This is a genomic window from Luteimonas salinilitoris (genome assembly GCF_041300785.1).
Classification (GTDB): domain Bacteria; phylum Pseudomonadota; class Gammaproteobacteria; order Xanthomonadales; family Xanthomonadaceae; genus Luteimonas; species Luteimonas salinilitoris.
On sequence record NZ_JBFWIB010000003.1, the window covers coordinates 226,739 to 283,030 of the forward strand.

Genomic DNA, 56,292 nt, shown 5'->3' on the forward strand with positions numbered 1-56,292 from the left:
CCGGATCGAACCAGCGCAGGTCGCGCTCGCCGCGCAGCCAGGTGTACTGGCGCTTGGCCAGCTGGCGCGTCGCGAAGATCGCGCGGTCGCGGAACTCGGCGGCGCTGCCGGCGCCGTCGAGGTGCTCCCATGCCTGGCGATACCCGACCGCGCGGATCGCCGGCAGCTCGAGCGGCCGCGGATGCGTCCGCAGCTGCGGCAGCGCACGCAGGACGCGCACCTCGTCGAGGAAACCGGCCGCGAGCATGGCGTCGAAGCGGCGTTCGATCCGCGCGTGCAGTTCGGCGCGATCTTCCGGCGCGATCGCCAGCTTCAGCACCCGGCACGGCAGAGGCGGCGCGACGGCGGCGCTGCGCTGCCATTCGCTGATCGGACGGCCGCTGAGCCGATACACCTCCAGCGCCCGCTGGATGCGCTGCGGATCGGTCGGCCCGATGCGCGCCGCGGCCTCGGGATCGACGTCGGCAAGCGCCGCGTGCAGGGCCGGCCAACCGCGCGCCTGCGCCTCGGCCGCGATCCCGGCGCGCGTGCCGGGATCGGCCGGCGGCATCGGCGACAGCCCCTGCAGCAGGGCGCGGAAATACAGCCCGGTGCCGCCGGCGAGGATCGGCAGCCTGCCGCGCGCGACGATATCGGCGATCGCCGCGCGCGCGTCTTCGGCGAACTCCGCGGCCGAGTACGTCTGCCACGGATCGCGCAGGTCGAGCAGATGGTGCGGCACCCGCGCGCGTTCTCCGGCGTCCGGCTTGGCCGCGCCGATCTCCAGGCCGCGGTACACCAGCGCGGAGTCGACGCTGACGATCTCGCCGCCGCCGCGTTCCGCCCATTCCAGCGCGAGCGCGCTCTTGCCGGAGGCGGTCGGGCCCATGAGGGCGATGGCGGGAGGACGGGTGTCGGCTGGCATCTTGTCGGCGGTGTCCGCAGCGGAGTGCCCGAACAGCAGTGCATTCTGCCGCACCCGACCCTTCTCAGAACGCGCGATCGATCAGTGCGCCGAAGTCGATGTCCGCCGGCAGGGTGCCGAACGCCAGCCCGTGCCCGCCGCCCAGGCGACTGTGGCAGAAGTCTCCCGCGGCGGGGCTGCCGGCACGCAGCAACACCGCCGCCTGCAATGCCAGCGCCAGGCGCTCGACCAGCAGGCGGGCGCCGGATTCGCGCGTGTTCGCCGGATCGGCCAAGGTCTCGCGCAGGCCGGCGGCGGTGGCGTCGAGCGTCGGGTCGCGGCCGCGCGCGGCATCGAGTTCGGCCAGCACCGCCGCACCGCTCGCCGGTTCGCGCGCCAGCGCGCGCAGCACGTCCAGGCACTGGATGTTGCCGCTGCCTTCCCAGATCGAGTTCAGCGGCGCCTGCCGGTACAGCCGCGGCAGGATCGATTCCTCGACGTAGCCGTTGCCGCCCAGGCACTCCTGGGCCTCGTTGACGAAGGCCGGCGCGCGCTTGCAGATCCAGTACTTGCCGATCGCGGTGGCGATGCGGGCGAAGGCGGCCTCGCCGGGGTCGCGCGGCGCCGCATCCACCGCGCGCGCGACGCGCAGCGACAGCGCGAGCGCGGCCTCCGATTCGAGCGCCAGGTCCGCCAGCACGTTGCGCATCAGCGGGTGTTCCACCAGGCGCTTGCCGAAGGCGGCGCGATGGCGCGCATGGTGGATCGCCTGCGCCAGCGCCATGCGCATTTCCGCGGTCGAGCCGAGCATGCAGTCCAGCCGCGTCAGCATCACCATCTCGATGATGGTCGCCACGCCGCGGCCCTCGTCGCCGATGCGATACGCCCAGGCGTCGTCGAACTCGACCTCGCTCGAGGCATTGGACCAGTCGCCGAGCTTGTCCTTGAGCCGCATCAGCCGGAATGCGTTGCGGGTGCCGTCGGGCCGCCAGCGCGGCAGCAGGAAGCAGCTCAGCCCGCCGGGCGCCTGCGCCAGCACCAGGAAGCCGTCGGACATCGGCGCGGAGAAGAACCACTTGTGCCCGGACAGCGCGTATTCGCCGTCGGCCATCAGCGGCGTGGCGCGGGTGAGATTGGCGCGCACGTCGCTGCCGCCCTGCTTCTCGGTCATGCCCATGCCGACGGTGACACCGCGCTTGCCGGCGATCGGCGCGTCGTCCGGATCGTAGGCGCCGGCAATCGCCTTCTGCGCCCACTCGGCCAGCGCCGGCGCATGCCGCAACACCGGCACTGCGGCATGGGTCATGGTCAGCGGGCAGCTGCTGCCGGCCTCGACCTGGTGATGCAGGTAGCTCAGCGCCGCGCGCGCGACATGTGCGCCCGGGCGCGGATCGGACCACGACAGCCCGGCGACGCCGTTTTCGATCGCCGTGCGCATGACCGCGTGGTAGTTCGGGTGGAATTCGACCCGGTCGATGCGCTGGCCGAAGCGGTCATGGGTGCGCAGGCGCGGCCGATCGCGATTGGCGTCGAAGCCGAGCGCGTGGACCTCATCGCCGGCACGGCGGCCGTAATCGGCCAGATGCGCGCAGAACGCCTCGCCGCCTTCGCGCGTCACCGACTCGCGCAACGCCCGGTCAGTTTCCCACAGGTCACGGGGCGCGAACTCGGGAGGCTGGTTGAGGGCTGCATCGGCCGCGTGCGACGAACTGGCTGCCATGATCGGGACTCCGGTGTGACTCTCGACGATTCTAGGGGGCCGGCGGCGAAGGTGTGGTCACGGCGTGTGGCGCGTCCGCGGCCGGCACCTGCGCCGTCATCTGCAGCAACCGCTCCCGGAACGGCGCCGACAGCGGCAGCCGGCCGAACCAGCCGCGGCGCGTGCCGGTCAGCACGCGCAGGCTCTGCGCGCGCAGCCCTGGAATCCGCGTCAACGGGTGAAAGCCCAGGTCGCGCATCGCGGCGAAGCGATCGTGATGCGACTGGAACAGCGGCGTGAGCCAGCGGCTCCAGAAATGATAGATGTCGACATGCGCACGCCGGCGCTGTTCGAACAACGGCAATGCGGAGGCGACATCGCGGCACTCGCGCAGCGCGTCGCGCAGGGCGCGTGCATCGAGCTCGGCCGTGCGCCGTTTCGCCATAGAGCCGCGCGATGCGCGCACCGTGCAACAGCGCGGGACCGAGCAGCCCGAGTTCCCACAGCACTTTCAGGCCGACCGGCTGCAGCAGGAATCCCGCACCGACCGGACCAGGCTCCGGCACTCGCTCGAATACCTCGACGCGGTGTCCGTCGCGGCTCGACATCAGCGCCGCAGCCTGTCCGGCGCTGCCGTAACCGACGATGCCGACATGCATGCGCAGCCCTCACGAAAAGGCCCCGCGCAATGCGCGGGGCCGGCAGAAATCTGCGAGGTTTCCGGTCAGGCGACCGGCGTGACGCCAGTGGCCTGCGCGCCCTTCGGGCCCTGCGTGACCTCGTAGCTGACGCGCTGACCTTCCTGCAGGCTCTTGAAGCCCTGCGAATCGATCGCGGAGTAATGGACGAAGACATCGGAGCCGCCGTCTTCTGGAGAGATGAAGCCGAAACCCTTGGCGTCGTTGAACCACTTCACTGTGCCGTATTGCATAAACCTTCCACCTTGTCTGGATGCCGATGCGCGTGCCGCCCCGAGTCCCCGAAGCGGGCACGCCGCCCGAGTATGCAAAGCAACGGCTGCAACATGCAATCACCGCGATGGCTGCAGCAGCATCCGCAGCAACGGCGGCAGCGCCGACGACGCGGCCTCGACGTTGTCCAGCACCTCTCGAAATGTGATCTCGGTTGCATCTCCGCACCCCGCCGCCCAGTTGGCGACGATGGCGATGCAGGCATAGTCCAGGCCCAGTTCGCGAGCCAGGCCGGCTTCGGGCATGCCGGTCATGCCGACCAGATCGCAGCCGTCGCGGCGCAGCCGCGCGATCTCGGCGCGGGTCTCCAGGCGCGGCCCCTGGGTGGCGCCATAGCAGCCGCCGTCGACCACCGCCACCCCGGCCGCACGTGCGGCCGACAGCACCTCGGCGCGCCATGCCGGCGTGTACGGATCGCCGAAATCCACGTGCAGCACCTCGCTGCCCGGCTCCTCGCACAAGGTCGAGATCCGGCCCCAGGTATAGTCGATCAGCTGGTCCGGACACGCCAGCACCCGCGGCCCGAAACGTTCGCCGATGCCGCCGACGGTATTGAGCGCCAGCACCCGCTGTGCGCCCAATGCCCGTAGCGCGGCGAGATTGGCGCGGTAGTTGATCCTGTGCGGCGGCACCGAATGTCCCTCGCCGTGGCGCGCCAGGAACGCGACCCGCCGACCGGCCAGGGTGCCGACGCGCACCGGCCCGGACAACGCGCCGTACTGCGTCGGCGGCTGGTGAGTCTCGACGTCTTCCAGCTCGGCGAGACGATAGAGGCCGGTGCCGCCGATGACGGCGAGCGCGATGTCGGGGGCTGCTTTCATTTCATGCGGCTGCTATTCCGCCAGCGCGTAGATCGCAGGCAGATTCCGGCCCTGCTCGTGATAGTCCATGCCGTAGCCGAAGACATAACGGTCCGGCACCTCCACCCCGACGTAGTCGGCCTCGATGTCCTCCAGCCCGCGGTCGTGCAGCTTCACCGCGAGCACGGCCGTGCGTACTTCCTCGGCATTCTGGTCCTCGCACCAGCGGGTGACCGCATGCAGGGTGTGGCCCTCGTCGAGGATGTCGTCGACCAGCAGCACACGGCGATCGCGCATCGGAGTGGCCGGGCGATGCAACCAGGCCAGGCCGGAGCCGGTGGTCTGGCCGCGGTAGCGGGTGGCGTGCAGGTAATCGAACTCGAGATCGAGGCCGAGCTCGCCGAGCGCGAAGGCGAGCTGCGCGGCGAACGGCAGCCCGCCGTGCATGACGGTGACGAACAGCGGCGGCAGGTCGTCGTCGCGATAGTCGGCATGGATCTCCGCGGCCATGCGCGCGATCGCGGCGTCCAGCGTCGCACCGTCGTGGATCAGTTCCGCGTCGCGCAGGGCGTCGGCCAGGCGCGGGGTCATGCGTGCCGCTCCCGGCGGCCGCCGAGGTCGGCGCGCGCGTCGCCATAACGGTCATCGGCAAGCAGGCCGTCCCAGCCGAGGGCGCCGCGTCCGATCAGGCCGATCAGCGCCATGGTGTTGAGGCTTTTCCCTTCCACCGCGGCCAGCGATTCTTCCACCAGTTCCGGATGGCAGACCAGCACCACGTCGCAGCCGGCGTCCAGGTGGGCGTCGACGCGCGCCTTGATGCCGCCCGCCGAGTGCGCGGCGGCCATGCCGATGTCGTCGGAGAACACGACGCCGCGGAAGCCCATCTCCTCGCGCAGGATCCCGTTGATCCAGCGCGGCGAATAGCCAGCGGGCTCCGGCGCCACCTGCGGATAGGTCACGTGCGCCAGCATCACCGCATCGGCGCCGGCGTCGATGCCGGCGACGAACGGCACCAGGTCCTCGCCACGTAGCACTTCCAGCGGACGCTGGTCGATCGCGGCGTCGAAGTGCGTGTCCTCGCGCACCGACCCGTGTCCGGGGAAGTGCTTGAGCGTGGCCGCCATGCCGGCCGAGTGCATGCCCTCGACATAGGCGCGGGTGAAATCGGCGACGACCTCCGGATCCGCGGCGAAGGCGCGATCGCCGATGGCCAGGTTGCCGCGCGCCAGATCGACGACCGGTGCGAAGCTGAGGTCGACGCCGCTGGCGCGCACCTCGCTGGCCATGAGCCAGGCGTGCTCGCGCGCGGCCGCCAGCGCGCCCTGCGGATCCTGCGCGTGATGGCGGCCGAAGACGTCGAGCGGCGGCAGCGCGCTGTAACCGTCGCGGAATCGCTGCACGCGGCCGCCCTCCTGGTCGACGCAGATCAGCTGCGGCCGCGGCGCGGCCTCGCGAATCGCCGCGGACAGCTCCGCGACCTGTTCGCGGGAAGCGAAGTTGCGGGTGAACAGGATCACGCCGGCGCAGGCATCGTGCTGCAGCCAGTCGCGTTCGCGGGCGCTGAGTTCGTGTCCGGCGACGCCGATGACGAGCATGGGGAATTCCTTCGCGGTCGGAGGGCGATTGTAATGGCGCGGCGCGGCGGCGCGTGAATGTTCCGGCTTTCCCGCCCCAGTGGGAATGGCGGTGGCATGCCACCGCCATTCCCACAAGGACGACGCGGGCCGCGCCCATCACTGTCATCGGCACGGTGGTGGGAGCGACGGGAGTCGCGACCCCGCGAACAGGGCCGAGCCCCTCAGGGCTCGAACATCGCGATCGATTCGACGTGCGCGGTCTGCGGAAACATGTCCATCACCCCGGCGCTGCGCAGCTTCCAGCCGCGTTCGTTGACCAGATAGCCGGCGTCGCGCGCCAGCGAGGCGGGATGGCAACTGACGTAGACGATGCGCTTCAGGCCCTTGAGCGGCAGTTGCCGCAGCACGCCGTCGGCGCCGGAACGCGGCGGATCCAGCAGCAGGCGGTCGAAGCCCTGCCGCATCCACGGGTGCCCGGACAGGTCCTGGGCGAGATCGGCGGCGAAGAAGCGTGCGTTCTCCAGGCCGTTGTGCGCGGCGTTCTCGCGCGCGCGCGCCACCAGCCCGGCGTCTCCCTCGACGCCCACCGCCTCGCCGGCCACGCGCGCCAGCGGCAGGGTGAAGTTGCCCAGGCCGCAGAACAGGTCCAGCACGCGCTCGCCGGGCTGCACGTCCAGCAGTTCCAGCGCGCGCGCGATCATCTTCTCGTTGAGACCGGCGTTGACCTGGATGAAATCGAGCGGCCGGAACAGCAGCTCCACGTCCCAGGGCGCCAGCCGGAACGACAGCGGCGGCGCCTCCGGCCACAGCGGATGCACCGAATCCACGCCACCCGGCTGCAGGAAGACCGCGAACCCGTGCGCCTGCGCGAATGCGGCCAGCGCGCCGCGATCGGCCTCCGACAGCGGCGCGAGATGGCGAAACACCAGCGCCACCGTGTCGTCGCCGGCGATGAACTCGATCTGCGGGATCTCGCGCCGCGCCTCGAGCCCGTCGACCAGCCGCGACAGCGCCTCGATGCGGTCGCCGATCCGCGGAATCACGGTGTGGCATTGCGACAGGTCGGCGACGAAGCGCGGATCCTGCTCGCGGTAGCCCACCAGGGTCTTGTCCTTCTTCTCGACCCGGCGCACGGAGAACCGGCCCTTGCGGCGATAGCCCCAGGCGGCGTCGGTGAGCGGCGGCAGCACCGCTTCCGGGGCGACGTGGCCGATGCGCTCGAAGTTCTCCAGCAACACCCGCTGCTTGGCCGCGATCTGCCTGTCCCCGGCCAGGTGTTGCAGCACGCAGCCGCCGCAGGTGCCGAAGTGCGGGCAGCGCGGCTCCACGCGATCGGCGGAAGGCTGCAGGACCTGCAGCGTCACCGCCTCGTCGAAGCTGCGCGAACGCCAGGTCTGCTTGACCATGACCCGTTCGCCCGGCAGCGCGCCGGACACGAACACGGTCTTGCCGCCGTCGCGGCGTGCGACGCCGCGGCCGTCATGGCTGAGGTCGAGGATCTCGAGTTCGAACGGGGTCTGGTCGATACGGGCCACGTGGCGTCAGGCTGCGGGCGGAAAGCCGGCCATTGTCGCAGATGAGACAGGCCGATGTACCCTCGTAGGAGCGCGCCATGCGCGCGATGCCCTCGATCCCGGCCGCTGCCGCGAGCCAGTCTCCCCGCGCATCCTTGCCGCGCCGGCATCGCGCGCATGGCGCGCTCCTACGGCGGGTCGACGCTCCGGTCGAGAGCGGCCGTCTACTTCTGCTTCCAGTTGCCGCTCGCGTCCCGCACCCACCAGCCGCTGCGCGCGCGCTCGGCCCACTGCCGCGCGAACACGTCGCGGATCTGCTCCTCCCATTCGGGATGCCCGTTGGCGACCGCGATTTCCCTGTACCCCGCGCGAGCGTCGCGGTTCTGGTCGGCCACGGCCTGGTTCACCTTGACCCGCTCGGACAGCGGGATCTTGCCGGCGTCGCGCACCGACACTGTGCCGTCGTTGCCGAAGCCCAGCGCGCCGGACTCGAAGTGCGGGCGCAGCGTGCTGCCGAAACGGTCGCGCATGCGGCCGCGGATCGCCTCGATCGCCGGCGTCCTGATGGTGATGTCCGGCTGGCCCTGCGCATGGGCCGGCGCGATCCCGACCAGCATCAGCGGATGGAACGCCGCCGGTGCGCGCGCCATGCCGCCCGGCTCGTCGGGGAACAGCTCGACATCTTCCTGCTCCTGCTTCGCGCCCTGCTCGCCGATCACGTTGTCGACGAACTCGCGCGCCGCCTCGCGCGCCTCGGCGGCGGGGAAGTACACGTTGATGGTCACGCAGGCGCTCAACACCAGCGCGACGGCGATCGGCATTCCCAACCAGTGCTTCATGTCGTGTCTCCTCGATGACTCTATCGGTGCGCGTGAACGGCGAACGGCGGGAAGCGTAACCGCTTTTGCCGCCATCCCAGCTTGCGCTGGGATGGCGGTGTCGAGATCGCTGTGCGCCATCCGCCACAGTCGCCGAATTTCGCCCCTTCACTCCACCACCGGCGCGACATCGCCGCCGGCGACGGCGGCCACGCGCTCGACCAGGAGCGGCCAGTCGACATCGCGGTTGTGGCCCACCACTTGCAGCCGCGGCAGCCCCGCGCCTTCGACGATAGTAAAGGCGTTGCCGGCTGAACGCAGGCCGCCCATGCGGCAGACCTCGTTGGCGAGCCGGCAGGTGATGCCGATGCGGGCATAGCCGAAGTCGTCGAACAGGCCGATCAACTGCCCCTGCAGGCTGCCGACGAACGACGCATCGCCGACGCTGGAGATGTTTTGCACCGCGCGCTGGCTGATGCGCTGGCGCACGCCGGGGCGGCGCCCCGTGTACAGGGCGGCATTGAACGAGGACAGCCGCCAATCGACCAGGCGCAGTCCGTCGATGCGGCCGGACAGGCGCCCGCTGATGCTGCCGAAGTCGAACACGCGGGTGATCGCGAGCAGGTCGAGATCGCGTGCGGCAAGGTCGGCCGAGAGTGTGGGCGCGACGCCGAACGGGCGCTCCATCGCCAGCGCCGAGACAGCGACCGTGCCATCGAACACGCGCACCGACAATCCGCCGTCGAAGTCGAGGCGCTCGTCGGCGTAGCGCACCTGCGGGATCTCGCCGCTGAGCGTGCCGCCGAATGCCGGCCAGTCCAGCGACTCGGCCAGCCGCGCGACCTCGAGCGCCTCCACCGCCAGCCCGAACCGCAGCCGCAGGCCTTCGCTGTCGTCCGGCGGACGCAGGGCGAAGCCGTCGAAGCGCAGCCGGCCGCCGAGCATCGCCACCTCGACCGCCTCGCGCATGCGCAGCTCGCCGCGGGCGCTGCGGAACGGCAGCCGTGCCGGGCCGAATCCGATCTCGCGCAGGGCGCCGCCGCGCCAGCGCAGCTCGCTGTCGACCTCGGCCTCGCCGGCGAAACGCAGGTCGCCGTCGAGGCCGTCGAAGCGGAAGCGGCCGCCGCCGTCGCGCAGGTCCAGCATCTGCAGCCGCGCATCCAGCGCCCGCAGGCGATCGTCGGAAACGCTCAGGTGCACGGCCAGCGCGCCGTCCAGCTGCAGACCGGCAAGGCCGCCCAGCGCCAGCCAGCCGGACAGGTAGCGCGCCGGCAGCAGCGATGCATCGTCGCTGCGCAACACAACGTCCAGTTCGCGCAGGCCGCCGTCCGCGGCGAGCGCGGCCGATCCGTGCGCGTGCAACGCGGCGCCGTCGCGCCACTCGAACGACGGTAGCCGCCAGCCGGCATCGGGACCTTCGCGGACCGCGTCGATGCGCAGCGGCAGCGGCGCGTCCGGCAGGTCCAGGTAGGCGTTGCCGAACAGCAGTTCGCCGCCGCGCAGTTCGGCATCGAGCGCGACCAGGTCCGTGTCGCCGAGCCGGCGGTAATCGATTCCGACGCGTGCTCCGACGTCCTCGCCGGCGATGCTGCCGTCGGCGGTGTCGAACGCGGCCGCGGTCAGCCGCAGCTCGCCATCGACCCGCAGCGCCCCCTGTCCGGGCGCCTGCACCGCGATCCCGCCGTCGAGGGTGCCGGCGTTCAAGCGGCCCGCTTCCCACCCCTGCGCCAGCAGTGCCTGCGCCCAGGCCAGCGGCACGCGGGTGAGATCGATCGCGGTCTCGTCGGGCGCGGCGGCGCTGCGCCGCAGGGCGATCCGCGCCGGCCCCTGCGCCAGGACCGCCTCGGTGGTCGCCGGGCCAAGGTCGACCGCCAGCCGCAGGGGCGCGGCGCGTCCGCTGCGCAGTTCGCCATCGCAGCGCCACCGGCCTTCGGCGCCGCGCGACAGCGGGCAGCGCCAGGCGAGATCGCGGAAGCGATAGCCCAGTGTCGGAGCCTCGACCCACGCCGCCTCGAGGCGCAGCTCGCCGTGTGCGGCATTCGCCGGCCAATCCAGGCGCACGCGCACCTGCCGCAGGGTCGCCACCGCGGTCTCCACCCGGTCGATCCGCGCCGTCATCGTGCGCGCCTGCGCCGCCGGGCTGCCGGCAGCCAGCCACACGGCGGCGAGGAGTACGATGCAACGCGTCATGCCGGAAGCATACCTACGCAGGGGAAGCGCGCGATGAAGCCGAAACTGCTGCTGCTCGAGGACGAACCCGCCAGCCGCCATTTCCTCTGCCTGGCGGCGGAGGCGCTGCCGGCCGAGGTCGAACCGGCCGCCACCGTCGCCGAGGCCCGCACGCTGGCGCTGTCCGGCGCGCATGCGCTGTGGCTGTTCGACGTCAACCTGCCCGACGGCAGCGGCGGCGGTCTGCTCGCCTGGCTGCGCGCGCAGGGACTGCAAACACCGGCGATCGCGCACACCGCCGCGCACGAGGCGGCCGAGCGCGCGCGCCTGCTGGCCGAGGGCTTCCAGGCGGTGGTGACGAAGCCGCTGACGGCGGCGGCCTGGCAGGCGGCGATCCGCGACGCGCTGAAGAGACGGGCCGCAAATGCGGCGCCCGGCGATCCGCGCCGGGATGCCGGCGATGCGGAAGCCGCGGACACCGCATCCGTGTGGGACGACACCGCCGCCGCGGCCGCGCTGGGCGGCAGCGCGACGAACGTCGCCGCCCTGCGCCAGTTGTTCCTGGCGGAACTGCCCGATGCGCGCGACGCCGTGGTCGCCGCGGCCGCCGGCGGCGACCGGGCGGCAATGGGCGCGGCCCTGCACAAGCTGCGCGCCAGTTGTGGATTCGTGGGCGCCGCACGGCTGCAGGCGATGGTGACAGCGCTGCAGGACGATCCCGCCGGCGACACGGCCTTGCAGCGTTTCCTGTCCGCGGTGGCGAAGACCCTGGAACCGGCACCCGCGGCGGATGGTACCGCGGGCAGCTGAGCCCTCGGCGGATCGTCAACCGTCGCCGTCGCTCCCGATCCGCCCCAGCTCCGCCATCAGTTCCCACGACTTCAGCCCGCGCGGCCCGAGATGGTGCGCCAGCACGGTGCGCAGGCTGCGGCGCAGTCCGGCCAGGTCGTCCGGCCCGGGCATCGTATCGGCGGCGAGCGCCAGCAGCGCGCGGCCGGTCGCGGTGCGGCCACGTTCGCCGCCATCGCGCTCGCCCAGCAACCGGCGCGGGCCATGCTCGGCATCGAGCAGGTAACGCGCGGCCGGATCGACCGGCACGCCGTCGCCGTCGACATCGAGGGCGAAGCCGACGCCCAGCGCCTCCAGCAGGTCGCGCTCGAACCGCCGCAGCGTCCACGCCAGGGGCGCCTGCTCCCGCAGCTGCGTGCGCACCTGGCCGTACAGCGCATACAGCTCCGGGCGCGGATCCTGCCGCGGCGCCAGCCGCATCAGCAGTTCGTTGATGTAGAAGCCCGCCATCCCGGCATCGCCGGCCAGCCGCGGCGCCTGGTCGATCGCCTCGGCCGCGGACAGCCAGGCCAGTTCGCCGCGCTGGGTCGCGTCCAGGCGGATGTGCTGCAGCGGCTGCAGGGCCGCGCGCAGCGCCTGCCGCTTCGGCCCCTGCACACCGCGCGCGACCAGCCCCAGCCGGCCATGCTCGCGGCTCAGCACCTCCACCAGCAGGCTGGTCTCGCGCCAGCGGCGCGCGTGCAGGACGTAGGCGGGTTCTTGGGTGTAGCGCATGGGGGCCGGGAATCGGGAGTGGGGAATCGGGAATCGGAAAAGCGGCTCGTCGCAAACGGTCACGATGCGGGCTGGCGTAGGACCTGCCGCCATTGTCGGGCGAAGACGGAGCGCATCGAACTACGGCGAAGTGCCAGCAACGGCCTGCTCTTCCGCTTTTTCGATTCCCTATTCCCTATTCCCGATTCCCGGCTCTCCATACCCAAACGCCCGTAGCGCAGCCTCGTCGTCCGACCAGCCCTCGCGCACGCGTACCCAGGTCTCGAGGAATACCTTGCGGTCGAACAGGCGCTCCATCTGCTGCCGCGCCTTGGTGCCGATCTCGCGCAGGCGGGTGCCGCCCTTGCCGATCACGATCGCTTTCTGGCCCTCGCGCTCGACCCAGATCACCGCGCCGATGCGGTACATCGCGCCGTCCTCCTCGAAGCGCTCGATCTCCACGGTGGTGGCGTACGGCAACTCGGCGCCAAGCAGGCGCATCAGCTGCTCGCGCAGCAGCTCGGCGGCCAGGAAGCGCTGGCTGCGGTCGGTGATCTCGTCCTCGCCGTACAGCGCGTCCTGCTGCGGCAGCACCGGCAGCACGGCATCGACCAGCGCCTCCAGGCCGATGCGCTTGAGCGCCGAGACCGGGTGCACGCTGGCGAACTCGCGATCGTGCACGACATCGGCCAGGTACGGCAGCAGCGCCGCCTTGTCGCGCAGGCGGTCGACCTGGTTGACCACCAGCACCACCGGCACCCCGGCCTCGCGCAGCACCGCGTAGGCGGCGCCGTCCTCCTCGTCCCAGCGCCCGGCCTGCACCACCAGCAGGGCCGCGTCCACGCCCTCGAGCGCGCCGCGGGCGGCGCGATTCATCCAGCGATGCATCGCCGACGCGCTGGCCTTGCCCTGGTCGCGGTGCAGGCCGGGCGTATCGACCAGCACCAGCTGCCCCTGCGCGAAGGTGGCGATGCCGAGCAGGCGGTGGCGCGTGGTCTGCGGGCGATTGGAGACGATGCTGACCTTGGCGCCGACCAGCGCATTGACCAGGGTCGACTTGCCGACGTTGGGACGGCCGATGACGGCAACGTGGCCGGCGCGGTAACTGGGAGTGTCGTTCATGCACGCATTGTAGGCCCGGGCCAGCCGAAATCCGCGGTGAACCCACGCGCCGTGCCTGCCTTGGATCCATCTCCCGCGCCGTGTCCCGCCGCCTCCCGTAGAGCGGAGCTTGCTCCGCTAACGCGGGCTCCGGAGCCGGAAGCAGCGGAGCGATCTCCGCTCTACGATGGGGGTGTGGCCACACGCGGCACGGGAGTGCGCCGGAATCAGTCCAGGCGGGCCAGTGCCGCCAGCACGGCTTCCGCGGCCAGTTGCTCGGCGGCGCGGCGCGAGCCGCCCTCGCCCTCGGCGGACACCTCCGGTTCGGACACGCTGCAGCGCACGTGGAAGGTCTTGGCGTGATCGTCGCCGGATTCGGCCAGCAGCTCGTAGGCCGGCAGCGGCCGCTGCTTCGCCTGCAGCGACTCCTGCAGGCGGGTCTTGGCATCCTTGCCGACCTTGGCGATCTCGAACCCATCCAGCTCGGCCGCGAACCAGGCCAGCACCGCGGCGCGGCAGGCGTCGTAGCCGGCGTCGAGATAGATCGCGGCGATCACCGCCTCCAGCGCGTCGGAGAGGATCGAGTCGCGGCGATGGCCGCCGGACTTCATCTCGCCCGGGCCGAGCATCAACCTGGGCCCCAGGTCGAGTTCGCGCGCCAGCCGCGCGAGCGTGGACTCGCGGACCAGCTCGGCGCGGGCGCGGGTCAGCGCGCCCTCGTCCGCGCGCGGCCAGCGCGCGTATAGCGCCTCGGCGACGATCAGGTCGAGCAGCGCGTCGCCGAGGAATTCCAGCCGCTCGTTGTGCGGCGCCCCGGCGCTGCGATGCGTCAGGGCCTGCGCGAGCAGGCCCTGGTCGGTGAAGCGATGGCCGAAGGGCTCAGTTGGCTTCGCCGGCGCCACGCGTGAGCATTTGCGTTGTCTGGAACTTGCCGACCACGTCGAGGTTGCCGACCATCGGCCTGCGCACCTCGTACTGCACGTCCATCTGCCAGCCGTTGTCGACGCGCTTGAGCTTGACGTGCTCTTTCTTCACGTTTTCCGAGTAGTTGATGTACAGGCGGCGGAAGAACAGGTCCTGGATCCGCGCCGGATCCTGGTTGGCGATGCCCGCCTCCTGCGACAACCCCTTCAGCGCAGCGCGCACGCTGTAGTACTCGGAATACATCGGGAACAGTTTCATTGCGATATAGGCGAAAAACCCGACCACCGCCAACACGATCACGAAGCCCAGCAGGGTCAACCCCTTCTGCTTGCGTTTCATTGCCCTTCTCCCCCGAGGAATGCGCGTTGGATACGGATACTACTGGATTCCGTTGCCGATCCGGTCGAAATCGACCCCGCCGGCGCTGCCGTCCCAATGCATCCAGACCAGGAAGGCCTTGCCACGCAGCTGGCTTTCCGGCAGCGAACCCCAGAACCGGCTGTCGTCGCTCCTGTCGCGATTGTCGCCCATCACGAAATACTCGCCTTCGGGCACCGTCCATTCGCCCTGGCCCGGATCGAACGGCAGGTTGGCGATCTCCAGCACCTGGTGCTCGCGGCCCGGCATGCGCTCGGCCAGCAGTTCGGCGCCGGTCATCTCGCGGCCGCGGCCTTCGCCGACGTAGCGTCCGTCGCCGATCGGGCGGTAGCCGAAGGCCTCGCCGTTCACGTAGACCGTGTTGTCGCGGTATTCGACCACGTCCCCGGGCAGGCCGACCACGCGCTTGATCCAGTCCTGGTCCGGCTGGTGCGGCGGCCGGAACACCACCACGTCGCCGCGCTCGGGCTCGCCGATGTCGACGAACTTGCGGTTGCTGATCGGCAGGCGCAGGCCGTAGGCGAACTTGTTGACCAGGATGAAATCGCCGATCAGCAGGGTCGGCATCATCGAGCTGGACGGGATCCGGAACGGCTCGGCCACGAAGCTGCGCAGGATCAGAACGACCGCCAGCACCGGGAAGAAGGCCTTGGCGTAGTCGACCACCACCGGCTCCTTCTCCTCCAGCAGCCCGGCGCGTTCGGCGCGGCGTTTGGCGAAGAACAGCCGGTCGAGCAGCCAGATGATGCCGGTGGCCAGGGTCAGCACCACCAAGGCGATTTCAAACCACTTCATGCTTGCTCCTTTGGAGCGGGAATAGGGAATCGGGAATCGGGAATGGCAAAAGCGGGAGGGATCCCGCTCTTACGATTCCCGATTCCCCATTCCCTATTCCCGGCTTGTACTCAACACCGCCAGGAAGGCTTCCTGCGGGATCTCGACCCGTCCGACCTGCTTCATCCGCTTCTTGCCTTCCTTCTGCTTTTCCAGCAGCTTCTTCTTGCGCGAGATGTCGCCACCATAGCATTTGGCCAGCACGTTCTTGCGCAGCGCCTTGACCGTGCTGCGGGCGATGATCTGCGAGCCGACCGCGGCCTGGATGGCGACGTCGAACTGCTGCCGCGGGATCAGTTCTTTCATCTTGTCGGTGAGTTCGCGGCCGCGGCGGTCGGCGTGGCTGCGGTGCACGATGATCGACAGCGCATCAACCTTGTCGCCGTTGATCAGCGTGTCCACGCGCACGAACGGGCCGGCCTCGAAGCGCAGGAAATGGTAGTCGAGCGAGGCATAGCCGCGCGAGACCGACTTCAGCTTGTCGAAGAAATCCAGCACCACTTCCGCCATCGGCAGTTCGTAGCTGATCTGCACCTGGCTGCCGAGATACTGGATGCCGATCTGGCGGCCGCGCTTCTCCTCGCACAGGGTGATCACGTTGCCGACGTAGTCGGGCGGGGTGAGGATGTTGGCGCGGATGATCGGCTCGCGCACTTCCTCCACCTGGTTGACCGGCGGCAGGCTGGCCGGGTTCTCCAGGGGAATCACGCTGCCGTCGATCTTCAGCACCTCGTAGACTACGGTCGGCGCGGTGCTGATCAGGTTGAGGTCGTACTCGCGCTCCAGCCGCTCCTGCACGATCTCCATGTGCAGCATGCCCAGGAACCCGCAGCGGAAACCGAAGCCCATCGCCTCGGAACTCTCCGGCTCGAAGCGCAGCGCGGCGTCGTTGAGGCGCAGCTTGTCGAGCGCCTCGCGCAGGTCCGGATAGTCGTCGGCGTCGACCGGAAACAGGCCGGCGAACACGCGCGGCTGCATTTCCTGGAAGCCGGGCAGCGGCTTGGAGGCCGGGTCGGAGGCCAGGGTGAGGGTGTCGCCGACCGGCGCGCCGTGCACGTCCTTGATGCTGGCGTTGATCCAGCCCACCTCGCCGGCGCGCAGCGCGTCGAGCGCCTTGCGCTTGGGCGTGAACACGCCGACGCCGTCGACCTGGTGCGAGCGCCCGGTCGACATCACCAGGATCTTGCTGCCGGGCCGGATCTCGCCCTGCATCACCCGCACCAGCGACACCACGCCCAGGTAGTTGTCGAACCAGGAATCGATGATCAGCGCCTGCAGCTTGTCGGTGTCGCGCGGCACCGGCGGCGGGATGCGGGTGACGATCGCCTCGAGCACGTCCAGGACGTTGAGCCCGGTCTTGGCGCTGACCGCGATCGCGTCGGTGGCGTCGATGCCGATCACCGCCTCGATCTCCTCCTTCACCTTGTCGACGTCGGCGGTCGGCAGGTCGATCTTGTTGAGCACCGGCACCACTTCCAGCCCCTGCTCGACCGCGGTGTAGCAGTTGGCGACCGACTGCGCCTCCACGCCCTGGGCGGCATCGACCACCAGCAGCGCGCCCTCGCAGGCGGCCAGCGAGCGGCTGACCTCGTAGCTGAAGTCGACGTGGCCGGGGGTGTCGATGAAGTTGAGCTGGTAGGTCTGCCCGTCCCTGGCGGTGTACGGAAGCGAGACCGATTGCGCCTTGATGGTGATGCCGCGCTCGCGCTCGATCGGATTGTTGTCGAGCACCTGCGCCGCCATCTCGCGTTCGGCCAGGCCGCCGCACAGCTGGATGATGCGGTCGGCGAGGGTCGACTTGCCGTGGTCGACGTGGGCGATGATGGAGAAGTTGCGGATGTTCCGCATCGGGTCGGCGCTCATGGGGTCAGGCTGGCCGTCCCTGCGGCCGTGCAGCGTGAAAAACGCGGCATTATCGCACAGCGCGCCAGGCAGTCCCGCGCCAGGCAGGCTCATCGACGGCGGCTGTGATGAACGCGCCGCCGCGCGTTGCGAAGGGAGGTAACGACCGCGGCGTCCGTCGCTGTTCGCTGCACGCACGGTCGCGGCCGACCCGCTCCTACGAAGATAGGCCGGTTCCGATACCCGGCGCCGGCTCGCCTACTCCCCGTCGTCCCCGAGCGGGGTGACCGCGATGAACTGGCTGCCGCCATTGCGGTTGACCAGCAGCATCACCGTCTGCCCGGGCTTCACCTTGCGCAGTTGGCGGTCCAGCGCCGATGCGCTGCCGACCGGCGTACGGCCGACCCGCAGCACCACGTCGCCGGGCTGGATCCCGGCCTGCCGTGCCGCCAGGCCTTCGACGCCGACGACGCGTACGCCCTCGCCTTCCTCCAGGCCGAGCTGGCGGCGCTGGGCGGCGGTCAGGTCCTGGGCGACCAGGCCGAGCGGGTTGTTCGACGTCGACTCCGACGGCCGCGGCGCACTACCGGGCGCTCCGCGCCGGGGACCGGCCGCCAGCAGGCTTTCGTCGAGTTCGGCGAGGGTGACGTCGAATCCGCGGTTCCGCCCTTCGCGGAACACCGTGATCTCCACGCGCGTGCCGGGCGCCTTGTTGCCGACGATCGGCGGCAGGTCGCTGGGCTGGGTGATGGTGATGCCGTCGACCTCGCGGATGACATCGCCGACCTCGATGCCGGCCTTCTCGGCCGGGCTGCCGGCGACGACCTCGTTCACCAGCGCGCCCAGGGTATCGGGCAGGCCGAGTCCGCGTGCCTGCTCGGTGCTGATGCTCGCGGCCTGGAACTGCACGCCGACCTGGCCACGCTGCACCCGGCCCGAGGTCTTGAGCTGCTCGGCCACGTTCATCGCCATGTCGATCGGAATGGCGAAGCTCACGCCCATGTAGCCGCCGGAGTTGCTGAAGATCTGCGAATTGATGCCGATCACCTCGCCGCGGGTGTTGAGCAGCGGACCGCCGGAATTGCCGCGGTTGATGGCGACGTCGGTCTGGATGAAGGGCACGTACTGCTGGTTGGCATAGGGATTGGAACGGCCGACGGCGCTGACGATGCCGGCGGTGACCGACTGGTCGAGCCCGAACGGCGAGCCGATCGCCACCGCCCACTGCCCCGGCTTGACCTGGCGCGAATCGCCGGTGCGCAGCGTCGGCAGGTCCTTGGCGTCGATCTTGAGCACGGCGACATCCGACTGCACGTCGCTGCCGACGACCTCGGCGGTGAACTCGCGCCGGTCGTGCAGGCGCACCTTCACCTCGTCGGCGTTGTCGATGACGTGGTGGTTGGTCAGCACGTAGCCGTCGCTGGAAATCAGGAACCCGGTGCCCATCGAGGCGCCGCGCGGGCCGCCCGGCCCTTGCGGCCCTTGCGGCCCCTGCGGACCGTCCGGGAACGGGAATCCGGGCCCGAAGAAGCGGCGGAAGATCTCCGGGATCATCTCGTCCTCGGGCGTCTGGCCGCCGCGAGGCTGGCTGCGCTGCGCGGTCGGCGCGCCGATGGTCGCCTCGACGTTGACCACGCCCGGACCGACCTGCTCGACCAGGCGGGTAAAGTCCGGAAGGCCGGTCACCAACGGTTGCGCAGACGCGCGCGCAGCCTGCGGCGCCGCCTCCTGGGCCGCCACCGCGGCCGCGGTGGCGGGCGCGGCAACCGGTTCGGTGGAGGGGAGCACCGCCGCCGCGGCGGCGGCGGCGGTGACCAGAACGAGGGCAACAGCAGGTAGCGGGGCTTTCATCGGGGAACCATCCTCGATAAATCGTTGAAAGGGAGTCGATCTGTCGTGCCGGCGGTTCGGGGCGCCTGCGGGCGCCCACTGAACGCGGCCGCGCTAGCGCGGGTCGGCGGGCCCGGCGTCCGTCTCGGCGGCTGGGGCCGGGGTCGCGGACGCGCCGATGGCAGTGGCCGGCGCAAACGGAATGCCGGACGCGCCTGATCCGACCTGGTCGGAGGCCATCCGCGGCTCGAAGGGATGGAACGAGGCAGCGGCGGCGGCGAGATCGCCATAGCCGACCGTGAAACCGCCGCTGCGGCCGCTCAGCTCGGGCGCGACCGCGCGCGGCCACGGGCGGCTCGGCGCGGCCGGCGCCACGGCAAATGGATCGACGGCGGTGGATTCGGAATCGACCGCGGCCACAACCGCGGATGTATCCGCCGCGGGAGGAGCCGGCAGCGCCCGCAGATCGGCGGCAGGCGATGGCTGCGGACTGCGCGCCGCCGCAGCGACGACCACCGGCGCCTGTGCGGCGCGGCGCTGATCGCGGGTGGTCGCGGCACGCTGGCTCTGGCCGCGCGAACGCCGCTCCTCGTTGCGGCGCGGGACCTCGGCGGCCGCCACCGCCGCGGCGCCGGCCAGGGCGAGACCGGATTCGAGCGTGCCGGCATCCCCGGTGTTCGTCTCATCGACGGCAGGCGCAGGCGCAGGAACCGCGGCGATCGTCGGCATGGGCGCCTCGGGCGATTCGCCCGGCACCTGCAGCGGCTCGCGCGCGACGAACAGCGCCGCCATCGCCACCGAGGCGGCCAGCGCCGCGCCGCCGCCCCAGCGCCACAGGCGCGTGCGCTCGACCGTCGCCGGCAGCGGCGCCGCGGTGCCACCGTCATCGGCGATGGCACGGGCGACGTGCTGCGCGAAATCGGCCGGCAGCAGCGCGTTGCGCTGTCCGCGCAGCACGTCGCCGCAGACCTGCCACCGCTCCCAGCAGCTGGCCAGCTCGGTATCGTGCTGCAGCCGCCGCAGCATGAAGCGGGCCTGGTCCGGCGACAGCTCGCCATCGAGCATCGCCGACAGCTGCTGGCGATGGTAGAGGTAGAGCTTGTCGGGATCGGGCCCGATCTGCAGGGCGTCGCTGTCGTCGGTCGGCATCATCGGGTGGCACGCTCGGCTGTTGTTTCGGTGTCCATCAGGGGTTTGAGTTCCAGGTCGATCGCTTCGCGGGCACGGAAGATGCGCGAGCGCACCGTTCCGATCGGGCAGTCCATGCGTTGGGCGATCTCCTCGTAGCTCAGTCCGTCGACTTCGCGCAACGTGATCGCCACGCGCAGTTCCTCGGGCAACCCTTCGACCGCGCGCATCACCGTTTGTTCCAACTGCTGGCGCATCAGTTCACGCTCGGGCGTGTCGGTGTCGCGCAGGCGCACGCCGGAATCGAACTGCTCGGCGTCGCCGACGTCGATGTCCTCGGTCGGCGGACGGCGGTTGCCGGAGACGAGATGGTTCTTGGCGGTATTGACCGCGATCCGGTGCAGCCAGGTATAGAACTGGGCATCGCCGCGGAAATTGCCGATCGCACGGTAGGCACGGATGAACGTCTCCTGGGCCACGTCCTGGCATTCGCTCCAGTCCTGCACGTAGCGGCCGATCAGCGCCGCGATCCGGTGCTGGTACTTGCGCACCAGCAGGTCGAAAGCCGCACTGTCTCCGCGCTGCACGCGCCTGACCAGCTCCTGGTCCAACTGATGGGTATCGTTTTCGGCCATCGGGCCGGCGCTCCTTCTCGCCCGGCCGTTCGGCTGGGCACTGTGACCTTCGGCAGGGGGCGAAGTTCCGCTTGCTACGGTGATGCGATCTGGGGTCGACGCGCCACTGCCACAAGCCATGGCATGGGATTGCACGAGCTCGGCGGCGGCGCCATGCGCCCGCGGGACGTTCCGACGGGCGGATTTGACGCCGGCCGAACGACCTCTGGATCATAAGGGGCTTCCCGTACCCTAACGGATGGTCCCGATGATTGCAGGCCTCGACGGACTGCGCTTCAGCCACTGGCAAGCCGAGCAGCGCGAGGACGGCGTGCTGGTGCTGTCCTTCGACCGCGCCGGCGAATCGGTCAACACCTTCGCCCAGGACGTGCTGCTCGAGCTCGACAGCCTGCTGGAGCGGCTGGCGCTGGATCCGCCGAAGGCGGTGGTGGTGCGCTCGGCCAAGGCCAAGGGCTTCATCGCCGGCGCCGACATCCGCGAGTTCCGCGAGTTCGATGCCAAGGGCACGATCGGCGATTCGATCCGCCGTGGGCAGCAGGTGTTCCAGCGTCTGGCCGAACTGCCCTGCCCCACCGTCGCCGCGATCCACGGCTTCTGCATGGGCGGCGGCACCGAGATCGCGCTGGCCTGCGACTATCGCGTGGCCAGCAACGACCCGTCGACGCGCATCGGCCTGCCCGAGGTGAAGCTCGGCATCTATCCCGGCTGGGGCGGCAGCGTGCGGCTGCCGCGGCTGGTAGGCGCGCCAGCGGCATTCGACATGATGCTGACCGGGCGCAGCCTGTCGGCTTCGGCGGCGCGCGCGACCGGGCTGGTCGACAAGGTGTCGGAACCGGCGCTGCTGGTCGATACCGCCGCGACGCTCGCGCTCAAGGGCAGGCAGCGGCCGTTCAAGCAGCGTTTCCTGGGCTGGCTCACCAACACCTGGCCGGCGCGGCAGATCCTGGCGCCGGTGCTGGTCAAGCAGGTCGCGCGCAAGGCGCGCAAGGCGCACTACCCGGCGCCCTACGCCATGGTCGAGACCTGGCGCCGCAGCGGCGGCGGCATCCAGGCGCTGCTGGCGGCCGAACGCAAATCCGTGGTCAAGCTGGCCGCTACGCCGACGGCGCGCAACCTGACCCGGGTGTTCTTCCTGCAGGAACGGCTGAAGGGCCTGGGCGGCAAGGACCATGGCGTGACCCGCCTGCACGTGATCGGCGCCGGGGTGATGGGCGGCGACATCGCCGCCTGGTCGGCCTACAAGGGCTTCCAGGTCACGCTGCAGGATCGCGAGCAGCCCTACATCGACAAGGCGCTTGCGCGCGCGCAGGAACTGTTCGCGAAGAAGGTGAAGGACGACGACAAGCGTCCGGAAGTCGCGGCGCGGCTGCAGTCCGATCTCGAAGGCGCGGGGGCGGCGCAGGCCGACCTCGTGATCGAGGCGATCATCGAGGACGCCGACGCCAAGCGCGGCCTGTACGCGCAGGTCGAGCCGAAGCTCAAGCCCGACGCGCTGCTCACCAGCAACACCTCGTCGATCCCGCTGACGGAGCTGCGCGAAGGCATCCGCCGCCCGGACCGGTTCGCCGGCCTGCACTACTTCAACCCGGTGGCGCAGATGCCGCTGGTGGAGATCGTGCGCCACGACGCCATGGCTCCGGAAACGGAGAAGCGCCTGGCCGCCTTCTGCCGCGGGCTGGACAAGCTGCCGGTGCCGGTCGCCGGCACCCCGGGCTTCCTGGTCAACCGATTGCTGTTTCCCTACATGCTGGAGGCGGCGACCGCGTATTCGGAAGGCGTGCCGGGTGCGGCGATCGACAGGGCGGCGGTGCGCTTCGGCATGCCGATGGGGCCGATCGAGCTGATCGACACCGTCGGCCTGGATGTCGCCTCCGGCGTCGGCCGGGAGCTGGCGCCGTTCCTCGGCCTGGAGATACCGCCGGCGCTGGCCACGCCGCCCGAACCCGGCAAGCGCGGCAAGAAGGACGGCCAGGGCCTGTATGCCTGGGAGAACGGCAAGCCGAAGAAGCCGGAGCTGCCGAAGGGCTACCGGGCGCCGGAGGACCTGGAGGACCGGTTGATCCTGGCGCTGCTCAACGAGGCGGTGGCGGCGCTGCACGAGGGCGTGGTCGAGGATGCCGACCTGCTCGACGCCGGTGTGATCTTCGGCACCGGCTTCGCGCCGTTCCGCGGCGGCCCGATCCAGTACATCCGCGAGACCGGCGCCGACGCGCTGCTGGAGAAGCTCCGGGCGTTGCAGGCAAAACACGGCGATCGCTTCGCGCCGCGACCGGGCTGGGGCGACACGGCGCTGAAGGCAAGGAACGAGAAGCTAGAAACGAGAAACGAGAAACGAGAAACGAGTCGAGGCGAAGCGTAGGTCTTCGGCAAACAGGCCCGATGGGACCATGGCCCCACTCGTTTCTCGTTCCTCGTTTCTCGTTCCTAAACCGATCAGAGCCGCGACGCCGTCAACTCGATGTCGGCGTGCTGCCAGGCCTCGGCCAGTTCGGCCTCCACCGACGCGGCGTCGTTCGTCTTGTCCTGCGCCCGCAGGCTCTGCGCCAGTCCATGCAGCGACCAGCCGTTGCCGGGGTTGCGCGCGAGCTCCTCGCGGTAGACCTGCTCGGCCTCGCCGGCGCGGCCGGCCTCCAGCAGCACCGCACCGAGTGATTGCCGCACGGGCGCATGCCAGCCGGGCGGCTCGTCGTAGGGAATGCCGTCCTCGACGGTCACCGCCTCGCGCAGCGCGGCGATCGCCGTGCCGTGGTCGCCGCGGGCCGACGCGAGTTCGGCAGCGACGCTGCGTTCGGCGATCCGCGCCGCGTACGCCAGCGGGTAGCGGTCCCACACCATCAGCGTGTCCATCTGCGGATCGGCCGCGAGCGGCCGCAGCGCGGCGAGGTGGCGCTCGGCATCGTCGAGGCGCTGCTGGCGCACCGCGGCCATGCCTTGCGCGTAGTGCCAGATCGCGGTGACGTACGGCAGGTCCTCGGCGGGATTCGGCGTGGCCGCGATCTCGTCCCAGCGGCCGAAGCGCACGCGTTCGAACCACGGCGTCAACCAGTAATGCTGCAGGCCGGCGAAGCCGGGCTCGCGCATCAACTCCGGCAGGTCCGTACGCTCGGCGGTCTGCTGCGCCGCCTCGCGCGCCACTGCGCTGTCACCCTCCATGCTGGCGGCGAACCAAAGGAAATGATGGTTGTGCGGCACGTAGCCGAGCGGATACACACCCTGGGCGTTGCCGCGACACAGCGCCAGGTAGGCGTCGTCGGCTTCGATCGCGCGCTGGTTGGCGATCACCGCGTCGTGCCAGCGCCCGACCCGGGCGTAGATGTGCGCGGGCATGTGCACCAGGTGGCCGGAGCCGGGGATCAGTTCGCGCAGCCGGTCGGCGGCGGCGACGCCGCGTTGCGGATCGGCCGAGGCCTCGACCGCATGCACGTACAGGTGCAGGGCGCCGGCATGGTCGGGCTCGCGGTCGATCACCGATTCCAGCACCGAGACGACTTCTTCGGTATGTCCCTTCGGCCGCAGCTGCTCGTCGTAGTAGTCCCAGGGCTGCAGGTCCATCAGCGCCTCGGCGTGGAACACGGCGGCGTCGGGATCGTCCGGCCGTTCCCGCATCAGCTTGCGCGTGGCGGCGGCGTAGGCCTCGTCGAGCGGGCGACGGTCCTCGGGCGGCTGCTCGGCATAGCGCGCCGACAGCGCCTCGATGAAGGCCTGCTCGCGCGGACTGGCGCCGGACGCCAGCGCCCGCGCCTTCTGCGACCGCTCCCAGGCGCGATCGTTGTTGGCCGGGTCCATGCCGGCGTTGACGTGCGGACCGAGCACCAGCGCCGCACCCCACCAGCACATGGCGCACTCCGGATCCAGTTCGGTGGCCTTGACGAAGGAGCGTTCGGCGGCGTCGTGGTTGAACCCGTAGGTCAGCATCAGCCCCTGGTCGAACCAGCGCTGGACCTCGGGATTCTCGCTGGTGACCGCAAAATGATGGTCGCCGAGACCTTCGAGCAGGTTGGCGCCGAGCGCCATCTCCGGCGGCGAAACGACCGGCCCGGGCTCGGCCGCCACCGGCGATTCCGTGGACGCGGTGCAGGCGACGCCGAGCGCCGCCGCCGTGCAGAGCAGCGCGATATGGAAAGAGCGTTTCATGGGGGACCTCATCGGACGTGTTCACTGCAGTCAGACGCAAGAACGGACGCAATCGCCGAAACCGGCCATGCGTCTTGCGGTGCGCAGATGAACGGGGCGAGTCCATTCATAGGAGCGCGCCATGCGCGCGATGCCACGCCAGGCAGTCGTTTCCGCTGCGGTGAGAGACGTGCCGTCGCCGCGCCAAGCAGCCCTCTCCGCTGCGGTGAGAAGTGGGCCGTCGCCGCGCCAAGCAACCCTCTCCGTCGCGGTGAGAAGTGGGCCGTCGCCACGGGTTTCGCCAATGAATAGCCGCGCCAAGCAGTCCTTTCCGTGCAGTGAGAGACGGGCCGTCGCCACGGGTGCCGCCAATGAATAGCCAGCGCTCCAAGCCTCGATGATGAGCCCACAGCGAGGGCTCGGCTGCCCATTCGCATCGCCCATTGCAACGATGCTTGCTCCACCGCAACGGGCAAGGTCCCCTGGCGCGGGTGCGGCCTGCCGGGCCGCGTAGAGCCGAGCTTGCTCGGCTGCGCGGGCTCCGGAACCGAGAGCAGCGGAGCAAGCTCCGCTCTACGGTGTCGGTCGGGGCCTACATCGTGTGCGTGGGCTTTTCCGCGTTGAGCGTGCCCGCCAGCAGGGTCTCGATCCTGCCCTTCACCGCCTCGCCCTCGTTGGTGTCGGCGAACTGCACGCCGATGCCGGCGGCGCGATTGCCCTGGGCGCCGGGGGGCGTCACCCAGACCACCTTGCCGGCGACCGGCAGGCGTTCGTTCGACTCGGGCAGCACCAGCAGCAGGAACACCTCGTCGCCGATGAAGTAGCGTTTGGGCGTGGGGACGAAGATGCCGCCGTGCTTGAGGTAGGGCATGTAAGCGTTGTACAGCGCCGCCTTGTCCTTCACCGCCAGCGACAGGATGCCCTGCCGCGCGCCCGCGCCGGTTGCCGCCATGGTCATCTCCTCCCTCGTCCGTCGCGCCGGCCGCCCGCGTCCGCGCGCCAGGCCAGCAACAGTTCGATCACCGCGAGGTCGGCGCGCACGGTGGTGCGCAACAGGTCGCGGGTGCGATTGGCCGCATCGAACCACGCCACCAGCCTGCGGCTTCGCATCGGGTCGGTCAAGCCGGAAGCCTGCGCCGCCGCCAGGTCCGCGGCATGGCGCAAGCGCTGCGCCGCAGCGTCGTCGCCGGTCCAGCGGCGGGCGGCTTCGGGCACCGCCAGCTCGCCGCGTGCGATCGCGCCGAGATCGGCGACGACGGCGCGTCGCAGCTCCATGCCGCCGTCGCGCAGCCAGGCGTCGGCGAGCCCGGGATGGCCGCGGGCGGCATCGAGTGCCTCGCCGGCGGCGTCCGCGGAATGCCCTTGCGCCTGCAGCCAGGCCAGCGCCTCGTCGTGCGGCGGCAGGCGGAATTCCAGCCGCTGGCAGCGGCTGCGGATCGTCGCCGGCAGCCGCATCGGATTGGCCGCGACCAGCCACAGGTAGCGGCCGGGATGCGGTTCCTCCAGGGTCTTGAGCAGCGCGTTGCAGGCGGCGTGGTTGATGGCGTCGGCCGGATCGATCAACGCGACCCGGGAGGCGCCGTACTGCGGCGTCAGGTTCAGCTTGGCGGACAGCTCACGGATCTGCTCGATCACGATCTCGCTGCGCAGGCGGCTGCCGTCCTTGGTCGGAATGAAACCGATCGCGCTGTAGTCGGGGTGGGTGCCGGCCGCGAACAGCCGTTGCGTGCGCGGATCCTGCCCGCAGCCCAGCACGTGCTGCGCCAGCCGCTCGGCGACCGCACGCTTGCCCAGCAGCGCCGGGCCGCACAGCAGCAGGGCGTGACCCATGCGCCCGCTGTCCAGGGCTTCGACGGCGCGGTCGTAGACGCGCTGCTGCCAGGGCGCGAAGTCCCCGGTCATGCCCGCGCCCGCCATGCCTGCAGCTGCCGTACCGCCTCGGCGGCGACCGCGTCGGCGGCCTGCGCGGCGTCGATCACGCGGAAGCGGTCCGGCTCGGCGGCGGCGCGCGCCCGGTAGCCGGCGCGCACGCGCTCGAAGAAGTCGTCACGCTCGCGTTCGATGCGGTCCACGTCGATGTCGAGCAGCAGGGTCAGCCCCGGTTGCAGACCGACCGCGTGCCGCTCGAGCGCGGCGATGAAGCCGGCGTCCAGCCCGCGGCCGCCGCCCTGGTAGGCGTAGCTGGAATCGGTGAAGCGGTCGCAGAGCACCCAGGCGCCGCGCTCGAGCGCCGGACGGATGGTCTCGCGCACGTGCTGCGCGCGCGCGGCGAACATCAACAGCAGCTCGGTCTCGGCGGCGGGCGGCTCGTGGTCGGGGTCGAGCAGCAGGTCGCGGATCATCTCCGCCAGCGGGGTGCCGCCCGGCTCGCGCGTGCACACCACGTCATCGCCGCTACTTCGCAACGCGTCGCGCAGTGCGTCGAGCACCGTGGTCTTGCCGGCGCCCTCGCCGCCTTCCAGCGATACGAAGCGGGAATGGGAAGGCAGCCGGGTCATTGCGAATCCGGCGCGAAGCGTTCGCGATAACGCTGCACGTACTGGCGCACGGCGGCGTTGTGTTCGGCGTAGGTGCGCGAGAACACGTGTCGGCCGCTGCCGTCGCCGACGGCGACGAAGTACAGGGTGTCGCCGGGCGCCGGATGGGTCGCCGCGTGGATCGCCTCGGCGCCGGCCATCGCGATCGGCGTCGGCGGCAGGCCGTCGCGGGTATAGGTGTTGTAGGGGGTGTCGGTCTGCAGGTCGCGACGGCGGATGTTGCCGTCGTAGCCGCTGCCGATGCCGTAGATCACCGTCGGGTCGGTCTGCAGGCGCATGCCGGCCTGCAGCCGGCGCGCGAACACACCGGCGATCTCGCCGCGCTCTTCGGCGATGCCGGTTTCCTTCTCGATGATCGAGGCCAGGACCAGCGCCTCCTCCCGGGACGCCAGCGGCAGGTCCTCGGCGCGCGATGCCCAGGCGGCGTCGAGCGCGGCCTCCAGCGCCGTGTTCGCGCGGCCGAGCAGGTCGAGGTCGCTGTCGCCGCGGGTGTACAGGTAGGTCTCGGGCAGGAAGCGGCCTTCCGGATGGGCGCCGGGGTGGCCCAGCTTGGCCATCAGCGCCGCGTCGTCGAGTTCGGCGGTCTCGTTCAGCAGCGGATCGGCGCGCTCCAGGGCGGCGCGCAGTTCGCGGATGTTCCAGCCCTCGACGAGGGTGAAACGGTGGCGGACGACCTTGCCGTCGCGCATCCGCAGCAGCACCTCGCGCGCGCTGATGCCGGGCTCGAGCGCGTACTCGCCCACCTGCAGGTGGCCGGCGGCGCCGAGCCGCCGCCCCAGCAGCCGCCACTCGAGCTCGTGCCCGTCGCGCACGCCGGCGTCGCGCAACTTCGCCAGCACGCGCTGGAAGGAGTCGCCGCGCTCGACCAGCACGGTATCGCCGGCGTCGATGCCGGACAGCGGGCCGTCGACGAACGCCTGGTAGCGCGCATACGCCCAGTACGCCAGCGCACCGGCGGCGAGCGCCGACAGCACGAAGAGGGCGCCGATCGCGCGCCTGCCCTTACCGGAGCCGCCCACCGGCACCTCCATGAAATTTCGGAACTGGATTCATGCCCTCAGGATACCGCGCCGCGCCAGACAGCCTTCTCCGCTGCAGCGAAAACGGGGCCGTCGCCGCGCCAGGCAGCCCCTTCCGCTGCGGTGAGGGACGGGCCGTCGCCACGGCTGCCGCCAATGAATAGCCCCGCCAAACAGCCCTTTCCGACGCGCGCGCAATCACAACCATGCCCGTGCATCACGAACCCAGCGCCCGCAGCATGCCGCGCGCCTTGGCGCGCGTCTCCTCGAGCTCCCGCAGCGGGTCGGAGTCGGCGACGATGCCGGCGCCGGTGCGGAAACGCAGCACGTCGCCTTCGACCTCGGCGCTGCGGATGAGGATGTTCAGGTCGAGGTCGCCGTCGCGGTTCAGCCAGCCCATCGCACCGGTGTAGGCGCCGCGGCCGCTCGCCTCGAGTTCGGCGATGATCTGCATGCAACGCACCTTGGGGCAGCCGGTGATGGTGCCGCCGGGAAACACCGCCGCGATCACCTCGCCCGGCGTGGCTCCGGCACGCAGACGCCCGCGCACGTTGCTGACGATGTGGTGCACCTGGGCGTAGCTCTCCACCGTCATCAGCTCGTCGACCTCGACGCTGCCCGGCACGCAGACGCGGCCGAGGTCGTTGCGCTCCAGGTCGACCAGCATCACGTGCTCGGCGCGCTCCTTCGGATGCCCGGCCAGTTCGCGCACCCGCGCCGCGTCGTCGTCGCCCTCCAGGCGCGGGCGGGTGCCGGCGATCGGGCGGGTCTCGACCAGGTCGCCGCGGACCGATACCAGCCGTTCCGGCGACGCGCTGACCACGGTGCACCTCGCGTCGGCGAACAGCCCCGAGAACGGCGCCGGGCTGACCGCGCGCAGGCGCGCGTACAGGGCGGCCGGATCCGGCGACGCGTCGAAGCGCGCATGCCAGGCGCGCGACAGGTTGACCTGGAACACGTCGCCGGCGGCGAGATAACCGAGGATCCGTGCGACGCCGGCGACGAAGGCATCGCCATCGTCCTCGTGCAGCGTCCGCGGCGCGCGCCATGCCGGCACGCGGAGCGAGTAACCGGCGACCGAGTCGGCGGCGATCCGCTCCAGCAGCGCCTCATGCCCGCGTTCGGCCAGGGCGACGCATTCGCCGGTGGCGTGGTCGCGCAGGACCGCCGCCGGGCAGCGCAGCGCGCATGCCACCGGCAACGCTCCGGCCGCGGCGGGCAGCCGCAGCACCGGCTCCACCTGCCCCGCCAGTTCGTATCCCAGGAACAGCGCCCAGCCGCCGCGGAACGGCCAGCGCGGTTCCTCGCGCGGCAACCGCAGCTCACGCCAGCGCGCGTCGAGCGCGTCCAGGAAGCCGCCGTCGACCACTTCCCCGTCGGCGTCGCGGGTGATGCCGTCGGGATCGAGCCGCAGCGACGGCCCGCTCGCCAGCAGCAGCAGGTCCCAGCGCGCCTGCGCCGTGCCGTGGGCGACCGACTGCAACAGCAGCGGGTAGCGCGCCGGGGCCAGGCGATGGACCGCGAGCAGGTCGGTGTCGGGCGGGAGCGGACGGGTGATCAGCAAGGCTTGGTCACGGCGGTCGTCGGCAGGAAATCGAAAGGCTTCATGCGTCCGCTTTCGCGGTCGCCGCACGGGGCCGCGATCAACCGGCCGGGATGTACTGCAGCGGCGACCCCGGCCCGATCGGCGCGCCGATCGCCATCCAGATCGAGAACAGGATCGTCCAGCCGATCAGGAAGGTGATCGAATACGGCAGCATCACCGCCACCACCGTGCCGATGCCCGCCTTCGGTTCGTAGCGCTGCAGGAAGGCGATGATCAATGCGAAGTAGCTCATCATCGGCGAGACGATGTTGGTCACCGAATCGCCGATGCGATAGCCGATCTGGGTGAGCTCGGGCGAGTAGCCGAGCAGCATGAACATCGGGATGAACACCGGCGCCATCAGCGCCCACTTGGCCGAGGCCGAGCCCATGAACAGGTTGGCGCAGGCGGTCAGCAGGATGAAGGCGGCGAACAGCACGATCCCCGGCAGCTGCAGCTGCGCCAGCACCCCGGCGCCGTTGACGGCGAAGATCAGCCCGAGCTGGGTCCAGTTGAAGAAGGCGACGAACTGCGCGGCGAAGAACACCAGCACCAGGTACACGCCGAGCGTGCTCATGCTCTGGCCCATGCCCTTGATGACGTCCTGGTCGCTGCGGATGGTCCCGGCGCCGATGCCGTAGGCGACCCCGGCGACCACGCCGTAGGCGAAGATCAGCGCGACGATGCCCTGCAGGAACGGCGAGTTGAGCAGGTCGCCGTCCTCGGGATTGCGCAGGAAGCCGTCGGCCGGCACCGTGCCCCACAGCACCAGCGCGGTCAGCACGGCGCTGGCGACGAGCGCGAACAGCAGGCCGCGCCGCTCCTCGCGCGTCATCGGCTCGATCCCGCCGTCGGCGTCCTCCTTCGGCGCGTCTGGGAAGCGTCGCGCGACCACCCGCTCGGTCACCCACCAGCCCAGGCCCGTGACCAGGAAGGTCGACACGATCATGAAGTACCAGTTCGCCGCCGGGCTGACGGTGTACGCCGGGTCGATGATCTGGGCCGCCTCCTGCGAAAGCCCCGCCAGCAGCGGATCGATCGTGCCCAGCAGCAGATTGGCCGAGTAGCCGCCCGACACGCCGGCGAACGCGGCGGCCATGCCCAGGATCGGATGACGGTTGGCGGCCAGGAACACCAGCCCGGCCAGCGGCACCAGCAGCACGTAGCCGATCTCGCTGGCCATGTTCGACATCACCCCGGCGAACACCATCACCGGCGTGAGCAGGAAACGCGGCGCCGCCAGGACCAGCTGCCGCAGCGCGGCACCGATCAGGCCCGAATGCTCGGCCACGCCGATGCCGATCAGCGACACCAGCACCGTGCCCAGCGGCGCGAAGCTGGTGAAGTTGGTGACCAGCCCGGTGAGGATGCGGTGCAGCCCCGCCACGCTCAGCAGGTTGACCGGGGTGATGGTTTCGCCGGTGGTCGGATGCTGCACCGACAGGCCGAGCTGCGAGGTGATCCACGACAGCACGATCACCACCAGGGCCAGGATCGCGAACAACGTCGCCGGGTGCGGCAGCGCATTGCCGCCCGATTCGACGATGTTGAGGAAGCGGTCGATCGCGGAGCGCTTGGGCGCGGCGGGCGTCTCGGTCATCGGATCACGCGGTCTTCGGTGGCCGGATGCCGGCCGGAAAGGCCATCAGGCTCGGCGCTCGCCGCCAGCCATCCGGAAACCGGCGCCGGTCGGACCTGGACACGACAACGGGATCCATGCATGGATCCCGTCGCGGGCGATCAGCGGCAAGCAAGGTCAACGCAGGCTGTAGCCGGAAACGCGCCAGACCTTGTCCTCGTCCAGGCGGAACGACACCAGCTCGCGCACCGGCTGTTCGCTGCTGGCGAACCTGGTCGGGAAGGCGACGTTGATGTAGATCCCCTCCGGGACTTCGCCGCCGGCCTGGAACTGCGACCGCGACACCACCGCGTCGCCACGGGCGCTCGGCGCGCCGAGCCGCTCGCGGTCGCCGGTGACCTGCTGCACGAAGCTGTCGCGCGGGATCATCCGCTTGACCGCCGCGGTGGACATGTCCCAGACCTCGCCGGCACGGTTGGCGTCGATCATCTGCACCACCTGCTGCGCGGCCCGGGTCATGTCCGCGTCCTGGCGCTGCAACTGTGCCTGCTGCTCCGGCGTCAGTTGCTGTTGCTGCGCTTGCGGCTGCGCCGCCTGCTGCGGCTGTGGTTGCGGCTGCTGCGCGGCGGCGACGCCGGCGCAGGCCGACAACGCAATCGCCAGGGCAATCGGTTGGAATTTCATGCAGTACCCTCCTGAATCCTTACCGGAAAGGCGCCTAGTGTATGTCAGCGCCGGCGACCGAAGGCCAAGCGGCCGCCATCGTGGCGACCGAACGGCACGGCGCGGCCGCTCTCCCCCATTCACGACGTGATTTTCGTCGCTGCGCCGGCGATCCGCTCCACGACGATTCCGGCGCTGCCAGTGACCAGTCAGGTCGGCATCCCGTCTCGACGTTCAAGTAGAACAGCCCCGGACCGTGCGGCGATCCGGGTTCCCGCAGCGCCCGCTCAGAACGGGATGTCGTCGTCCGAGAAATCATCCATCGGCGCCGGTTGCGAGGACGGCTGCTTGCGCGGCGCCGCCGACTCCTGTCGCTGCGGACGCGCAGGACGTTCGCCACCGCCACCACCGCCGCCTTCGCCGCGGCCGCCGAGCATCTGCATCTCGTTGGCCACGATCTCGGTGAAATACTTCTCCACGCCGTCCTGGCCGGTGTACTTGTCGTAGCGGATCTCGCCCTCGATGTAGACCTGCGAACCCTTGCGCAGGTATTCGGCGGCGATCTCGCCGAGCTTGCCGAAGAAGGTGACCCGGTGCCACTGGGTGTTCTCCTGGCTGTTGCCGTCGCGGTCCTTGCGCACGCTGGTGGTGGCCAGGCTGATCTTGGTGATGGCCATGCCGCCCTGGGTGTACTTGGTTTCGGGGTCGTTGCCGAGATTGCCGACCAGGATCGCCTTGTTGATGCCACGGGCCATGAAAGAGGTTCCTTTGATTGCTTGCCGGAAGCGGCGAGGACGATTGGATTATAGCGGTCGGCACCCGGCTATCCGAGCCGCTCCCGATCCGGCGTAGGGGAATGCCGTGCCGGCGCGTCGGAGCGCCCTGCGCCGGCCCGTATAATCCCGGCTCCCCCGGCACGGCGACCCCATGGACCAGGCCAATCTCGTGAAAACCCCCGGTCTGGCCGCGATCCAGGCCCTGGCCGCGCCGGACATGGCCGCTGTCGACGCCCTGATCCGCCGCCGCCTGGCTTCGGAGGTGGTATTGATCAACCAGGTCGCCGAGCACATCGTCTCCGCCGGCGGCAAGCGCCTGCGGCCGATGCTGGTCGCCCTGGCCGGGCGCGCCTGCGGCGGCGGCGGGCCGGAGCACCACCAGTTGGCGGCGATCGTCGAATTCATCCATACCTCCACCCTGCTGCACGACGACGTGGTCGACGAGTCCGACCTGCGCCGCGGCCGCCGCACCGCCAACGCCATCTGGGGCAACGCCGCCAGCGTGCTGGTGGGCGATTTCCTGTATTCGCGCAGCTTCCAGCTGATGGTCGAGCTGGACCGGATGGAAGTGATGCGGATCCTCGCCGACACCACCAACCGCATCGCCGAGGGCGAGGTGCTGCAGCTGCTGCACGTGCGCAACCCCGACACCGACGAAGCCGCCTACCTCGACGTGATCGAACGCAAGACCGCGGTGCTGTTTGCCGCCGGCACCCGGCTGGGCGCATTGGCCGCCGGCGCCGACGCCGCCGCCCAGCAGGCGCTGTACGACTATGGCCTGCAGCTGGGCTACGCGTTCCAGATCGCCGACGACGTGCTCGACTACACCGCCGACGCCGACGAGCTGGGCAAGAACCTGGGCGACGATCTTGCCGAGGGCAAGGCGACCCTGCCGCTGATCCACGCGATGGCGCGATCGGAGGCGCCGGTCCGCGAGCGCCTGCGCGGCATCGTCGAAAACGGCGACAGCGACGCGATGGCGGAGGTGCTGGCCGCGATCGAGGCCACCGACGGGCTCGGCTACAGCCGCGGCCGTGCGCGCGAATACGCCGAAGCCGCCGAACGTGCGCTCGGGCGGCTGCCGGACAACGCCGCGGTCGCCGCCCTGCGCGGGCTCGCCCGCTACGCGGTGGAGCGGCGCAGCTAGCCGCGCCGCAGCGACCGCCGGGCGCGAACGGTCGCTGCACCCGGCAGGGAGTTCGTGGCGTGCGGCCCGTCAGTTTTCCCCGGGCTCGAAGAGCTCCTCGAAAAAGGCGTCGATCATGACGAATGCACGCCGGGCGGCACGCTCGTCATATCGGCCACCAGCACCACGTAATCGTCGCCGGCCAGCGTGCGCGCACGCGCGACCGCGTGATCGCTCACCCCCATCCAGTTCGGCACCATCACCAGGCCCGGGCGCGGGCCGCTTACGGCATCGTCGTAGACCAGAACGCCGCTGAAGGTCTCCTCGCCGATGGTCCATTCGACCGGATCGACCCTGGACGCCGCCGATGCAGCGGCGGAAGCAGCGGCAAACAGCGGCCACAACAGCATCGCGAACGTAATCCGGGGCATGGTCGGTTCCTTTCCTGTGCTGAATCGCGAGCCTAACGCGATCACATGCGCATCGGGTGAGGCGCGCTGCCGTGGATTGCGGCGGCCTCCGCAGCGGGCGTACCCGGTTGCTGATTATCGGCGCCGACGCAAGGTGGCAGAGCAAGTTCCGTCCCACGAAGGCATGGTCGCAGCTCGATCCGGGACGCCCTCCGTAGAGCCGAGCTTGCTCGGCTGCTCCTGGTCGCCGGCGCCGGACACGGCGCAGCGGAGCAAGCTCCGCTCTACGGCGATGTCGTCGCGAATCGATTCGAGGCTCCTGCCACGTAGAGCCGAGCTTGCTCGGCTGCTCCTGGTCGCCGGCGCCGGACACGCGCCAGCGGAGCAAGCTCCGCTCTACGGGCTGCGCGGCGGGCGCGATCGTCAGGCGATACCGAGGCCCGGAATCGCCGTGATCGCGTCCGGATCGAAGCCGCCCAGCGCGGCGAAATGGCGGCCGCGTTCGGTGTAGTCGCGATACGGGCCGAAGCTGGGTGCGCCCGGCGAGAGCAGGATCACCCCACCCGCCTCGCCGAGCGCGGCGCGGGCGGCCTCGACTGCCGCGGCCAGGTCGTCCGCGGCGCGGAGCCGCCATCGTCCATCCGCCGCCGCGGCGAGCGTATCGTGAATCCTCGGTCCGTTCTGCCCCATCGTGACCACCGCATGCGGCGGCCGCTCGCGCAGGCGATCGGCGAACGCACCCCAGTCCACGCCGCGGTCGTGGCCGCCGAGCAGGATCGCCACGCGCGTATCGCGGTACACCTCCAGCGCCGCCAGGCTGGCGTGCGGCGTGGTGCTGATCGAATCGTTGACCCAGACGATGCCGTCGTGCTCGCCCAGCGCCTGCAGCCGGTGCGGCAGCGGCGCGAACGAGGCGGCGTGCGGCGCCAGCGCGGCGGCATCGAGGCCGAACGCGTCGATCGCCGCCAGCGCCGCGCACAGGTTGCCGCGGTTATGGCGGCCGGGCAGCGGCAGCCCGGCGGTGTCGAGCACGGCCACCTCGCCACGATGGAGCATGTCGCCGCGCAGGTGCCAGCCGTCGGCATGGTTGAACCACCGCACCACGCCGGCCGCACCGCCCCCACTGTGGGAGTGGCGGCGGCATGCCGCCGCCGGGAAGTCGCGACTTCCTTCCGCACCGGCCGTCACTCCCACACCCGATTCGATCCGTTTGCCCAGGGCATTCAGTCTCGGATCGTCGGCATTGAGCACCGCCACGCGCGGGCGCGCCTCGGCCACGAGCGCCAGCTTGTCCTCGACGTAGCGCTGCTCGCCGCCGTGCCAGTCCAGGTGCTCCGGAAAGACGTTGGTGACCACCGCGATCTCCGGCCGCACGCCGGAGGCCGCGACGTCGCGGGTCTGGTAGCTGGACAGTTCGATCACCCAGGCGTCGGCCTCGTCGCCGATCAGTTCCAGCAACGGCAGGCCGATGTTGCCCGCCAATGCGGTGCGTTGCCCGCCGGCGCGCAGCAGGTGCGCCAGCAGCGCGCTGGTGGTGCTCTTGCCCTTGGTGCCGGTGACGCACAGCGTGCGCGCGTCGGCGCGCTCGGCGAACCACAGCGCGGTGCCGCCGACGAAGCGCGTGCCCCGCTCCGCCGCGGCCAGCGCTTCGGGGCGGTAGGCGCTGATGCCGGGCGACTTGATCACCACGTCGAACGCCGCCAGCCGTTCGGCGCTGGCCTCGGTCTCGACGGTCAGCGCGTCGTCGCCGAGCGCGCGCGCTTCCATCACTTCGTCGGGATTGCAGAACAGCGTCAGCGATGCCGGCGGCTTGTTCTTTCCCGATTCCCGATTCCCGATTCCCGATTCCCTATCGCGCAACGCGCGATAGGCCGCCCGTCCCTCGCGGCCCCATCCCCACAGCGCGACGCGGCGCCCCTCAAGCTGCGAAATGCGCATGCAACCGCTCCCACAGCGGCACCGGGATCCGGTGCTCGTCGTCGATCTGCAGCAATGGCGCGATCGCCAGCGCATCGGCGTCGAGCTGCGGCGCGATCTCGCGCGCGAAACGCCGCACCACCGCATCCTCGCGCCACTCCGGCCGCTGCGCCAGCGCCGCGAGCGCGGCCCGCGACTCGCGGCCCTCGCCGACGCATTCGAACGGCTTGTGATCGCGGTATTCCAGCAACGCGTCGTAGCCGGGGATCTGCTCCGCGTCGTCGAGCAGGTTGCGGCCGAAGATCGCCACCAGCCGCGGCTTGGGCATGAATGGCGCCAGCGCCAGGAACACGAAGTGGCATTTCGGGCAGATCCCACACCAGCGGTTGACCGGACGCTCGCCGAGCAGATGGAAGTTGCGGTTGCAGCTGGAGAAATGCGCGTCGTAGCGGTCGCTCCTGGCGAACTGCCGCGCCACCGCCAGTTCCGAGAACGGGCGCAGCAGCGAGTAGTAGCGCAGGTCGGCGGCGACCTGCCGCTGCAGGTATGCGCCGAAGTCGCGTTCGAACGCCCAGCCCTTCGACCACTGGTGGTTCACCTCGCCGGTGCCTTCGATCAGGCTGCCGTAGCTGGCCGAGCGCTCGTTGGAGAACACCACCTGGTCGACGCCGTGCAGGATCGCGGCGAAAGCGAGGATCGCCGAGTTGATCGCGGTCACCGGTATATGGCCGTTCCAGGCCCCCTGGCGGTTGTAGTCGAACAGCTCCGGCGCCAGTTGTCGGCCGATGTTGAGCGTCGGCAGGCCGGTGCGTTCGGCGCACGCGCGGATCAGCTGCGAGCCACCGATCCAGGTGACCGTCTGCGCCACGCCGGCCGCGCGCAGCGCCTCGATCGACACCAGCGAATCCTTGCCGCCGCCGATCGCGACCAGCGCGTGCGGGCGCAGGCCGATGGCGGGAGATGCCTCCCCTGCAGGAGGGGCTTCAGCCCCGACCCCGTGCAAGCCGACGGCGGATGTCTGCCGTTGTTTCCCTTCACGATGCGCGGCGGCGCGTTCATCAAGGCCGCCACCGATGGGGCTGTCTGGCGCTGTCGGGGCTGAAGCCCCTCCTACAGAGGCTGCCGGGAAGCTGATCCGCCCATGCAGGTCCAGTCCGTTGCGATAGGCGAACTCGCCCAGGCCGTGCACGTAGATCTCTTCCAGCAACGCCGCGGTATCCGCATCGATTGCGTCATCGTCGACACGGATCTCCTCCGGCACCGCGGCCTTGTAGTAGCTCACCCCGGCGACCAGGTGCAGCAGACGCAGCGCGCGTCCGGCGGCCGCGGCGCGCGCCGCGTCCAGCGAGAACGGCGCCCCCGGCACGGTCACCGTCTCCACCAGCTCCGGGCCGTCGTCGAAGGCGTAGACCAGTTGCGCCACGCCGCTTTGCGGGTCGAAGCCGCAGCGCACGAAACGGAACGCGCGGATCGCGTCGCGGGCGAACGTCCAGCCGCTCATGCCAGCACCTCCTCTGCCGGCAGCGCCCGCAGGTTGTAGGTGTTGGCCATGGCGAAGCCGTAGGCGCCGGTGTCGGCGACCAGCAGCACGTCGCCCTCGGCCGTGGCCGCCGGCAGCCGGCGCTGCTTGCCGAAGACGTCGCCGGATTCGCAGATCGGTCCGACCACGTCGAAGGCGGCGTCGGCCGCTTCCTCCAGCCGCGTCAGGTTGTGGACGCCGTGATAGGCGTCGTACAGCGCCGGACGCAGCAGCGCGTTCATGCCGGCATCGGCGCCGACACGGCGGATCCCGCCCTTCTCCACCACCTGCGTCGCGGTCATCAGCAGCACGCCGGACTCGGCCACCAGGTAGCGACCGGGCTCGATCGCCAGGCGGTAGTTCGGATAGGCGGACCTCACCTCGGCCAGGCCGGCGCTCCAGGCGTCGAGGTCGAACGGCTCGTCGTCGTCCTGGTAAGGAATCGGCAGGCCGCCGCCGATGTCGATGGTTTCGATGCTGCCGATGCGCTCGGCGATCCCGCCGAGTTCGTCGCAGACCGAGCGCCAGTGCTGCGCCGTCTCCACGCCGCTGCCCAGGTGCGCATGCAGGCCGGTGACGCGTGCGTCGAGCGCACGCGCGGCCGTGAGGAATTCCTCGATCCGCGCGACCGGCAGGCCGAACTTGGACGCCAGCCCGCCGGTGCGCACCTTCTCGTGGTGGCCCTCGCCGCGGCCGAGGTCGACGCGCAGCCACAGCGCGCGGCCGCGGAAGGTCTCCGGCCAGCGCTGCAGTGCCTCGACGTTGTCCAGCGTCACCGTCGCGTCGAGTGCGAATGCCGCATCGTATTCGGCGCGCGGCGCGAAGCTGGGCGTGAACAGGACGCGGTCGGGCGCCAGCCCCGGCACCGCATCGAACACATGCCGCAGTTCCGCCAGCGACACGCATTCCAGCCCGAAGTCCTCCTCCACCAGTGCGGCGAGGATCGCCGGGTGCGGATTGGCCTTGATCGCGTAGTAGCGGCGATCGACCGCTTCGATCGCCGCCAGCGCGCGGGCGCGGGCGCGCACCGTGGGCAGATGGTAGACGTAGCGCGGCGCGCCGGGCGTCGCCAGCGCCAGCAGGCGTTCGCGTTCGGCGCGCCACCACGGCGTTTCGCGCGGGCGCAGGGCACCGGCGATCTCGCGCCAGCGCGGGCCGAACACCTCGACGTTGCGCACCGGCATCGCGCCGCTGCCGATCAGCTGCGCGTGCAACTGCGGCAGCAGGCCCTCGGCGTCGGCCTCGTCGATGACGAAGGTCAGGTTGAGGTCGTTCGACGACTGCGAGATCAGGTGCACGCGCTCGCGCCCGAACGCCGCCCACACGTCCGACAGCTTGTGCAGCAGCGAGCGCATGCCGCGCCCGACCAGGGTGATCGCCGCGCACGGCGCGATCACCTTGACCCGGCAGAACCGCGCCAGATCCTCCGAGAGGCGCGCGAGCACGTCGGTGCTGACCAGGTTGTCGTTGGGATCGAGCGAGACGGTGACGTTGGTTTCCGACGATCCGATCAGGTCGATCGAGAGGCCGTGCACGCGGAAGCGCTCGAACACTTCGGCCAGGAAGCCGACCTGCTGCCACATGCCCACCGTCTCCATCGACACCAGCACGATGCCGTTGCGGCGGCTGATCGCCTTGACCCCCGGCACGGTGGCGGCGGCAGTGGAGTCAATCGCCGTGCCCGGCAGGTCCGGACGCGCGGTATCGAGGATCGCCAGCGGCACCCCGGCATCGCGGCAGGGGCCGAGCGCGCGCGGATGCAGCACCTTGGCGCCGGTGGTCGCGATTTCCTGCGCCTCGGCGTAGTCCAGGCGCGTCAGCAGGCGGGCGTCCGGCACCTCGCGCGGATTGGCGCTGAACATGCCGGGCACGTCGGTCCAGATCTCGACCCGCCGCGCGCGCAGCAGCGCGCCGAACAGCGCCGCCGAGGTGTCGGAGCCGCCGCGGCCGAGCACCGCGGTACCGCCGTCGCCGTGGCGGGCGATGAAACCCTGGGTGAGCAGCAGCGGCGCCGGCTGCGCGGCGAAGCGCGCGCGCCAGGCGTCGTCGGCTTCGCGCCGGCACGCCACCGACAGCCGCCGCGACCACTCGCTCTGGTTCGGCAGCGCCAGCGCGTCGAGCCAGTCGCGGGCGTCGCACCAGCCAAACTCCAGCCCTTGCGTGCGCAGGTACGCGGCGCCGAGCGTCGAGGACAGCAGCTCGCCCTGCGCCAGCAGCTCGGCCTGCCAGTCGAGCGGGCGCGTGGCGGCGCGTACGTCCGCGGCCAGTGCGTGCAGCACGGCCAGCCGCTCCTGCAGCACCGCATCGGCGTCGAGCCCGAGTTCGGCGGCGAAATCGCGATGCCGCTGCGCCAGCGCCGCGACATGCGCCGACGGATCCTCGACGCCATCGGCGATGGCCTGCAGCGCGTTGGTCGTACCGGCCAGCGCCGAGACGACCACCAGCACGCGCGCGTCGTGCTGCCGGCCCCGCGCCTGCGCCAGATGGCCGATGGTGTCCCAGCGCGCGCGTTGCGACACGCTGGTGCCACCGAACTTGAGAACGATCCAGCGGGTCTGCGAAGGGTCTGGAAAAGGCATCGGCGGCGGCACGGCGAAAGCATCCGGAATGGACGCACGAAGCTGCGCATTGTAGAGCGGAGCTTGCTCCGCTGCTGCCGGTTCCGGCGTCCGGCACCGCCGGGCAAACCCCGGCTCCATGGCGGCGCCTGGAACCCACGGGCATCGCCACGGCCGCCCCGATTGGTAAGCTGCGCGATCTCCCCCTCCCACAACCTGCCTCCCCCATGACTTCACGCCGCTTCGTGCAGCTGGACGTGTTCGCCGATCGTCCGGGCGCCGGCAATCCGCTCGCCGTGGTCTTCGATGCCGAGGGCATGGACGACGACACCATGCAGGCGATCGCACGCTGGACCCGCCTGCCGGAAACCACCTTCGTGTTCCCGCCGACCAGCGCGGAAGCCGATTACCGCATCCGCATGTTCAGCCCGCGCCGCGAGGTGCCGTTCGCCGGCCACCCCAGCGTCGGCACCGCGCACGCGCTGCTCGAGGCCGGCCGCATCGCGCCGCGCGACGGCCTGCTGGTGCAGGAGGGCATCGCCGGCCTGCTGCCGTTGCGGGTGCTGGGCGACGGCGCCGCACGCACGATCGCGGTGCGCACGCCGCGCGCCAGCGTGCTGGAGACCACCGAACGCGGCGATCCGCGCCTGCGCCACGCCCTCGACGGCCTGCTGCCGGGGCGGCTGCCGCCGGCGCTGATGGACGGCGGCCGCCGCTGGTGGCTGGCCGAACTCGCCGACGAGGGCACCCTGCGCGGCGCGACCCCGGACTGGGATGCGATCGGCCTGCTGGCCGAGTCGACCGAGAGCATGGGCCTGTGCGTGTTCGCGCGCGCCGACGCCGGCAGCGGCTACGACTTGGCCGTGCGTGCCTGGGTCGGCGCACCCGCGCGGTTCGAGGATGCCGCCTCGGGCGCAGCCAATGCCACCCTGGCGGCATGGCTGGCCACGCGCGATGCGCTGCCGGGCGCGGACGGCCGCTATCGCGCCAGCCAGGGCCGCGAGGTTGGCTACGACGCGACGCTGGAACTGCAGGTCGACGCCGACGGCGAGATCTGGTCCGGCGGCCACGCGGTCAGCGTGGTGCATGGCGAGATCGGCTGGTAGAGCGGAGCTTGCTCCGCTGCTTCAGGCGCCGAAGCCGGGCAACCTTCCGCTTCGGCGTCATTCCGCCTCGTATACCGGTACCCCGTCCACCCAGGTCGACAGGATCGTCAGCTCGTCGAGACGCTCGACCGGCACCGTCAGCGGATCCTCCGCCAGCACCACGAAGTCGGCGCGCAGGCCCGGCGACAGGCGCCCGACCTCGTCCTCGGCGCGGCCGGCGTAGGCGGCGTCGGCGGTGAACCCCCGCAACGCCTCGGCGGCCGTGAGCTTCTGCTCGGCAAGCCAGCCGCCCGGCGGCCGTCCGTCGCGATCCTGCCGCGTCGCGGCGGCGTACAGGCCCAGGCGCGGATCGACCGACTCCACCGGAAAATCGGAGCCCAGCACCAGCCGCGTGCCGGCGTCGAGGAAACGCCGCCAGGCGTAGGCGCCCGCAAGCCGCTCCTCGCCGAGGCGATCGCCGGCCCAGGGCATGTCGGAGGTGGCGTGCGTGGGCTGCATGGACGCGATGACGCGCAGCTGCGCGAAGCGCGGGATATCCTCCAACGCCACGATCTGCGCGTGCTCGACGCGCCAGCGATGATCGCCTTCGGCGCGCGCGCCGAGCGCTTCGGCGTAGGTATCGAGCACGAGGCGGTTGCCGCGGTCGCCGATCGCGTGCGTGGCGACCTGCACGCCGCAGCCGCGGGCCTTGCGCACCGCGGCGGCGAACGCCTTCGGCTCGGTCAGCAGCAAGCCGTCGTTGCCGGGCTCGTCACTGTAGTCGGCAAGCAGCGCGGCGCCGCGACTGCCGAGCGCGCCGTCCATGTACAGCTTGACGCCCTGCATGCGCAGGCGACCGTCCGCGTGCCGGTACAGACCGTCGCGGCACAGGTCGTCGAGCGCATCGCCATCGCCGTCGGCGTAGGCCGACACCCGCAGCGGCAGGCGTCCCGCGCCGGCGAAGCGGCGGTACAGCGCCAGGTCGGCGCGCGAAACGCCCATGTCGTGCACGCCGGTCAGGCCGTTGCGCACCGCCGCGGCCAGCGCGCGCTCCAGTGCCTGTTCGCGCAGCGCCGCGTCCGCCGCCGGGATCGCATCCTCCACCAGCGCCATCGCCGCATCGACGAACACGCCGCTGGGTGCGCCGTCCTCGCGCACGATGCGGCCGCCGTCCGGCTGCCAGTCGCCGTCGAGCGCGGGGGTGCCGTCCCGTTGCGCGGCGGCGCGCAACGCGGCCGAGTTGGCCCAGCCGGCATGGCCGTCGACGCGCTCCAGCCACACCGGGATGTCGGGGAACGCCGCGTCGAGATCGGCCGCGGTCGGGAACGCCTTTTCCGGCCACAGGTTCTGGTCCCAGCCGCGCCCGCGCAGCCAGGCGCCATCGGGCAACGCGTCGGCGTAGGTGCGCAGGCGCTCGATCACCTCGTCCTTGCTGCGCGCGCCGGCCAGATCCGCACTCATCAGCGCGTAGCCGAGATTCATCAGGTGCGCGTGCGCGTCGATCAGGCCGGGGATCACCACCGCATCGCCGAGGTCCATTGTCTCGGCCTGTGGATGACGTCCGCGCAGGTCTTCGGCGCTGCCGACCGCGAGGATGCGGCCGGAGGCGTCCCAGACCAGCGCCTCGGCCGTCGACGACGCCGGATCGGAGGTGTGGATGCGCGCCGCGGTCAGCAGGCGCAGTTCCGCGGCTTGCGCGGCACCGGCCGCGAACGCAATGGCGGCGAGGAAACACAGGGTGCGGCGCATCGCGTTGCTCCGTGTCCGAAAACGGCCACTATAAGGGCCGGGATTGGGGAATGGGGATTCGCAAGAGCAGTGGATCGCCGCTGCCTGTATCCCGGCTCGTGTCCGGGCTGGCGTTGGTCTGCTTTACCGATCCCGGCACCATGCCAATGCCTGTTGCGCTGCAGCGGCTGCGCCGCGCCCGAGCAATGGGCCGACGTGACTGGCCGCGGGCAACCGCAGGAGGTCGGCGCCCCATGCCGCCGCCAGCGCCGCAGTGACCGCAGGCGGGACGTCGTCGTCGACGGTCGAGGCCATGCACAGCAGCGGGCACGATGGACGTTCGAGCGCCACTCCCGCATGCGCGGTGCCCAGCACAAGGCCACTCTCGTCGCGCCAGCGGTCGAAGGCGTACAGGGCGGTGGCCTCGTCGGCATCGGGCAGCGCGTGCCGGGTCGAGGCAAGCCGCGCCTCGTGCCGCCATGGCACGATCGCCGGCCAATCGCGCGACGGCAGCTCGGCGTGCCACGGCGCGGGCGGCAGCGGATTGACCAGCACCAGTGCGTCGGCCTCGTCCGCGCACATCGCCGCCAGCAACCCGCCGAGGCTGGCGCCGACCAGCACGCGCGGTCGCGGCAGCACGCGCAATGCGGTGCCTGCCTGCCCGGCGTAATCGTCCAGCGTCGTCCGCGCCAGGCCCGATGCGGCCGGCTGCAGGTCCGGTGCGGCGGTCGCCAGCCCCGCCGCCTCGAACACGGCGCGCCAGACGTTCCATTCCCAGCCGCCGGCCCCGGCGCCGTGCAGGAACAGCACCGCCGGCGTCATCGCCGCAGCGCCGCGGTCGTGGTCAGCAGGCGCGCGGCGAGTTGCGCCACCGGCGCGCGTGCTTCGCCCGGCGCACAGACCAGGTAATGGCCGGCCGTATTGCGTATCTCCGCGCGCGCGACCCGCACCAGGCTGCCATCCGCGAGCGCGTCGTCGACCAACGGCACGCGCAGCAATGCGACTCCCAATCCCACGCGGGCCGCTGCCAGCACCAGGTCGTAGTCCTCGAACCGGCGGTCGGCCGCCTTGGTCCGAAACGGCACGCCGGAGGCCCGCATCCACGCGCGCCACTGGCCGGTATCCGAATCGTGCAGCAGCGGCAGCTCCGCGATGCGCGCCGCTCCGGCGGCGGGCCCGAGTTCGGCGGCGAGCGTCGGCGCCGCCACCGGATACAGCCGCTCGGAGAACAGCAGGCGGCTTTCCACACCGCGCCAGCGCCCGCGCCCGTAACGGACCGCCAGGTCGCTCTGCTCCGCGGTCAGGTCGGCGACGCGGTGTTCGATCTGCAGCTCGATCCGGCAGACCGGCGGCACGCCCTGCAGCTCCGGCAACCTCGGCATCAGCCACAGGCGCGCGAACGACGGCACCACGCTCAGCCGTACCACCGGCAGATCGCGACGCGGCCGCCAGCGGTCCGCCGACTCGCCGATGCTCGCCAGGGCCTGTTCCACCTGGGCGACGAAGCGCTGGCCGGCCGGCGTGATCCGCACGCCGCGGCCGTGGCGTTCGAACAGCGGCGTGCCCAGCCAATGCTCGACGGCCTGCACCCGGCGGCTGACCGCACCATGGGTGAGGTCGAGGGATTCGGCGGCGGCGGTGAACGAGCCGGAGCGCTGGGCCGCGATCACCGCCGCCAGCGCCTCGAGCGGCGGCAGCGATTGCAAGCTGTGCATACGACGCACACCTCATCATCGATCGGTGCGCTATGTCAACGGCCCGCGGCGCCCCACGATCGTCGTCATTGCCCATCCGCACGATTCCATGACGCATCGAACCGACCGCGCCTCCCGCCCCGCTTCACCCGCACTGGCACTCGCCGTCGCCCTCGCCGCCCTGCCGGCTCCCGCGCTTGCGCAGGCCGCAGCGGACTGGCGGTCAACCCGGGGCTGCGCCGCGTGCGCCTGGACGAATCCTCCTGGTCCGCCGACGGCGCGGCCGCCACCCGCACCTCGGCGCAATGGCGGCTGCGGGTGTACAACGCCACCGACCGTCACGCGTGGTCCGCGGGCAGCAGTGGCCTGCAGTCCTGGGAGCCGGCCCGCCGCGTGATGCTCAGCCTGACGCTGGGCGAATGAACGACCTCGCGCAGTGACCGGGCGCCGGCACCCGTAGAGCGGAGCTTGCTCCGCTGCTCCCCGGCTCCGGAGCCGGGCGTCGGGGACCGGGCCAGGCGCCAACGGCGCGGAAGCAGCCGAGCAAGCTCGGCTCTACGGGCATGCGGCCTCGAAAACGGGTGAAGCGGTCCGGAATCAGCCGAGCAGTTCCGCCTCCAGCGAGATCGGCACCGCCGACAGCGCCTTCGACACCGGGCAGTTCTGCTTGGCGTCGTCGGCGATGGCGCGGAACTTCTGGTCGTCGATGCCCGGCACCTTGGCCCTCGTCTTCAGGCGGATCGCGCTCAGGGTCGGGCCGCCCTCCATCGACAGGTCGACTTCCGCCCGGGTGTCCACCGATTCCGGCGGATGCCCGGCCTCGGTCAGCTTGGCCGCCAACGCCATGGTGAAGCAGCCGGCATGCGCCGCGGCGATCAGTTCTTCCGGATTGGTGCCCTTTTCGTCGCCGAAGCGCGTGTTGAAGCCGTAGCGGGCGCCGTCCAGCAACCCGCTCTGCGGCGTGCTGAGGCTGCCTTTGCCGGACTTGAGGTCGCCTTCCCAGCGTGCGGTGGCGTTGCGCGAAATGCCCATGGATCGATCTCCTTGAAGGATGAGGAATGAATGGCGGTGCGCCAACACGTACAGAGTAGCCTCGCCCGTGTTACGCCCGTGTCGGGTTTGCTGCGCTGCAACGGGACGCTGCGTTTGCGCAGGCGTTACTGTGCCCTCCCGCCATGACCGCCCGCCGAGCGCCCGCTCCGGCGGCAGCGCTTCTCCCCGCGGACAGCCATGACGGCCTCGTCTATCCCCTCACCCAGGGAGGAGCGGCCACATGCCCTATTCGACACCGGACATCCGCAACATCGCCCTCGCAGGCCACCCGGGCGCCGGCAAAACAACCCTGTTCGAAGCCCTGCTGTATGCCGGCGGCGCCATTTCCACGGCAGGCACCGTCGAACGCGGCAATACCGTGTCCGACCACGATCCACTGGAGAAGGAGCGCGGTCACTCCATCGACGCCGCAATCGCCAGCACCGACCACCGCGGCATCCACGTCAACCTGATCGATACCCCCGGCTATCCCGATTTCCGCGGCCCCACCCTGTCGGCGCTGGCGGCGGTGGAGACCGTCGCGATCGTCGTCGACGCCGTCACCGGGGTCGAGTACGGCACCCGCCGGATGATGGAACGCGCCGGCGAACGCAACCTGTGCCGCGTGGTCGTCGTCAACCGCATCGATGCCGAAGGGGCCGACGGCGCGCGGGTGCTGGACGAGCTGCGCGGCGAGTTCGGCCCCGAGCTGCTGCCGCTCAACCTGCCGGCCGGCGGCGGCGCGAGAGTGGTCGACTGCTTCGGCCAAACCGATGGCGACAGCGATCTCGGCGCGATCGCCGACTGGCACCGGAAGACCCTCGACCAGGTGGTCGAGATCAACGAGACGGTGATGGACCGCTACCTCGACCTCGGCGAGGAGGGCCTGTCCGGCCAGGAGCTGCACGACGCCTTCGAGCAGTGCCTGCGCGAGGGGCATCTGGTGCCGGTGTGCTTCGTCTCGGCACGCACCGGCGCCGGCGTGAAGGAACTGCTCGACGTCGCCGAACGACTGTTCCCGCATCCCGGCGAGGGCAATCCGCCGCAGTTCCTCAAGGGCACCGGCACCGATGCCGCGCCGGTGACGCTCTCGCCCGACCCCGACGCGCACGTGATCGCCGACGTGTTCCGCATCGTCAACGATCCCTTCGTCGGCAAGCTCGGCATCTTCCGCGTCTACCAGGGCACGCTGAAGAAGGACACCCAGCTGTTCGTCGACGACGGTCGCAAGCCGTTCAAGGTCGGGCACCTGTTCAAGCTGATGGGCAAGGACCACGTGGAGATCGAACGCGCCGTGCCCGGCGACATCGCGGCCGTGGCCAAGGTCGACGAGCTGCACTTCGACGCGGTGCTGCACGACAGCCACGACGAGGACCACATCCGCCTGGCGCCGCTGCAGTTCCCGCGGCCGATGTTCGGGCTGGCGATCGAGGCGGCCAGCAAGGGCCAAGAGCAGAAGCTCGCCAACGCGCTGCACAAGCTGGCCGAGGAGGATCCCTGCTTCCAGGTCGAGCACGAGGAAGAGACCAACGAGACCGTGGTCCACGGGCTGTCCGACCTGCACCTGCGCATCAACCTCGACCGGCTGCGCGAGCGCCACGGCGTGCTGGTGCGCACGCGGCCGCCGCGCATCGCCTACCGCGAAACCATCGGCGCGAAGGCCGAGGGCCACCATCGCCACAAGAAGCAGACCGGCGGCGCCGGGCAGTTCGGCGAGGTGTTCCTGCGCGTCGAGCCGCTGCCGCGCGGCGACGGCTTCGAGTTCGTCGACGCGGTCAAGGGCGGGGTGATCCCCGGGCAGCTGATCCCGGCCGTGGAAAAGGGCGTGCGCGAGGTGCTGCGCAGCGGCGCGGTCGCCGGCTATCCGATGCAGGACCTGCGGGTGACGGTATACGACGGCAAGCACCACCCGGTCGACAGCAAGGAGGTCGCGTTCGTGGCGGCCGGGCGCAAGGCCTTCCTCGCTGCCGTCGGCAAGGCCCGGCCGCAGGTGCTCGAGCCGATCGTCGACCTCGAGGTGCACGCGCCCGAGGCGCACATGGGCGACATCAGCGGCGGCCTGGCCGGCAAGCGCGCGCGCATCAACGGCACCGATGCCGCCAAGGGCGGCGAGATCGTGGTCAAGGCGCAGGTGCCGCTGTCGGAACTCGACGGCTACGCCGCCGAGCTGAAATCGATCACCGCCGGCCGCGGGCGCTACGCGGTGGACTTCAGCCACTACGAGCCGGTGCCGGCGCAGGTGCAGCAGAAGCTCTCGGAAGCCTACCGGCCGCGGCACGAGGAGGACTGAGCGGCGCACTAGGGCCCTACAATCCGCCGCATGCAGGCACTCTCTCCCGCCGCCGCAGGATCGCTCGCCGACGCCATCCTGGCGCTGCATGTGGGCACCGTCGCCTTCGTGGTGTTCGGCACGCTGGCGATCCTGGTCGGCGGGCCGCGCGGCTGGCGCTGGGTGCGTCATCGCTCCTTCCGCATCGCGCACCTGGCGTTGATGGCGTTCATCGCGCTGCAGGCGTGGTTCGGCCAGCTGTGCCCGCTGACCGTCTGGGAGCAGGCGTTGCGGACGCGCGCCGGACAGGACGCTTACGGCGGATCCTTCGTCCAGCACTGGCTGTCGCGGTTGATCTTTTTCGAGGCGCCATGGTGGATCTTCGTGGCGGCCTACACCGCATTCGCCGTGCTCGTGGCGATCTGCTGGTGGCGCTGGCCGCCGCGTCGGAAGCATTGAAACCGGACGGCTTCTGCCGCCGTCCGGCAAAAAAACCCTTCTTTTTTGCGTTTTGCTATTGGCGCGGACGCGCGCATGCCCTACATTCCGAGTGCCGGCACTGTTCGGCCTCACAATTCCAATCATCCATCACGGAACAGGAAACATGGCGAAGAAAGCGAAAAAGGCGACCAAGAAGGCCGCTGCTCCGAAGAAGGCCGCTGCCAAGCCGGCCGCCCCGAAGCCGATCAAGGAGACCCTCAGCAAGTCGGGCCTGGTGTCCCATATCGCCGAAACCACCGGTGTCGCCGCGAAGGACGTGCGCTCGGTCATGGCCGCGCTGGAAGGCACGATCGCCGGTTCGGTCAGCAAGAAGGGCGCCGGTTCCTTCACCTTGCCGGGCGTGCTGAAGATCACTTCCGTCAAGGTGCCCGCCAAGCCGCGTCGCAAGGGCATCAACCCGTTCACCAAGGAAGAGCAGTGGTTCGCCGCCAAGCCCGCCTCGGTGAAGGTCAAGGTGCGTCCGCTGAAGAAGCTCAAGGACGCCGCCGCCTGAGTCGCGCGCGATGCTCGGGGCGGCACCACCGCCCCGATGCGATGAACGAGGCCGGCCCGCTCCGCATGAGCGCCCGGCCTTTTTCATGTCGGCGCTCCCGCACTTCGCCGGCGGATCCGCACCAACGATTTTTCGATCGAGCCTGTCCATATGACCTTGTTCGACGGCCCCACCCTGCTCGCCTACCTCGCCGCAGCCGTTGCACTGGTCCTGATTCCCGGTCCCGGGACGGCCTGGATCATCGCGCAGACCGCTGTCGGCGGCGCGCGCCGCGGCATGCTTGCGGCGCTCGGCCTGGAGGCGGCGACATCGATCCACGCGCTCGCCGCCGGACTGGGCCTCTCGGCCCTGCTGGCGGCCTCCGCGCTGGCCTTCGAGCTTCTCAAGTATGCCGGCGCGGCCTACCTGGTCTGGCTGGGCATCCAGGCCTGGCGCTCGGGAGAGCGCCCGGCGATGGATGAGGATGCGCCGCACGCACGTACACCCCGGCAACGGCGGGTATTCCTGCGCTCGGTGGCGATCGGCGTACTGAACCCGAAGGTGGCCGTCTTCTTCCTGGCTTTCCTGCCGCAGTTCGTGCATCCGGAACGCGGCATGGTCTGGCTGCAGTTCATCGTGCTTGGCCTGCTGCTGTCGTCGGTCGGACTGCTCTACGGCCTGTCGTTGGCATTGTTGGCGGGCCGCATCGGCCGCTCGGCGGCCGGCAGCGGGTTCTCGCGCTGGCGCGCGCGCGCGCTCGGCAGCGTGTTCGTCGCCCTAGGGATCAGGCTGGCGCTGCAGCAGCGCAGCTGAGGACGCCGCCGGCCCGGCGGCCCCTGGCGTCCGGGGGCTCCGTGGACGCCGGCGCGTCTACAATCACCGTCCCCATCTCACCCGGATCGCAGACATGCAGCTTCAGGGATTGCTGGACCACCTTCTCAAGTCCGCCGGCGCCGGCCAAGGCAACGCCGCGGCGGCCGGGCGGACAACCGACGGCGGGCTCGGCGGCATGCTCAACGCCGACTTCGGCAAGGGCGCGATCGCCGGCGGCGCACTCGGCCTGCTGCTGGGCGGCAACCGCAAGACCCGCAAGCTGGCGACCTACGGCGGCCTCGCCGCGATCGGCATGATGGCCTACCGGGCCTACGGCGACTACAAGCAGCAGCAGGGCGCGCCGGCCGAGCCGGAGACCGTCGACCGCCTGCCGCCGCCACAGGCCGAACTGCACAGCGAGGCGATCCTCAAGGCGCTGGTCGCCGCCGCCAAGGCGGACGGGCACATCGATGCGCGCGAGCGCGAAGCGATCGAGGGCGAGTTCTCGCGCCTCGACAGCGGCGCCGACGTGCAGCGTTGGCTGCATGCCGAACTGGAGAAGCCGCTCGATCCCGCCGAAGTGGCGCGCGCAGCCGCCACGCCGGAGATCGCCTCGGAGATGTACCTCGCCAGCCTGATGGCCGTCGACGAGCAGAATTACATGGAGCGCGCCTACCTGGACGAGCTGGCGCGGCAGCTCGGGCTCGACGACGCGCTGAAGGTGAAGCTCGAGGCGCAGCTGCGCGCCGTCTGAGCCGCATCGGGCGACGGCCGCTTCATCGCCCGCCCGCTAGGCTGCGGCGCATGGACGAGGCCACGCCCCCCGCAGGCTCCGGCAAGGACTACCGCCCAGCGGCGCGCCGCATCACGGTCTGGGCGATGGTGCTGATCGCCGCCGCCTACGCCGCCGCCTGGGCCTGGCAACAGCCGTTCATGGCGAAGCCGCGCATGGCCTGGACGCTGGCGCGGATGCCGCCGCCGGCGACATTGACGATGCCCGTCCGCGAAGTCGAAGCGGCCCGCATCGCCGACACCTTCGGCGATCCGCGCGGTGCCGATCGCAGCCACGAGGGCGTCGATATCTTCGCGCCGCGCGGCGCCGACGTGGTGAGCGCCACGCCCGGCATCGTGACCGCGGTGCGCGAAGGCGGACTCGGCGGGCGCCAGGTCTGGGTCATGGGGCCGGCACGCGAACGGCACTACTACGCGCACCTGGACGACTGGGCGCCGGGCCTGGCGGCCGGCGACGTAGTCTGGCCGGGCACCCTGCTCGGCAGCGTCGGCGACAGCGGCAACGCCCGCGGCACCTCGCCGCATCTGCATTACGGCATCTATGCGGCCGACGGCGCTTACGATCCGCTGCCGCTGTTGCTCGCCGCCGCGGTCGCGGAAACGGACTGAAGCGGCAAGGACGGCCGATACCGGGGCAGCGACATCGACGCGCGACATGTCCGGGCGTTAGCATCGCAGCGATGCCGCGGCGAGCGGCGCATCCCGTTGGGGCAGTCATGGACAAGCGGTTCTGGGTCTGCGGCGTGGTGGTGGCGATGGCCGCGCTGCTGCTCGGTTTCCTGGTCCACGGCGTGCTGCTGCGCGCGGACTATCTCGCCCATGCCTCGCTCTATCGCAGCCAGGCGGAGGCCAACGCGCGCTTCGGCTGGATCGTGATCGCGTATCTGCTGATCGGCTTCTCGATGACCTGGCTGTATCGGCGCCTGCACGATGCGGATGACGTGCAGTTGGGGACCGGGCTGCGCTTCGGCATCGCGATCGGGCTGGTGTCGTTCGTGCCCTGGCATCTGCTGGCCTATGTCGGCCAGCCACTGCCGTTGTCGCTGATGCTCCGGCAGATCGCGTTCGACCTGGTGGCGATGGCTCTGCTCGGCCTGCTGCTGGCCTGGCTGCGGCCGCGGCGGGTCGCACTGACCGAACCCGACGAAACGCGCTGATCTCCGGTTCATTGCCGTCGCGTAGGCTTCCTTCGCATGCCCTCTCCCGACGCACGCACCGGAACCGCCATGCGTATGCTCTACCGCCTGCTCACCGCCTTCGCCCTTGCCGCCACGTTGGCGCTGGCCGCCTGCCGCGATGCGCAACAGGACGCCGCCGGCGCGCGCGGCGCGGGGGAACCCGAGACCTTGCCGGCACCGGCGCAGCCGGCCGGCGGCATCACCGGGATGCCCGACGCACCGGGGCCGGGCCAGGTGCCGCTCGGCGGCGAACCGCCGCCGCCGGAGCCCTGGCTCACGCCGGACGGGAACTTCGGCCTGCCGCCGCTGGAGGACAATCCCGAGACCGGCCTGTCCGCCGAGGAAGCGGACGCGGCGCCGGATGACGATGCCCAGGCCGGCGGCGGCGAGCCGACCGTGGGGGATGCGGCGGCCGTCATCCGCGACTACTACACCGCGATCGACCAAGGCGACTGCGCCCGCGCCTACCGCCTGTGGTCGAACGATGGCGAAGCCAGCGGGCAGACCGAGGAACGGTTCGCCGCCGGTTTCGCGCGGACCGCGGAAGTCGCGGTGCAGGTCGGCACGCCGGGCGCCGTGGAAGGCGCGGCCGGCTCCCGTTACCTGCAGATCCCGGTGGCGGTGACGGCCCGGCACGACGACGGCAGCGTGCACCGCTACGCCGGCCACTACGTGCTGCGGCGCGCGGTGGTGGACGGCGCCAGCGCCGAGCAACGGGCGTGGCGGATCGCATCGGCGGAACTGCGCGAGGAACGCCTGTAAACGGCAGGACGGCCCCGTCGCCGCAAGGCGACGCAACGGCGAATCGACGCCCGGAGCGGAATCAGCGCTTGGGCTGCAGCATCGTGCCCGTGCAGTTCTTCGTGCCGCAGCGGCAGCCCCATAGTTTCTTGAGCTTGGGCGTATGCCGCTCTTCCAGGGTGATGCCGTAGTTGTAGGTCAGCTCCTCACCGGCGGCGATGTCGCTGATCGCCTCGATGAAGACCTTGTCCTTGTGCGGGCGCTTCTTCTCGTCCTCTTCGATCACCGCCTCGCAGTTGGGGTCGCAGCTGTGATTGATCCAGCGCGCGATGTTGGCCCCGGCGTTGGCGTCGATGACATAGTCGTCGTTGAGGGTGAAGAGAAAGGTGTGGCCGTTCTCGTCGACGTCGCCGTATTCCTGGTCGACCTCCTCGTGGGCCCGCAATTTCCCCTTGTAGCGGATGATCCGCTCGCCCTTCTTGATGGCCTCCGTGGCGAAGATGCCGTTGCCGTGGATCGACGACAGGCGGGCTTCGATCTTCTTCTTTCCTTTCTTCTTCGACATCGAGTCGCTACGTTGCGGGACGGAAACGGCATTGTGGTGCAAGCGGTCGCGATTCGCCAATGGCATCTGTCGGATGGCCCGTACTCGGAAGAGCGTCTTCGATCTGCAGTACGGCGCGTGAGCCGCGCTTGTGCCCGGTGGCTTCTGTGGGAAAAGCATCCGAGCTAGGGCCGCCGGTTCCAGAGCCCACGAATCCATCTGCCCTTCATCAAGAGCGCCTTCGATTTGCCGCGCGGGGCGGGAGACGCGCCGCGGGGATTGCTCCGCCCTTCGGTCCGGCCATCCATGGCCGGACTCAGGGCCGCTGCACATCCCTGTGCAGCTCTCCGCAATCCCCGCGGCACGTCTCCCGCTCCAACCCTCATCGGCTTCGATGGGCGAGCCTCCAAGCATCCGAAAGCGAATGACCGGTGCGGCGTCCGGGCCGGGGTATGCGGATAGCAGGCCATGGATGGCCTGCGGCGGCGAGTCCGCCATGGATGGCGGACCGAGCCGGGGAGCATGGCCCGGCCCGGGCGCCGCCCGTTCCGAAGCCGACGACCTCCCCCGGAACCATCATGACAACGGGGCTGTCTGGCTGCGACGGCTATCTGGAGCGGCTATTCACTGGATGCCGCCCGTGGCGACGGGGCTTGCTTCGTCGCCACGGCAAGGACTGCTTGGCGCGGATGGCGGACCGAGCCGGGGAGCATGCCCCGGCCCGGGCGCCGCTCGATCCGAAGCCGAAGATCTCCCCCGGAACAATCATGACAACGGGGCTTGTCTGCTTGCGACGGCTGCCTGGCGCGGCTATTCATTTGATGCCGCCCGTGGCGACGGGGCTACTCCGTCACCACGGAAGGGACTGCCTGGCGCGGCGAGGGGCTATTTCGTTGCCACGGTAGGAGCTGCCTGGCGCGGGTTGGTCTCGGCCGCCCGAAAGCGTACAATTTCGGTACGTTTTACGGAGCCCGCCGCCATGCTGCGCGTCACCCGCCTCACCGACTACGCCACCGTCGTCCTCACCGTGCTTGCCGCGCGCCCGGATGCGGTGCTGTGCGCGGCCGACCTGGCCGAGCGCGCCGGCCTGGAGGCGCCGACGGTCAGCAAGGTGCTCAAGCCGCTGGCGCAGGCCGGCCTGGTCGAAGGCTTCCGCGGCGCGCACGGCGGCTACCGGCTGGCGCGCCCGGCCGCGGCGATCAGCCTGATCGAGATCGTCGAGGCGATGGAAGGCCCGCTGGCGATGACCGAGTGCAGCCTCGACGACGGCCTGTGCGGCATCTCGCACCAGTGCGGCGTGCGCGCCAACTGGCGCCGGATCAACGACGTGGTCGCCGACGCGCTGCGCGGCGTCAGCCTGGCGCAGATGCTCGACGACGCGCCACTCCCACCCTCCTCCCCCGGGGCGAAACGGATCGCCGCCCGCCTCGCCACCGTCTAGACAGTAGGCAGCCCATGGCCACCGAAATCATCGAACCCATCCGCAACCTGGAGATCCACGAGCAGCTCGGCCGGCGCTACGCCGCCGGCTTCGTGACCGACATCGAGTCCGACTCGCTGCCGCCGGGCCTGGACGAGGACGTCGTCCGCGCGCTCTCGGCGAAGAAGAACGAGCCCGAATGGATGACCGAATGGCGCCTGGCCGCCTACCGGCACTGGCTGACCATGCCGGTGCCGCGCTGGGCCAAGCTGAAGATCGCGCCGATCGACTTCCAGTCGATCAGCTACTACGCCGCGCCCAAGGGACCGAAGTACAACTCGCTCGACGAGGTGCCGCAGGAGCTGCTCGACACCTACGACAAGCTCGGCGTGCCGCTGCACGAGCGCGCGCGCCTGGCGGGCGTGGCCGTGGATGCGGTGTTCGATTCGGTCTCGGTCGGCACCACCTTCAAGAAAGAGCTGGCCGAGAAGGGCGTCATCTTCTGCTCGATGTCCGAGGCGATCCAGGATCACCCGGAGCTGGTGAAGCGGTACCTGGGCAGCGTGGTGCCGACCGGCGACAACTACTTCGCCGCGCTCAACTCGGCGGTGTTCTCCGACGGCAGCTTCGTCTACATCCCCAAGGGCGTGCGCTGCCCGATGGAACTGTCCACCTACTTCCGCATCAACGCCGGGCACACCGGCCAGTTCGAGCGCACCCTGATCATCTGCGAGGACAAGGGCTACGTCTCCTACCTGGAGGGCTGCACCGCGCCGATGCGCGACGAGAACCAGCTGCATGCCGCGGTGGTGGAGCTGGTCGCGCTGGAGGATGCCGAGATCAAGTACTCGACGGTGCAGAACTGGTACCCGGGCGACGAGGAAGGCCGCGGCGGCATCTACAACTTCGTCACCAAGCGCGCCGAGTGCCGCGGCGACCGCAGCAAGGTCACCTGGACCCAGGTGGAGACCGGCTCGGCGATCACCTGGAAGTATCCGAGCTGCGTGCTGCTGGGCGACGATTCGTCCGGCGAGTTCCACTCGGTCGCGCTGACCCACCACCGCCAGCAGGCCGACACCGGCACCAAGATGATCCATGTCGGCAAGCGCACCAAGAGCAAGATCGTCAGCAAGGGCATCAGCGCCGGCCGTGGCCAGAACACCTACCGCGGCCTGGTCAAGGTGGACCGCAACGCCGACGGCGCGCGCAACCACACCCAGTGCGACAGCCTGCTGATCGGCAAGCGCTGCGGCGCCCATACCTTTCCCTACATCGAGGTGAAGAATCCGGGCGCGACGGTCGAGCACGAGGCGACCACCTCCAAGATCTCCGACGACCAGATGTTCTATTGCCGCTCGCGCGGCATCTCCGAGGAGGACGCGGTGAGCCTGATCGTCGACGGCTTCTGCAAGCAGGTGTTCCGCGAGCTGCCGATGGAGTTCGCGGTCGAGGCGAAGAAGCTGCTGGAAGTGTCGCTCGAAGGCTCGGTCGGATGATGGCAGGAGCGATTGAGGCAGAAGTGAGTGAAGAGGAGTGAGGAGTGAGAGAAAGCAGAAGCCGAAGTGCGACTCGCCGT

At 70.6% G+C, this 56,292-nt stretch carries 51 protein-coding genes and 2 pseudogenes (1 of these 53 running past the window's edge); 15 read left to right on the forward strand and 38 right to left on the reverse strand.

Annotated elements, in window-relative coordinates; genetic code table 11:
* The 11 genes and pseudogenes from miaA to AB5T46_RS07835 form a co-directional block, all read right to left on the reverse strand.
* Positions 1-904, reverse strand: the 5' portion of a protein-coding gene (gene miaA / locus AB5T46_RS07790) for a tRNA (adenosine(37)-N6)-dimethylallyltransferase MiaA (protein WP_370563426.1). Its footprint begins 56 nt before the window's first position; 904 of the gene's 960 nt are visible here — the first part of the coding sequence; the start codon lies at positions 902-904; its stop codon lies off the left edge, out of view.
* Between the two features lie 64 nt (positions 905-968).
* Positions 969-2,603 (reverse strand): acyl-CoA dehydrogenase family protein, encoded by a 1,635-nt coding sequence (locus tag AB5T46_RS07795; RefSeq protein WP_370563317.1) that lies wholly within the window; start codon positions 2,601-2,603, stop codon positions 969-971.
* A gap of 31 nt (positions 2,604-2,634) precedes the next feature.
* Positions 2,635-3,027 carry an FAD-dependent monooxygenase family protein gene (locus AB5T46_RS20460; protein ID WP_412753974.1) on the reverse strand — a complete coding sequence of 131 codons (393 nt, stop codon included), beginning with the start codon at positions 3,025-3,027 and terminating at the stop codon, positions 2,635-2,637.
* Positions 3,002-3,241: pseudogene (locus AB5T46_RS20465) on the reverse strand (FAD-dependent oxidoreductase); the annotation flags it as partial. The pseudogene AB5T46_RS20465 and the gene AB5T46_RS20460, both read right to left, overlap by 26 nt.
* 65 nt (positions 3,242-3,306) lie before the next feature.
* Positions 3,307-3,513 (reverse strand): cold-shock protein, encoded by a 207-nt coding sequence (locus tag AB5T46_RS07805; protein WP_370563318.1) that lies wholly within the window; start codon positions 3,511-3,513, stop codon positions 3,307-3,309.
* A 99-nt stretch (positions 3,514-3,612) separates the two neighbouring features.
* Complete coding sequence (locus tag AB5T46_RS07810) at positions 3,613-4,374, reverse strand: S-methyl-5'-thioinosine phosphorylase (RefSeq protein WP_370563319.1); 762 nt, start codon at positions 4,372-4,374, stop codon at positions 3,613-3,615.
* A 12-nt stretch (positions 4,375-4,386) separates the two neighbouring features.
* Positions 4,387-4,944, reverse strand: coding sequence for a hypoxanthine-guanine phosphoribosyltransferase (locus AB5T46_RS07815; protein WP_370563320.1), 558 nt, complete (start codon positions 4,942-4,944; stop codon positions 4,387-4,389).
* On the reverse strand, positions 4,941-5,948 hold the full coding sequence (nagZ, locus tag AB5T46_RS07820; protein WP_370563321.1) for a beta-N-acetylhexosaminidase: 1,008 nt from the start codon (positions 5,946-5,948) through the stop codon (positions 4,941-4,943). The genes AB5T46_RS07815 and nagZ overlap by 4 nt, the downstream gene beginning before the upstream one ends.
* 203 nt (positions 5,949-6,151) lie before the next feature.
* Entirely contained in the window at positions 6,152-7,465 is a 1,314-nt protein-coding gene (gene rlmD / locus AB5T46_RS07825) for a 23S rRNA (uracil(1939)-C(5))-methyltransferase RlmD (RefSeq protein WP_370563322.1), read from the reverse strand.
* A gap of 203 nt (positions 7,466-7,668) precedes the next feature.
* On the reverse strand, positions 7,669-8,283 hold the full coding sequence (locus AB5T46_RS07830; protein WP_370563323.1) for a YdbL family probable chaperone protein: 615 nt from the start codon (positions 8,281-8,283) through the stop codon (positions 7,669-7,671).
* Between the two features lie 147 nt (positions 8,284-8,430).
* A complete protein-coding gene (locus tag AB5T46_RS07835) occupies positions 8,431-10,452 on the reverse strand; it encodes a translocation/assembly module TamB domain-containing protein (RefSeq protein WP_370563324.1) in 2,022 nt (673 codons plus the stop codon).
* Between the two features lie 33 nt (positions 10,453-10,485).
* Between AB5T46_RS07835 and AB5T46_RS07840 the strand changes: the two genes are divergently transcribed.
* Positions 10,486-11,241, forward strand: a complete 756-nt coding sequence (locus AB5T46_RS07840) for a response regulator (RefSeq protein ID WP_370563325.1) — start codon at positions 10,486-10,488, stop codon at positions 11,239-11,241.
* Positions 11,242-11,256: 15 nt separating this feature from the next.
* Here the strand turns inward: AB5T46_RS07840 and recO are convergent, their stop codons facing one another.
* From recO to rpoE, 9 genes are all read right to left on the reverse strand, one after another.
* Complete coding sequence (gene recO, locus AB5T46_RS07845) at positions 11,257-11,994, reverse strand: DNA repair protein RecO (RefSeq protein ID WP_370563326.1); 738 nt, start codon at positions 11,992-11,994, stop codon at positions 11,257-11,259.
* Between the two features lie 168 nt (positions 11,995-12,162).
* A complete protein-coding gene (era, locus tag AB5T46_RS07850; RefSeq protein ID WP_370563327.1) occupies positions 12,163-13,095 on the reverse strand; it encodes a GTPase Era in 933 nt (310 codons plus the stop codon).
* Between the two features lie 206 nt (positions 13,096-13,301).
* Complete coding sequence (rnc, locus tag AB5T46_RS07855) at positions 13,302-13,976, reverse strand: ribonuclease III (RefSeq protein ID WP_370563328.1); 675 nt, start codon at positions 13,974-13,976, stop codon at positions 13,302-13,304.
* A complete protein-coding gene (locus AB5T46_RS07860; protein ID WP_370563329.1) occupies positions 13,954-14,337 on the reverse strand; it encodes a DUF4845 domain-containing protein in 384 nt (127 codons plus the stop codon). The genes rnc and AB5T46_RS07860 overlap by 23 nt, the downstream gene beginning before the upstream one ends.
* A gap of 39 nt (positions 14,338-14,376) precedes the next feature.
* Complete coding sequence (lepB, locus tag AB5T46_RS07865; protein WP_370563330.1) at positions 14,377-15,171, reverse strand: signal peptidase I; 795 nt, start codon at positions 15,169-15,171, stop codon at positions 14,377-14,379.
* 93 nt (positions 15,172-15,264) lie between these two features.
* On the reverse strand, positions 15,265-17,058 hold the full coding sequence (gene lepA, locus AB5T46_RS07870) for a translation elongation factor 4 (protein ID WP_370563427.1): 1,794 nt from the start codon (positions 17,056-17,058) through the stop codon (positions 15,265-15,267).
* A gap of 252 nt (positions 17,059-17,310) precedes the next feature.
* Positions 17,311-18,903: a Do family serine endopeptidase gene (locus tag AB5T46_RS07875; protein WP_370563331.1), complete on the reverse strand. Its 1,593-nt coding sequence runs from the start codon at positions 18,901-18,903 to the stop codon at positions 17,311-17,313.
* Positions 18,904-18,996: 93 nt separating this feature from the next.
* The gene (locus AB5T46_RS07880; RefSeq protein WP_370563332.1) at positions 18,997-20,034 is read right to left on the reverse strand and encodes a sigma-E factor negative regulatory protein; all 1,038 of its coding nucleotides are present in this window, start codon (positions 20,032-20,034) and stop codon (positions 18,997-18,999) included.
* Positions 20,031-20,645 (reverse strand): RNA polymerase sigma factor RpoE, encoded by a 615-nt coding sequence (gene rpoE / locus AB5T46_RS07885; protein WP_370563333.1) that lies wholly within the window; start codon positions 20,643-20,645, stop codon positions 20,031-20,033. The genes AB5T46_RS07880 and rpoE overlap by 4 nt, the downstream gene beginning before the upstream one ends.
* A gap of 247 nt (positions 20,646-20,892) precedes the next feature.
* Between rpoE and AB5T46_RS07890 the strand changes: the two genes are divergently transcribed.
* Positions 20,893-23,004 carry a 3-hydroxyacyl-CoA dehydrogenase NAD-binding domain-containing protein gene (locus AB5T46_RS07890; RefSeq protein ID WP_370563334.1) on the forward strand — a complete coding sequence of 704 codons (2,112 nt, stop codon included), beginning with the start codon at positions 20,893-20,895 and terminating at the stop codon, positions 23,002-23,004.
* 74 nt (positions 23,005-23,078) lie between these two features.
* On the opposite strand, the gene AB5T46_RS07895 is transcribed toward AB5T46_RS07890, so the two are convergent.
* The 9 genes from AB5T46_RS07895 to ssb all read right to left on the reverse strand — a co-directional run bounded on the left by AB5T46_RS07895 (position 23,079) and on the right by ssb (position 32,896).
* Entirely contained in the window at positions 23,079-24,779 is a 1,701-nt protein-coding gene (locus AB5T46_RS07895; RefSeq protein ID WP_370563335.1) for a tetratricopeptide repeat protein, read from the reverse strand.
* Between the two features lie 571 nt (positions 24,780-25,350).
* The gene (locus AB5T46_RS07900; RefSeq protein WP_370563336.1) at positions 25,351-25,710 is read right to left on the reverse strand and encodes a PilZ domain-containing protein; all 360 of its coding nucleotides are present in this window, start codon (positions 25,708-25,710) and stop codon (positions 25,351-25,353) included.
* Positions 25,711-25,712: 2 nt separating this feature from the next.
* A complete protein-coding gene (locus AB5T46_RS07905; protein WP_370563337.1) occupies positions 25,713-26,660 on the reverse strand; it encodes a DNA polymerase III subunit delta' in 948 nt (315 codons plus the stop codon).
* Positions 26,657-27,256 carry a dTMP kinase gene (tmk, locus tag AB5T46_RS07910; RefSeq protein WP_370563338.1) on the reverse strand — a complete coding sequence of 200 codons (600 nt, stop codon included), beginning with the start codon at positions 27,254-27,256 and terminating at the stop codon, positions 26,657-26,659. Before tmk ends, AB5T46_RS07905 begins: the two co-directional genes overlap by 4 nt.
* Positions 27,253-28,326, reverse strand: a complete 1,074-nt coding sequence (mltG, locus tag AB5T46_RS07915) for an endolytic transglycosylase MltG (protein WP_370563339.1) — start codon at positions 28,324-28,326, stop codon at positions 27,253-27,255. Before mltG ends, tmk begins: the two co-directional genes overlap by 4 nt.
* Positions 28,327-28,531: 205 nt before the next feature.
* Complete coding sequence (locus AB5T46_RS07920; RefSeq protein WP_370563340.1) at positions 28,532-29,878, reverse strand: aminodeoxychorismate synthase component I; 1,347 nt, start codon at positions 29,876-29,878, stop codon at positions 28,532-28,534.
* Positions 29,879-29,957: 79 nt separating this feature from the next.
* Positions 29,958-31,499: an AbgT family transporter gene (locus AB5T46_RS07925; protein ID WP_370563341.1), complete on the reverse strand. Its 1,542-nt coding sequence runs from the start codon at positions 31,497-31,499 to the stop codon at positions 29,958-29,960.
* Positions 31,500-31,655: 156 nt separating this feature from the next.
* Positions 31,656-32,162 (reverse strand): DUF4019 domain-containing protein, encoded by a 507-nt coding sequence (locus AB5T46_RS07930; RefSeq protein WP_370563342.1) that lies wholly within the window; start codon positions 32,160-32,162, stop codon positions 31,656-31,658.
* Positions 32,163-32,428: 266 nt separating this feature from the next.
* Entirely contained in the window at positions 32,429-32,896 is a 468-nt protein-coding gene (gene ssb / locus AB5T46_RS07935) for a single-stranded DNA-binding protein (protein ID WP_370563343.1), read from the reverse strand.
* Between the two features lie 190 nt (positions 32,897-33,086).
* Between ssb and AB5T46_RS07940 the strand changes: the two genes are divergently transcribed.
* Positions 33,087-34,064, forward strand: a complete 978-nt coding sequence (locus AB5T46_RS07940; RefSeq protein WP_370563344.1) for a polyprenyl synthetase family protein — start codon at positions 33,087-33,089, stop codon at positions 34,062-34,064.
* A gap of 146 nt (positions 34,065-34,210) precedes the next feature.
* Here AB5T46_RS07940 and AB5T46_RS07945 read toward each other — a convergent pair.
* From AB5T46_RS07945 to AB5T46_RS07960, 4 genes and pseudogenes are all read right to left on the reverse strand, one after another.
* A pseudogene (locus AB5T46_RS07945) lies at positions 34,211-34,474 on the reverse strand (dienelactone hydrolase family protein); the annotation flags it as partial.
* A 402-nt stretch (positions 34,475-34,876) separates the two neighbouring features.
* Positions 34,877-36,391, reverse strand: coding sequence for a UDP-N-acetylmuramoyl-L-alanine--D-glutamate ligase (gene murD / locus AB5T46_RS07950; RefSeq protein WP_370563345.1), 1,515 nt, complete (start codon positions 36,389-36,391; stop codon positions 34,877-34,879).
* Positions 36,372-37,871: an endonuclease domain-containing protein gene (locus tag AB5T46_RS07955; RefSeq protein WP_370563346.1), complete on the reverse strand. Its 1,500-nt coding sequence runs from the start codon at positions 37,869-37,871 to the stop codon at positions 36,372-36,374. Before AB5T46_RS07955 ends, murD begins: the two co-directional genes overlap by 20 nt.
* Entirely contained in the window at positions 37,868-40,468 is a 2,601-nt protein-coding gene (locus tag AB5T46_RS07960; RefSeq protein WP_370563347.1) for a bifunctional aspartate kinase/diaminopimelate decarboxylase, read from the reverse strand. Before AB5T46_RS07960 ends, AB5T46_RS07955 begins: the two co-directional genes overlap by 4 nt.
* A gap of 206 nt (positions 40,469-40,674) precedes the next feature.
* On the opposite strand from AB5T46_RS07960, the gene AB5T46_RS07965 reads away from it, so the two are divergent.
* Positions 40,675-41,553 carry a PhzF family phenazine biosynthesis protein gene (locus AB5T46_RS07965; RefSeq protein ID WP_370563348.1) on the forward strand — a complete coding sequence of 293 codons (879 nt, stop codon included), beginning with the start codon at positions 40,675-40,677 and terminating at the stop codon, positions 41,551-41,553.
* 57 nt (positions 41,554-41,610) lie between these two features.
* On the opposite strand, the gene AB5T46_RS07970 is transcribed toward AB5T46_RS07965, so the two are convergent.
* From AB5T46_RS07970 to AB5T46_RS07980, 3 genes are all read right to left on the reverse strand, one after another.
* Complete coding sequence (locus tag AB5T46_RS07970; RefSeq protein ID WP_370563349.1) at positions 41,611-43,281, reverse strand: amidohydrolase; 1,671 nt, start codon at positions 43,279-43,281, stop codon at positions 41,611-41,613.
* A gap of 123 nt (positions 43,282-43,404) precedes the next feature.
* On the reverse strand, positions 43,405-44,082 hold the full coding sequence (locus AB5T46_RS07975) for an alpha/beta fold hydrolase (protein WP_370563350.1): 678 nt from the start codon (positions 44,080-44,082) through the stop codon (positions 43,405-43,407).
* Positions 44,079-44,975: a LysR substrate-binding domain-containing protein gene (locus AB5T46_RS07980; RefSeq protein ID WP_370563351.1), complete on the reverse strand. Its 897-nt coding sequence runs from the start codon at positions 44,973-44,975 to the stop codon at positions 44,079-44,081. Before AB5T46_RS07980 ends, AB5T46_RS07975 begins: the two co-directional genes overlap by 4 nt.
* Positions 44,976-45,197: 222 nt before the next feature.
* On the opposite strand from AB5T46_RS07980, the gene AB5T46_RS07985 reads away from it, so the two are divergent.
* Positions 45,198-45,377 (forward strand): hypothetical protein, encoded by a 180-nt coding sequence (locus tag AB5T46_RS07985; protein WP_370563352.1) that lies wholly within the window; start codon positions 45,198-45,200, stop codon positions 45,375-45,377.
* Between the two features lie 174 nt (positions 45,378-45,551).
* On the opposite strand, the gene AB5T46_RS07990 is transcribed toward AB5T46_RS07985, so the two are convergent.
* A complete protein-coding gene (locus AB5T46_RS07990; RefSeq protein ID WP_370563353.1) occupies positions 45,552-45,986 on the reverse strand; it encodes an OsmC family protein in 435 nt (144 codons plus the stop codon).
* Positions 45,987-46,227: 241 nt separating this feature from the next.
* Between AB5T46_RS07990 and fusA the strand changes: the two genes are divergently transcribed.
* From fusA to AB5T46_RS08030, 8 genes are all read left to right on the forward strand, one after another.
* On the forward strand, positions 46,228-48,276 hold the full coding sequence (gene fusA / locus AB5T46_RS07995) for an elongation factor G (protein WP_370563354.1): 2,049 nt from the start codon (positions 46,228-46,230) through the stop codon (positions 48,274-48,276).
* A gap of 30 nt (positions 48,277-48,306) precedes the next feature.
* Positions 48,307-48,714, forward strand: a complete 408-nt coding sequence (locus AB5T46_RS08000; protein ID WP_370563355.1) for a DUF2784 domain-containing protein — start codon at positions 48,307-48,309, stop codon at positions 48,712-48,714.
* 145 nt (positions 48,715-48,859) lie between these two features.
* The gene (locus AB5T46_RS08005; RefSeq protein ID WP_370563356.1) at positions 48,860-49,249 is read left to right on the forward strand and encodes an HU family DNA-binding protein; all 390 of its coding nucleotides are present in this window, start codon (positions 48,860-48,862) and stop codon (positions 49,247-49,249) included.
* 150 nt (positions 49,250-49,399) lie between these two features.
* The gene (locus AB5T46_RS08010; protein WP_370563357.1) at positions 49,400-50,041 is read left to right on the forward strand and encodes a LysE family translocator; all 642 of its coding nucleotides are present in this window, start codon (positions 49,400-49,402) and stop codon (positions 50,039-50,041) included.
* A 94-nt stretch (positions 50,042-50,135) separates the two neighbouring features.
* A complete protein-coding gene (locus tag AB5T46_RS08015; RefSeq protein WP_370563358.1) occupies positions 50,136-50,795 on the forward strand; it encodes a tellurite resistance TerB family protein in 660 nt (219 codons plus the stop codon).
* 50 nt (positions 50,796-50,845) lie between these two features.
* Positions 50,846-51,442, forward strand: a complete 597-nt coding sequence (locus AB5T46_RS08020; protein ID WP_370563359.1) for a M23 family metallopeptidase — start codon at positions 50,846-50,848, stop codon at positions 51,440-51,442.
* 107 nt (positions 51,443-51,549) lie between these two features.
* Entirely contained in the window at positions 51,550-51,990 is a 441-nt protein-coding gene (locus AB5T46_RS08025) for a hypothetical protein (RefSeq protein WP_370563360.1), read from the forward strand.
* Between the two features lie 69 nt (positions 51,991-52,059).
* Positions 52,060-52,773, forward strand: coding sequence for a hypothetical protein (locus AB5T46_RS08030; protein WP_370563361.1), 714 nt, complete (start codon positions 52,060-52,062; stop codon positions 52,771-52,773).
* 61 nt (positions 52,774-52,834) lie between these two features.
* Here AB5T46_RS08030 and AB5T46_RS08035 read toward each other — a convergent pair whose 3' ends face one another.
* On the reverse strand, positions 52,835-53,317 hold the full coding sequence (locus AB5T46_RS08035; protein WP_370563362.1) for an SET domain-containing protein: 483 nt from the start codon (positions 53,315-53,317) through the stop codon (positions 52,835-52,837).
* A gap of 958 nt (positions 53,318-54,275) precedes the next feature.
* On the opposite strand from AB5T46_RS08035, the gene AB5T46_RS08040 reads away from it, so the two are divergent.
* Together AB5T46_RS08040 and sufB are read left to right on the forward strand one after the other, a co-directional pair.
* On the forward strand, positions 54,276-54,737 hold the full coding sequence (locus AB5T46_RS08040; protein WP_370563363.1) for an SUF system Fe-S cluster assembly regulator: 462 nt from the start codon (positions 54,276-54,278) through the stop codon (positions 54,735-54,737).
* A gap of 14 nt (positions 54,738-54,751) precedes the next feature.
* Entirely contained in the window at positions 54,752-56,212 is a 1,461-nt protein-coding gene (gene sufB / locus AB5T46_RS08045) for a Fe-S cluster assembly protein SufB (protein ID WP_370563364.1), read from the forward strand.
* Positions 56,213-56,292: the final 80 nt, after the last annotated feature.

Coding starts and splice junctions, on each gene's coding strand:
- AB5T46_RS07795 (WP_370563317.1), bottom strand. CDS start 2,603: ATGGCAGCCAGTTCGTCGCACGCGGCCGATGCAGCCCTCAACCAGCCT.
- AB5T46_RS20460 (WP_412753974.1), bottom strand. CDS start 3,027: ATGGCGAAACGGCGCACGGCCGAGCTCGATGCACGCGCCCTGCGCGAC.
- AB5T46_RS07805 (WP_370563318.1), bottom strand. CDS start 3,513: ATGCAATACGGCACAGTGAAGTGGTTCAACGACGCCAAGGGTTTCGGC.
- AB5T46_RS07810 (WP_370563319.1), bottom strand. CDS start 4,374: ATGAAAGCAGCCCCCGACATCGCGCTCGCCGTCATCGGCGGCACCGGC.
- AB5T46_RS07815 (WP_370563320.1), bottom strand. CDS start 4,944: ATGACCCCGCGCCTGGCCGACGCCCTGCGCGACGCGGAACTGATCCAC.
- nagZ (WP_370563321.1), bottom strand. CDS start 5,948: ATGCTCGTCATCGGCGTCGCCGGACACGAACTCAGCGCCCGCGAACGC.
- AB5T46_RS07830 (WP_370563323.1), bottom strand. CDS start 8,283: ATGAAGCACTGGTTGGGAATGCCGATCGCCGTCGCGCTGGTGTTGAGC.
- AB5T46_RS07835 (WP_370563324.1), bottom strand. CDS start 10,452: ATGACGCGTTGCATCGTACTCCTCGCCGCCGTGTGGCTGGCTGCCGGC.
- AB5T46_RS07840 (WP_370563325.1), top strand. CDS start 10,486: ATGAAGCCGAAACTGCTGCTGCTCGAGGACGAACCCGCCAGCCGCCAT.
- recO (WP_370563326.1), bottom strand. CDS start 11,994: ATGCGCTACACCCAAGAACCCGCCTACGTCCTGCACGCGCGCCGCTGG.
- era (WP_370563327.1), bottom strand. CDS start 13,095: ATGAACGACACTCCCAGTTACCGCGCCGGCCACGTTGCCGTCATCGGC.
- AB5T46_RS07860 (WP_370563329.1), bottom strand. CDS start 14,337: ATGAAACGCAAGCAGAAGGGGTTGACCCTGCTGGGCTTCGTGATCGTG.
- lepB (WP_370563330.1), bottom strand. CDS start 15,171: ATGAAGTGGTTTGAAATCGCCTTGGTGGTGCTGACCCTGGCCACCGGC.
- lepA (WP_370563427.1), bottom strand. CDS start 17,058: ATGCGGAACATCCGCAACTTCTCCATCATCGCCCACGTCGACCACGGC.
- AB5T46_RS07875 (WP_370563331.1), bottom strand. CDS start 18,903: ATGAAAGCCCCGCTACCTGCTGTTGCCCTCGTTCTGGTCACCGCCGCC.
- AB5T46_RS07880 (WP_370563332.1), bottom strand. CDS start 20,034: ATGATGCCGACCGACGACAGCGACGCCCTGCAGATCGGGCCCGATCCC.
- rpoE (WP_370563333.1), bottom strand. CDS start 20,645: ATGGCCGAAAACGATACCCATCAGTTGGACCAGGAGCTGGTCAGGCGC.
- AB5T46_RS07890 (WP_370563334.1), top strand. CDS start 20,893: ATGATTGCAGGCCTCGACGGACTGCGCTTCAGCCACTGGCAAGCCGAG.
- AB5T46_RS07895 (WP_370563335.1), bottom strand. CDS start 24,779: ATGAAACGCTCTTTCCATATCGCGCTGCTCTGCACGGCGGCGGCGCTC.
- AB5T46_RS07900 (WP_370563336.1), bottom strand. CDS start 25,710: ATGGCGGCAACCGGCGCGGGCGCGCGGCAGGGCATCCTGTCGCTGGCG.
- AB5T46_RS07905 (WP_370563337.1), bottom strand. CDS start 26,660: ATGACCGGGGACTTCGCGCCCTGGCAGCAGCGCGTCTACGACCGCGCC.
- tmk (WP_370563338.1), bottom strand. CDS start 27,256: ATGACCCGGCTGCCTTCCCATTCCCGCTTCGTATCGCTGGAAGGCGGC.
- mltG (WP_370563339.1), bottom strand. CDS start 28,326: ATGGAGGTGCCGGTGGGCGGCTCCGGTAAGGGCAGGCGCGCGATCGGC.
- AB5T46_RS07925 (WP_370563341.1), bottom strand. CDS start 31,499: ATGACCGAGACGCCCGCCGCGCCCAAGCGCTCCGCGATCGACCGCTTC.
- AB5T46_RS07930 (WP_370563342.1), bottom strand. CDS start 32,162: ATGAAATTCCAACCGATTGCCCTGGCGATTGCGTTGTCGGCCTGCGCC.
- ssb (WP_370563343.1), bottom strand. CDS start 32,896: ATGGCCCGTGGCATCAACAAGGCGATCCTGGTCGGCAATCTCGGCAAC.
- murD (WP_370563345.1), bottom strand. CDS start 36,391: ATGCGCATTTCGCAGCTTGAGGGGCGCCGCGTCGCGCTGTGGGGATGG.
- AB5T46_RS07955 (WP_370563346.1), bottom strand. CDS start 37,871: ATGAGCGGCTGGACGTTCGCCCGCGACGCGATCCGCGCGTTCCGTTTC.
- AB5T46_RS07960 (WP_370563347.1), bottom strand. CDS start 40,468: ATGCCTTTTCCAGACCCTTCGCAGACCCGCTGGATCGTTCTCAAGTTC.
- AB5T46_RS07965 (WP_370563348.1), top strand. CDS start 40,675: ATGACTTCACGCCGCTTCGTGCAGCTGGACGTGTTCGCCGATCGTCCG.
- AB5T46_RS07970 (WP_370563349.1), bottom strand. CDS start 43,281: ATGCGCCGCACCCTGTGTTTCCTCGCCGCCATTGCGTTCGCGGCCGGT.
- AB5T46_RS07975 (WP_370563350.1), bottom strand. CDS start 44,082: ATGACGCCGGCGGTGCTGTTCCTGCACGGCGCCGGGGCCGGCGGCTGG.
- AB5T46_RS07980 (WP_370563351.1), bottom strand. CDS start 44,975: ATGCACAGCTTGCAATCGCTGCCGCCGCTCGAGGCGCTGGCGGCGGTG.
- AB5T46_RS07990 (WP_370563353.1), bottom strand. CDS start 45,986: ATGGGCATTTCGCGCAACGCCACCGCACGCTGGGAAGGCGACCTCAAG.
- fusA (WP_370563354.1), top strand. CDS start 46,228: ATGCCCTATTCGACACCGGACATCCGCAACATCGCCCTCGCAGGCCAC.
- AB5T46_RS08000 (WP_370563355.1), top strand. CDS start 48,307: ATGCAGGCACTCTCTCCCGCCGCCGCAGGATCGCTCGCCGACGCCATC.
- AB5T46_RS08005 (WP_370563356.1), top strand. CDS start 48,860: ATGGCGAAGAAAGCGAAAAAGGCGACCAAGAAGGCCGCTGCTCCGAAG.
- AB5T46_RS08010 (WP_370563357.1), top strand. CDS start 49,400: ATGACCTTGTTCGACGGCCCCACCCTGCTCGCCTACCTCGCCGCAGCC.
- AB5T46_RS08015 (WP_370563358.1), top strand. CDS start 50,136: ATGCAGCTTCAGGGATTGCTGGACCACCTTCTCAAGTCCGCCGGCGCC.
- AB5T46_RS08020 (WP_370563359.1), top strand. CDS start 50,846: ATGGACGAGGCCACGCCCCCCGCAGGCTCCGGCAAGGACTACCGCCCA.
- AB5T46_RS08025 (WP_370563360.1), top strand. CDS start 51,550: ATGGACAAGCGGTTCTGGGTCTGCGGCGTGGTGGTGGCGATGGCCGCG.
- AB5T46_RS08030 (WP_370563361.1), top strand. CDS start 52,060: ATGCGTATGCTCTACCGCCTGCTCACCGCCTTCGCCCTTGCCGCCACG.
- AB5T46_RS08035 (WP_370563362.1), bottom strand. CDS start 53,317: ATGTCGAAGAAGAAAGGAAAGAAGAAGATCGAAGCCCGCCTGTCGTCG.
- AB5T46_RS08040 (WP_370563363.1), top strand. CDS start 54,276: ATGCTGCGCGTCACCCGCCTCACCGACTACGCCACCGTCGTCCTCACC.
- sufB (WP_370563364.1), top strand. CDS start 54,752: ATGGCCACCGAAATCATCGAACCCATCCGCAACCTGGAGATCCACGAG.